The organism is Vibrio sp. YYF0003, from assembly GCF_036350715.1.
GTDB classification, from domain to species: Bacteria; Pseudomonadota; Gammaproteobacteria; order Enterobacterales; family Vibrionaceae; genus Vibrio; species Vibrio natriegens.
The window spans coordinates 57,672-115,198 of record NZ_JAZDWA010000004.1; the positions used below are offsets into that span (position 1 = coordinate 57,672).

General features: G+C 45.5%; 54 protein-coding genes and 1 pseudogene (2 of these 55 cut by a window edge). 37 read left to right on the forward strand and 18 right to left on the reverse strand.

What is annotated here, in order from left to right:
- On the forward strand, positions 1-1,250 hold the 3' portion of the coding sequence (locus V1U08_RS13065) for an efflux transporter outer membrane subunit (RefSeq protein WP_330470751.1). It extends 139 nt beyond the left edge of the window; the window shows 1,250 of its 1,389 coding nt (coding positions 140-1,389); its start codon lies off the left edge, out of view; the stop codon is at positions 1,248-1,250.
- A gap of 63 nt (positions 1,251-1,313) precedes the next feature.
- Here V1U08_RS13065 and V1U08_RS13070 read toward each other — a convergent pair whose 3' ends face one another.
- Positions 1,314-2,567: an SGNH/GDSL hydrolase family protein gene (locus tag V1U08_RS13070; RefSeq protein WP_330470752.1), complete on the reverse strand. Its 1,254-nt coding sequence runs from the start codon at positions 2,565-2,567 to the stop codon at positions 1,314-1,316.
- Positions 2,568-3,039: 472 nt separating this feature from the next.
- Between V1U08_RS13070 and V1U08_RS13075 the strand changes: the two genes are divergently transcribed.
- Together V1U08_RS13075 and V1U08_RS13080 are read left to right on the forward strand one after the other, a co-directional pair.
- The gene (locus tag V1U08_RS13075; RefSeq protein WP_065303251.1) at positions 3,040-5,073 is read left to right on the forward strand and encodes a S8 family serine peptidase; all 2,034 of its coding nucleotides are present in this window, start codon (positions 3,040-3,042) and stop codon (positions 5,071-5,073) included.
- 9 nt (positions 5,074-5,082) lie between these two features.
- Complete coding sequence (locus V1U08_RS13080) at positions 5,083-5,430, forward strand: ATPase (protein WP_330470753.1); 348 nt, start codon at positions 5,083-5,085, stop codon at positions 5,428-5,430.
- 64 nt (positions 5,431-5,494) lie between these two features.
- On the opposite strand, the gene phnX is transcribed toward V1U08_RS13080, so the two are convergent.
- The 3 genes from phnX to phnW all read right to left on the reverse strand — a co-directional run bounded on the left by phnX (position 5,495) and on the right by phnW (position 8,902).
- On the reverse strand, positions 5,495-6,310 hold the full coding sequence (gene phnX / locus V1U08_RS13085) for a phosphonoacetaldehyde hydrolase (protein ID WP_065300702.1): 816 nt from the start codon (positions 6,308-6,310) through the stop codon (positions 5,495-5,497).
- Positions 6,311-6,386: 76 nt separating this feature from the next.
- Positions 6,387-7,766: an aspartate aminotransferase family protein gene (locus V1U08_RS13090; protein WP_330470754.1), complete on the reverse strand. Its 1,380-nt coding sequence runs from the start codon at positions 7,764-7,766 to the stop codon at positions 6,387-6,389.
- Positions 7,767-7,777: 11 nt separating this feature from the next.
- Positions 7,778-8,902, reverse strand: coding sequence for a 2-aminoethylphosphonate--pyruvate transaminase (phnW, locus tag V1U08_RS13095; protein WP_118120730.1), 1,125 nt, complete (start codon positions 8,900-8,902; stop codon positions 7,778-7,780).
- 268 nt (positions 8,903-9,170) lie between these two features.
- Here phnW and V1U08_RS13100 point away from each other — a divergent pair, with 268 nt between their 5' ends.
- The 10 genes from V1U08_RS13100 (at position 9,171) to V1U08_RS13145 (ending at position 20,606) form a co-directional block, all read left to right on the forward strand.
- The gene (locus V1U08_RS13100) at positions 9,171-10,181 is read left to right on the forward strand and encodes a putative 2-aminoethylphosphonate ABC transporter substrate-binding protein (protein WP_239948129.1); all 1,011 of its coding nucleotides are present in this window, start codon (positions 9,171-9,173) and stop codon (positions 10,179-10,181) included.
- Between the two features lie 113 nt (positions 10,182-10,294).
- Complete coding sequence (locus V1U08_RS13105) at positions 10,295-10,705, forward strand: GNAT family N-acetyltransferase (RefSeq protein WP_118120728.1); 411 nt, start codon at positions 10,295-10,297, stop codon at positions 10,703-10,705.
- A 102-nt stretch (positions 10,706-10,807) separates the two neighbouring features.
- On the forward strand, positions 10,808-11,926 hold the full coding sequence (locus tag V1U08_RS13110) for a putative 2-aminoethylphosphonate ABC transporter ATP-binding protein (RefSeq protein ID WP_330470755.1): 1,119 nt from the start codon (positions 10,808-10,810) through the stop codon (positions 11,924-11,926).
- Positions 11,927-11,933: 7 nt separating this feature from the next.
- Complete coding sequence (locus V1U08_RS13115) at positions 11,934-13,658, forward strand: putative 2-aminoethylphosphonate ABC transporter permease subunit (protein WP_330470756.1); 1,725 nt, start codon at positions 11,934-11,936, stop codon at positions 13,656-13,658.
- A 9-nt stretch (positions 13,659-13,667) separates the two neighbouring features.
- Positions 13,668-14,372, forward strand: a complete 705-nt coding sequence (gene phnR, locus V1U08_RS13120; RefSeq protein ID WP_014233583.1) for a phosphonate utilization transcriptional regulator PhnR — start codon at positions 13,668-13,670, stop codon at positions 14,370-14,372.
- A 67-nt stretch (positions 14,373-14,439) separates the two neighbouring features.
- Positions 14,440-15,342, forward strand: coding sequence for a multidrug transporter (locus V1U08_RS13125; protein ID WP_330470757.1), 903 nt, complete (start codon positions 14,440-14,442; stop codon positions 15,340-15,342).
- Between the two features lie 194 nt (positions 15,343-15,536).
- Positions 15,537-16,937: an FAD-dependent oxidoreductase gene (locus V1U08_RS13130; RefSeq protein ID WP_330470758.1), complete on the forward strand. Its 1,401-nt coding sequence runs from the start codon at positions 15,537-15,539 to the stop codon at positions 16,935-16,937.
- Between the two features lie 112 nt (positions 16,938-17,049).
- Positions 17,050-18,174, forward strand: a complete 1,125-nt coding sequence (locus V1U08_RS13135; protein WP_014233586.1) for a M14 family metallopeptidase — start codon at positions 17,050-17,052, stop codon at positions 18,172-18,174.
- 445 nt (positions 18,175-18,619) lie between these two features.
- On the forward strand, positions 18,620-19,585 hold the full coding sequence (locus V1U08_RS13140; RefSeq protein ID WP_014233587.1) for an OmpA family protein: 966 nt from the start codon (positions 18,620-18,622) through the stop codon (positions 19,583-19,585).
- 151 nt (positions 19,586-19,736) lie between these two features.
- Positions 19,737-20,606 carry a LysR substrate-binding domain-containing protein gene (locus tag V1U08_RS13145; protein ID WP_330470759.1) on the forward strand — a complete coding sequence of 290 codons (870 nt, stop codon included), beginning with the start codon at positions 19,737-19,739 and terminating at the stop codon, positions 20,604-20,606.
- Positions 20,607-20,692: 86 nt separating this feature from the next.
- Here V1U08_RS13145 and V1U08_RS13150 read toward each other — a convergent pair whose 3' ends face one another.
- Positions 20,693-22,063, reverse strand: a complete 1,371-nt coding sequence (locus tag V1U08_RS13150; protein ID WP_330470760.1) for an L-serine ammonia-lyase — start codon at positions 22,061-22,063, stop codon at positions 20,693-20,695.
- A gap of 152 nt (positions 22,064-22,215) precedes the next feature.
- Here V1U08_RS13150 and V1U08_RS13155 point away from each other — a divergent pair, with 152 nt between their 5' ends.
- On the forward strand, positions 22,216-23,064 hold the full coding sequence (locus V1U08_RS13155) for a YdcF family protein (protein WP_330470761.1): 849 nt from the start codon (positions 22,216-22,218) through the stop codon (positions 23,062-23,064).
- Here the strand turns inward: V1U08_RS13155 and V1U08_RS13160 are convergent.
- On the reverse strand, positions 23,039-23,710 hold the full coding sequence (locus V1U08_RS13160; RefSeq protein WP_330470762.1) for a hypothetical protein: 672 nt from the start codon (positions 23,708-23,710) through the stop codon (positions 23,039-23,041). The genes V1U08_RS13155 and V1U08_RS13160 overlap by 26 nt on opposite strands.
- Before the next feature lie 213 nt (positions 23,711-23,923).
- On the reverse strand, positions 23,924-24,184 hold the full coding sequence (locus V1U08_RS13165; RefSeq protein WP_014233592.1) for a putative hemolysin: 261 nt from the start codon (positions 24,182-24,184) through the stop codon (positions 23,924-23,926).
- 246 nt (positions 24,185-24,430) lie between these two features.
- Here V1U08_RS13165 and V1U08_RS13170 point away from each other — a divergent pair, with 246 nt between their 5' ends.
- Entirely contained in the window at positions 24,431-24,949 is a 519-nt protein-coding gene (locus tag V1U08_RS13170; RefSeq protein ID WP_330470763.1) for an NUDIX hydrolase, read from the forward strand.
- Positions 24,950-25,510: 561 nt separating this feature from the next.
- On the opposite strand, the gene V1U08_RS13175 is transcribed toward V1U08_RS13170, so the two are convergent.
- On the reverse strand, positions 25,511-28,198 hold the full coding sequence (locus tag V1U08_RS13175) for a DUF2339 domain-containing protein (RefSeq protein WP_330470764.1): 2,688 nt from the start codon (positions 28,196-28,198) through the stop codon (positions 25,511-25,513).
- 366 nt (positions 28,199-28,564) lie between these two features.
- On the opposite strand from V1U08_RS13175, the gene V1U08_RS13180 reads away from it, so the two are divergent.
- From V1U08_RS13180 to V1U08_RS13205, 6 genes are all read left to right on the forward strand, one after another.
- On the forward strand, positions 28,565-30,373 hold the full coding sequence (locus V1U08_RS13180) for a cation:proton antiporter (protein WP_330470765.1): 1,809 nt from the start codon (positions 28,565-28,567) through the stop codon (positions 30,371-30,373).
- A gap of 209 nt (positions 30,374-30,582) precedes the next feature.
- On the forward strand, positions 30,583-31,602 hold the full coding sequence (gene fni / locus V1U08_RS13185; RefSeq protein WP_330470766.1) for a type 2 isopentenyl-diphosphate Delta-isomerase: 1,020 nt from the start codon (positions 30,583-30,585) through the stop codon (positions 31,600-31,602).
- A gap of 189 nt (positions 31,603-31,791) precedes the next feature.
- Positions 31,792-32,055 (forward strand): DUF3012 domain-containing protein, encoded by a 264-nt coding sequence (locus V1U08_RS13190; protein ID WP_014233597.1) that lies wholly within the window; start codon positions 31,792-31,794, stop codon positions 32,053-32,055.
- 192 nt (positions 32,056-32,247) lie between these two features.
- Positions 32,248-32,649, forward strand: coding sequence for a GFA family protein (locus V1U08_RS13195; protein ID WP_330470767.1), 402 nt, complete (start codon positions 32,248-32,250; stop codon positions 32,647-32,649).
- A gap of 235 nt (positions 32,650-32,884) precedes the next feature.
- Entirely contained in the window at positions 32,885-34,564 is a 1,680-nt protein-coding gene (locus V1U08_RS13200; protein ID WP_330470768.1) for an LruC domain-containing protein, read from the forward strand.
- 10 nt (positions 34,565-34,574) lie between these two features.
- Complete coding sequence (locus V1U08_RS13205; RefSeq protein ID WP_118120714.1) at positions 34,575-35,030, forward strand: hypothetical protein; 456 nt, start codon at positions 34,575-34,577, stop codon at positions 35,028-35,030.
- A 140-nt stretch (positions 35,031-35,170) separates the two neighbouring features.
- Here V1U08_RS13205 and V1U08_RS13210 read toward each other — a convergent pair whose 3' ends face one another.
- Entirely contained in the window at positions 35,171-35,521 is a 351-nt protein-coding gene (locus V1U08_RS13210) for a rhodanese-like domain-containing protein (RefSeq protein ID WP_330470769.1), read from the reverse strand.
- A 258-nt stretch (positions 35,522-35,779) separates the two neighbouring features.
- Here V1U08_RS13210 and V1U08_RS13215 point away from each other — a divergent pair, with 258 nt between their 5' ends.
- Positions 35,780-36,070 (forward strand): co-chaperone GroES, encoded by a 291-nt coding sequence (locus tag V1U08_RS13215; RefSeq protein ID WP_014233602.1) that lies wholly within the window; start codon positions 35,780-35,782, stop codon positions 36,068-36,070.
- Between the two features lie 32 nt (positions 36,071-36,102).
- Entirely contained in the window at positions 36,103-37,701 is a 1,599-nt protein-coding gene (gene groL / locus V1U08_RS13220) for a chaperonin GroEL (RefSeq protein ID WP_330470770.1), read from the forward strand.
- 89 nt (positions 37,702-37,790) lie between these two features.
- Here groL and V1U08_RS13225 read toward each other — a convergent pair whose 3' ends face one another.
- Entirely contained in the window at positions 37,791-38,399 is a 609-nt protein-coding gene (locus V1U08_RS13225) for a LysE family translocator (RefSeq protein ID WP_330470771.1), read from the reverse strand.
- Between the two features lie 103 nt (positions 38,400-38,502).
- Here V1U08_RS13225 and V1U08_RS13230 point away from each other — a divergent pair, with 103 nt between their 5' ends.
- Positions 38,503-39,366, forward strand: coding sequence for a LysR family transcriptional regulator (locus V1U08_RS13230; RefSeq protein WP_330470772.1), 864 nt, complete (start codon positions 38,503-38,505; stop codon positions 39,364-39,366).
- Between the two features lie 88 nt (positions 39,367-39,454).
- Positions 39,455-39,817: a VOC family protein gene (locus tag V1U08_RS13235; protein ID WP_330470773.1), complete on the forward strand. Its 363-nt coding sequence runs from the start codon at positions 39,455-39,457 to the stop codon at positions 39,815-39,817.
- A gap of 72 nt (positions 39,818-39,889) precedes the next feature.
- Here the strand turns inward: V1U08_RS13235 and V1U08_RS13240 are convergent, their stop codons facing one another.
- Positions 39,890-40,834: a helix-turn-helix domain-containing protein gene (locus V1U08_RS13240; protein WP_330470774.1), complete on the reverse strand. Its 945-nt coding sequence runs from the start codon at positions 40,832-40,834 to the stop codon at positions 39,890-39,892.
- A 196-nt stretch (positions 40,835-41,030) separates the two neighbouring features.
- Between V1U08_RS13240 and V1U08_RS13245 the strand changes: the two genes are divergently transcribed.
- From V1U08_RS13245 to eat, 3 genes are read left to right on the forward strand one after another with little or no spacing between them, the layout of a single operon-like run.
- Complete coding sequence (locus V1U08_RS13245) at positions 41,031-42,443, forward strand: ethanolamine ammonia-lyase subunit EutB (protein WP_014233608.1); 1,413 nt, start codon at positions 41,031-41,033, stop codon at positions 42,441-42,443.
- Entirely contained in the window at positions 42,436-43,314 is an 879-nt protein-coding gene (gene eutC, locus V1U08_RS13250; protein WP_020334398.1) for an ethanolamine ammonia-lyase subunit EutC, read from the forward strand. The genes V1U08_RS13245 and eutC overlap by 8 nt, the downstream gene beginning before the upstream one ends.
- An 11-nt stretch (positions 43,315-43,325) precedes the next feature.
- Positions 43,326-44,729: an ethanolamine permease gene (eat, locus tag V1U08_RS13255; protein WP_330470775.1), complete on the forward strand. Its 1,404-nt coding sequence runs from the start codon at positions 43,326-43,328 to the stop codon at positions 44,727-44,729.
- A 101-nt stretch (positions 44,730-44,830) separates the two neighbouring features.
- Here eat and V1U08_RS13260 read toward each other — a convergent pair whose 3' ends face one another.
- From V1U08_RS13260 to V1U08_RS13275, 4 genes and pseudogenes are all read right to left on the reverse strand, one after another.
- Positions 44,831-45,307 (reverse strand): peptide-methionine (S)-S-oxide reductase, encoded by a 477-nt coding sequence (locus V1U08_RS13260; RefSeq protein ID WP_118120708.1) that lies wholly within the window; start codon positions 45,305-45,307, stop codon positions 44,831-44,833.
- Positions 45,308-45,412: 105 nt separating this feature from the next.
- Positions 45,413-45,769 (reverse strand): VOC family protein, encoded by a 357-nt coding sequence (locus tag V1U08_RS13265; protein ID WP_330470915.1) that lies wholly within the window; start codon positions 45,767-45,769, stop codon positions 45,413-45,415.
- 27 nt (positions 45,770-45,796) lie between these two features.
- A pseudogene (locus tag V1U08_RS13270) lies at positions 45,797-46,447 on the reverse strand (nicotinamidase); the annotation flags it as partial.
- A gap of 32 nt (positions 46,448-46,479) precedes the next feature.
- Positions 46,480-47,205 carry an NUDIX domain-containing protein gene (locus tag V1U08_RS13275; RefSeq protein WP_014233614.1) on the reverse strand — a complete coding sequence of 242 codons (726 nt, stop codon included), beginning with the start codon at positions 47,203-47,205 and terminating at the stop codon, positions 46,480-46,482.
- 299 nt (positions 47,206-47,504) lie between these two features.
- Between V1U08_RS13275 and pncB the strand changes: the two genes are divergently transcribed.
- The 3 genes from pncB to V1U08_RS13290 all read left to right on the forward strand — a co-directional run bounded on the left by pncB (position 47,505) and on the right by V1U08_RS13290 (position 50,109).
- Entirely contained in the window at positions 47,505-48,815 is a 1,311-nt protein-coding gene (pncB, locus tag V1U08_RS13280) for a nicotinate phosphoribosyltransferase (protein ID WP_330470776.1), read from the forward strand.
- A gap of 191 nt (positions 48,816-49,006) precedes the next feature.
- Positions 49,007-49,366, forward strand: a complete 360-nt coding sequence (locus V1U08_RS13285) for an acyl-CoA synthetase (RefSeq protein WP_330470777.1) — start codon at positions 49,007-49,009, stop codon at positions 49,364-49,366.
- A 224-nt stretch (positions 49,367-49,590) separates the two neighbouring features.
- Positions 49,591-50,109 (forward strand): glycine zipper 2TM domain-containing protein, encoded by a 519-nt coding sequence (locus tag V1U08_RS13290; RefSeq protein WP_014233617.1) that lies wholly within the window; start codon positions 49,591-49,593, stop codon positions 50,107-50,109.
- A gap of 71 nt (positions 50,110-50,180) precedes the next feature.
- On the opposite strand, the gene V1U08_RS13295 is transcribed toward V1U08_RS13290, so the two are convergent.
- Entirely contained in the window at positions 50,181-51,080 is a 900-nt protein-coding gene (locus V1U08_RS13295; protein WP_239948179.1) for a DMT family transporter, read from the reverse strand.
- Between the two features lie 93 nt (positions 51,081-51,173).
- On the opposite strand from V1U08_RS13295, the gene V1U08_RS13300 reads away from it, so the two are divergent.
- On the forward strand, positions 51,174-52,058 hold the full coding sequence (locus V1U08_RS13300) for a LysR family transcriptional regulator (RefSeq protein ID WP_020334405.1): 885 nt from the start codon (positions 51,174-51,176) through the stop codon (positions 52,056-52,058).
- 126 nt (positions 52,059-52,184) lie between these two features.
- Here the strand turns inward: V1U08_RS13300 and V1U08_RS13305 are convergent, their stop codons facing one another.
- Complete coding sequence (locus tag V1U08_RS13305) at positions 52,185-52,715, reverse strand: copper resistance protein NlpE (protein WP_014233620.1); 531 nt, start codon at positions 52,713-52,715, stop codon at positions 52,185-52,187.
- Between the two features lie 394 nt (positions 52,716-53,109).
- On the opposite strand from V1U08_RS13305, the gene V1U08_RS13310 reads away from it, so the two are divergent.
- The 4 genes from V1U08_RS13310 to V1U08_RS13325 all read left to right on the forward strand — a co-directional run bounded on the left by V1U08_RS13310 (position 53,110) and on the right by V1U08_RS13325 (position 54,496).
- On the forward strand, positions 53,110-53,400 hold the full coding sequence (locus V1U08_RS13310) for a DUF134 domain-containing protein (protein ID WP_014233621.1): 291 nt from the start codon (positions 53,110-53,112) through the stop codon (positions 53,398-53,400).
- Positions 53,397-53,897: a NifB/NifX family molybdenum-iron cluster-binding protein gene (locus V1U08_RS13315; RefSeq protein WP_329354703.1), complete on the forward strand. Its 501-nt coding sequence runs from the start codon at positions 53,397-53,399 to the stop codon at positions 53,895-53,897. Before V1U08_RS13310 ends, V1U08_RS13315 begins: the two co-directional genes overlap by 4 nt.
- 1 nt (position 53,898) lies before the next feature.
- Positions 53,899-54,108, forward strand: a complete 210-nt coding sequence (gene nqrM, locus V1U08_RS13320; protein WP_020334408.1) for a (Na+)-NQR maturation NqrM — start codon at positions 53,899-53,901, stop codon at positions 54,106-54,108.
- Positions 54,109-54,301: 193 nt separating this feature from the next.
- Positions 54,302-54,496, forward strand: a complete 195-nt coding sequence (locus V1U08_RS13325) for a hypothetical protein (RefSeq protein ID WP_014233624.1) — start codon at positions 54,302-54,304, stop codon at positions 54,494-54,496.
- 69 nt (positions 54,497-54,565) lie between these two features.
- Here the strand turns inward: V1U08_RS13325 and fusA are convergent, their stop codons facing one another.
- A complete protein-coding gene (fusA, locus tag V1U08_RS13330) occupies positions 54,566-56,590 on the reverse strand; it encodes an elongation factor G (RefSeq protein WP_065300732.1) in 2,025 nt (674 codons plus the stop codon).
- Positions 56,591-57,255: 665 nt separating this feature from the next.
- Here fusA and V1U08_RS13335 point away from each other — a divergent pair.
- Positions 57,256-57,527, forward strand: partial view of a carbohydrate porin gene (locus V1U08_RS13335; RefSeq protein WP_065297879.1) — the start only. It continues 1,117 nt past the right edge of the window; 272 of the gene's 1,389 nt are visible here — the first part of the coding sequence; it begins with the start codon at positions 57,256-57,258; the stop codon falls past the right edge of the window.

A 57,527-nucleotide genomic window follows, 5' to 3' on the forward strand; every position in this document is an offset into this window, starting at 1 on the left:
ATGTCGCTGGTGATGTCAGTATCGACCCATGGTGGCTGGCGTTTAATGACCCAAACCTGAATAGTTACATCAATAAAGTACTTCAGGAAAATAACGATCTGGAAGTCGCGACGCTGACACTGAAAAAAGCACGTTTGCAATTAGGGTTAGCGAAAGATGACCTGTTTCCGACATTCAGCTCATCGACTTCTGCTCAGGTCGAAAAGTGGCTAGACAGTGGTGAATCGGGTGACAGTTACAGCACGAATTTAACTGTCGGTTACGAGTTGGATTTGTGGGGTAAGGTCTCTGCTGATATCGATGCAGCAAAATGGGCGGCAATGGCGAGCAAAGAAGATCGCGAAGCCACGGCTCAAAGTTTGGTGGCGACCACCGCTTCACTTTACTGGCAAATTGGTTATCTTAAGCAGCGATTGCAACTTGGCCAAAATAACATTGATGATGCACAGCAAACCCTGAATCTGATTCAAAGGCAGTATCAGCTGGGTGCGGTTGATCAGCTTGATGTGCTGGAAGCGAAAAGTTCACTGGCAAGTTTGCAAGCGCAGCAGAGTGAGTTCGAACAGAGCTTGTTAGAGGCGAATAACGCCTTTGCCATCTTATTCAATCAGCCTCCTCAGAGTATGAGTGACACTATTCGCATGTTACCGGATGGAAGCGTTCCGTCGCTCAATGTAGGTGTTCCTGCCGATCTGTTGATTCGTCGACCTGATGTAAAAGCCGCGATTTATGACGTGAAATCTGCTCTGGCAAACAAAGATGCCGCTGATCTTGATTACTTACCGGAGCTGACGTTAACGGGAGCGCTAGGTGGTTCTTCAGAGGCATTAAAAGACTTGCTTTCTAACCCCGTAGGCACGTTAGGCGCAGACATCACATTGCCATTTCTGCAATGGAACGAAATGGAGAACAACAAGGCTATTGCGGATGTTGAGTACAAAACGGCTATCGTCAATTACCGCCAAGTGTTGTACACCGCATTCCAGGATGTGGAGAACGCACTGTCAGCACGCGAAAAGTTGATGTATCAATCTGATCGTTTGCAAGAGCAATATGATGCGGCCAGTGCCGCTGAGAAGATTTATGCTGCGCGATACCAGTATGGCTCTACTTCGATCATGGACTATTTAGATGCTCAGGAAAACACCAGAAACGCAGAAGCGTCTTTGCTTGAGAATCGATACAATCAATTCATTACTCAGGTAACGCTATATCAATCATTAGGTGGTACGGACATAGCGCCGTTGTAACTCCCCGCGTAAAAGTAGAAACATAAAATGGCCACGTTTTAGCGTGGCCATTTTTATCAAAGCTTAGAAATGGTGTTGTTCTAGGTTATTGCTACTCTCGAGCATTTTCTCCGCTACATAGCGGTGTGTTGCGGTTGTTGGGTGAGTGACGTCCCAGAAAACGAACTTCTCAGAACCAGAGGTTGCACACTCGGAGCGTAACGCATGTGAGTAGAGGTAATCCATTGAAGAGGAGCGGTTGATGTCCAAACAAGGCTCTGTTGCATTTACAAAGCCATGATCTTCGGGCGCTGAAGTCAGGGCTTCAAACAGCGCATATGTATCAAACAGTGTGATGTTGTAACCCTGCGCTTTGTAATATTTCTCCTGCTCTTTGATGAAATCATTCATCGCTAACACTTTTGCGCGAATCTTTTCGATTTCTTCCGGCGTAGAGTATTTGAACTGAGGCGCTTTCGTGGCATCTGGCAGCGTCATTAACAAAAAGTTGTTCGCTCCTGCATCCGTCAGGCGAATCAATGCTTCAGCGTAGTCCGATTTCACTTCTGCTACGCTACGGTCGTAATTCATGAAATCATTCAACCCAAACTCTAATGTGAATAAGGTATTGGCTGGATTGTAGTTTTTAGCCAGCTTTGCATAAGTTAAATAAGAAGAGACTTGCTCGCCAACACCTGTGAGTGCGATGTACTGATTTTCACCCGCAGCGCCACCGACAGCCCAGTTGTAAAGGGGTAGATTTTTGGCTTTCGCGATGTATTCCGTCCATACAAAGCCATTTGAAAAGTGGCCCAGAAACCAGCTGTTTGGATTAGGAAAGCGCCATAGTGAAGCATTAAAGATGTTACCGGTGTCAGATAAACTGTCCCCCAGAGCAACCACCTTATTGATTTGGTCCGGTTGCATCGCCGCATCGTTGCTCCAAATGGTATGGTTGTATGAGAAGCGATTATCAGCGGCAAAGAATGTGATATCAGCGTTTTCGTTAGCTAAATCCAGCGTAGACTCACATCGTTGGCGGATGACATTTTGAGTCGTGTTGGTATAAAACATGTTTTTAAACGAAACTGCACTCCACCAATAGCCGTCAATAGTGAAATAACTCCCATCTTCATTTTTTGCCCATTCCCAATCAGTGGCAACGTCATCTTTAGAATAACTAGTGCGATACCAACAGCGGACGTAAGTGTAAGTTTGGTTTTCTTGCGCACTGATCACTTCGGACGCCGAAACTTTTTCTGGAGATAATGCTGGCTGTTCAGCGATTGCAGAAGCAAACGGGAGCAACGCGGTTAACAGTGTGATTGTTCGTTTCATCTTTCACTCTTCTCGTTTTGGTTATTGTTCCAAGCAATTGGAAAAATACCGGGTTATAAAAGCAATCAAATGAGAATTTCTCTCACTACAATGTATAACCTTGAGTAAAAACTCTACATAGTCAACATCTGAATATTCAATATTTTCCTTTTGGCACCATGGTCAAAAAACGCATTCAGTATGGAAATGATAAAGGTAACCAAAATATAGAATAATTACTCAATAACATTAATTTAACATTCACTTTTTGTTTATATAAGTCTTTGCTTTATAAGTGTTTGTTTGTGTTTGTAATGCTAACTGAAAATGTTTATTGAATGATCTTTTGTACAAAAAATTACATTCATGAACCGAATTATTTGGCATTTTCAGGTGATGGGCTATAGCTGAGTCTCTCATGTGAACACCGAGTTGGTGATTTTTCATGAGGATATAGTGAATAAAAAATCAGCTCATATAAGGAATAGAGCAAATGCATTACACAACAACTAAAAAACAGGGCTTATTATCATTGTCTGCCTTGGCCGTTGCGCTAACGACTTCTTTGTCGGCGTATTCGGCACCACCGATGGGATTTGATGAATCCAAGTTACCGAAGAAATATATCGTCAAGTTTACTGAGGACGAGGCTGGTGGTTCTTCCATGCAAGGCAACGCATTTTGGGGGCCGCGAATAGCACAAGAGTCTGTTTTAAAACAGGTAAAAGCACGAAAAGTTGAGAAGCTGGGTAACCGTGCTATCTACAGCGTGGAAATCGATGCTGATGAACTCACGCAACTTCGCAACCGCAGCGATGTAGAATATGTCGAAGTCGATCCACCGCGTTACTTGCTCAGTGAAACGACACCATGGGGCTATAACGCAGTCAATGCTCAGCAGCTGGATGACTTTAATGCAGGCAATCGTACCGTGTGTATCATTGACTCTGGATACGATCTTTCACATAACGATCTTAGCGGCAACCGCGTAGCAGGCACAAACGACAGCGGTACGGGTTCATGGAGTGACCCAGGGAATAATAACGCTCACGGCACTCACGTTGCAGGTACGATCGCGGCAATTGCAAATACTGAGGGCGTTAAGGGAGTCATGCCAAATCAAAACGTCAATCTACACATTGTGAAAGTGTTTAACGAATCTGGCTGGGGTTACTCTTCTGGTTTAGTCAAAGCGATTCAAACGTGTGCAGATAACGGCGCAAACGTGGTGAATATGAGCCTCGGTGGTAGCCAATCTAGCCGAACCGAGCAAAATGCACTGCAAGATATTTATGACCAAGGTGTTCTTCTTATTGCAGCTGCGGGCAATGATGGCAATACGGCACACAGTTACCCGGCATCTTACGATTCGGTCATGTCGATTGCGGCCGTTGATAATCAAAATGATCATGCTGCGTTTTCTCAAGCGACGGATCAGGTTGAAGTCGCCGGACCGGGTGTTGCTATCCTTTCTACCGTTACCGTCGGTGAGGGTAAACTGTCGGACATCACTCTTAATGGTGTAAGCCAGTTTGATCGCGGTATCGTTCCTCACAATCGTTTGATTAATAACGGCACGTCTTATGTACCGGATCCTGTGGCAGGAGCGGTGACGGCTACCTTAGAAAGTTGTGATGTCTCTGGTGGTAATTTTAATTGCGGTGATATGTCAGAAAAAATCTGTTTGGCTGAGCGTATTGGTAACCAATCTTCAGGTAATTACCCAGAAGTGGACGCTGTGCAAGCTTGTTACAATGCAGGCGCTAGTGCTGCAATTGTGTACAGTAATACGGAATTACCTGGTTTACAAAATCCGTTTTTAGTTGACCAGAATAATGCATATCGCATGGTATCAGTGACTGTTGATCGATCATTTGGTCAAGAGCTGCTTGGCTACGTAGGGCAAGATATCACTGTGTCCACAACGACAGGTGAAGACTACGAGTACTACAATGGTACATCGATGGCGACACCTCACGTGACTGGCGTGGCGGGCTTGGTATGGAGCTACCACCCAACGTGTACTGCGGCACAAGTGCGTAATGCTCTCGTTCAAACCGCGACAGATATCGATGTGGCAGGTAGAGACAACCGTACTGGCCACGGCTTAGTCAATGCAGAAGCGGCGAAGCTGTTCCTGGATGCAGGCTGTAACGGCCCTGATGGCGGAGGCAGCGCTTCAGAATCAAGCTACTCAAACACGGATCCTGTGGCGATTCCTGATAACAAAGCATCAGGGGCAATCAGCGCGCTCGATGTCGATCGCTCTGGTGATTCAGGCACGGTGAGTATTGACGTTGATATTAGCCATACTTACATCGGCGACCTGCGAGTGACGCTGACTTCACCAACGGGTGGACAAGTTGTGCTGCATGACAATACGGGCGGAAGTGCTAACGACATCAAAACCACTTTCCAAGCGGATTTCTCTGGTTTTGAATCACAAGGTTCGTGGGAACTAAAAGCCGTAGACAGTGCCAGAAGAGACACAGGCACAATCAACAGCTGGACTCTGACTTTTCAATAAGGAGTGGCCATGAAGAAGTCGACCTTACTTTCTCTGTCTGCGGTGGGTGCTACCGCACTATTGGCAATCGGACTGAGTTCGGCCAGCTTGGCGAACAATCAAGGATTTCCGCTCGTGGATGAACGTTCTGAACAAGCTGAGCAACAACCTGCGCGTTACTTTGTAAAGTATCACAAGGGGAAAGAAAGCGAAGTGAGAGCACTTCTTCGTCAGCATAACCTTGACGTGGTCGATGCTTTGGTGAAGCAACAGGTACTAGTAGTGAGCGGCGAACAAGCGGACGTTGATAAGCTATCTGGTAACGAATCGGTTGAATACACTGAGCAAGAACCAACGCGAAAGCTATTGTCTCAATAAGATAGCCTCAATAAGAGAAACGCCCCGCTAAAAAGAGGGGCGTTTTTTCTGCTTATTAGACGAATTAAGGACGCTCACCAGCTTCCAAACGACGCTCGATATCTGCAATCACTTCTGGTAGATCTGCGATAGTGTCAACCAAGTAATGAGGTGAACTTTTGATAAGTTTTGCGCGTGCTTTCTCACGGGCAGCATCTAGCGTTGCTTCGTCTGCCGCTTGATACTCTTCAAATGTAAGACCTGCTTCGTTCCCCGAAAGTAGAAGGCCCACCGTCCACATGCCAGCGTTATGACCCTCGAAGATACCCGGTGCAGAGTCGTCCACTTTGATACACGCATTTACATCTGTCACGCCAAGTTCTATAACGTTTTTCAGTGCCATAAATGGCGCAGGGCGTCCTCCCTGTGGCAGGTCATCGGTTGCGACTACGTAGTCAGGCTGGTAACCGTAATCTGCGGCAACAGGAATAAGCACGTCCATCACTTCACGCGGGTAACCAGAGCAAGAGCCGATTTTAATGCCCTTGGCTTTTAGGTTGTTGACCACGTCAATTGCGTTGAGGATAGGCGCAGCGTGGTCCGCAACTTTCGCTTTTTGAAGAGGCATAAATGCCGCGTAAATTGCGTCGATGTCTTCGCTGGTCATCGAGCGACCGAACTTCTCGTTCCAGCGCTTATCAACCGCAGGAATACGGCCAACCGCCTGGATGTGGTCCCATTTGCCCAGCCCCATCGGTTCTCGCGCTTCTTCAAGGTTAATATCAAAATCAAAGCCTTGCTTAAACGCTTCGACGAAGATGCTGGTAGGTGCAAAGGAACCGAAGTCGACGATAGTGCCTGCCCAGTCAAAGATGACTGCTTGAATTGGTGAGTTGCTCATGGTCAATCCTTTTATTGCTTGTCAAAGTGCGCTCTGGCGCTTTGGATAACGTAGGTTTCGTAAAGGTCAGAAGACCTTACAGGTAGTTAAAGTCTTTACTTACTTTGGCGATGGCTTCTTCAAATATTGCCATCGCCTGCGTTAATTGTTCTCGAGTGATGACCAGTGGTGGGCTAAGTTGAATCACATTGCCTTGTGAGACCTTAAAGCTCACGCCATTGTTCAGGCATTGGTACAACACAGCTTCTGCTTCATCAAACGCGCGCTGTTTAGTTTCATGGTCCGTAACCAGTTCTACCCCCCACAGCATGCCGATGCCGCGAACGTCACCAATTACCGGGTACTTAGCTTTCATCTCGAGTAACTTTTCGCGCATGAATTGGCCGTCGGCTTTCGCTTTATCAAGCAGGTTTTCTTGTTCAATGACTTCCATGGTTGCCAGTGCTGCGGCACAACCGATAGGGCTTTTCTCATGGGTGTAGTGACCCATCGAGATTTGCTCAGCCGTGTTGTATTTATCTTTGGTGACCATGGCTGCGATTGGTACTAAACCACCGCCTAAACCTTTACCGATACACAGAATATCTGGCTCGATATCGTAAGCCTGATAAGTAAACCATTCGCCACTGCGACCCATGCCGTTGGGAATGTCGTCGATGATCAGCATGACGTTATGTTTGTCACAAATTTCCCGAATGCGTTTCCAGTAGGCTTTACTAGGCACTTGAACATCGGTATTTCTCACCGCTTCAGCAATGAACGCACCAACGCCACCTTCTTTCTCGATCACGTACTCAAGGTAGTCGGCGTAATGCACATCATGACCATCTGGTGATGGAAGGGCTCCCCGGTAAGAAACCGCTGGTGGAATTCGCTCCACGCCAGCCATTAATGGCCCCATACCGTGACGAAAACAGGCTTCACCACCAACTGAAATCGCATCTAAAGATGCACCATGGAAAGAATCCCACAGTGACACCACTTTATAGTTACCCGTGATGTGACGAGCCAGTTTAAGCGCCATGCCTATTGCTGATGTTCCACCCGGAGCAAACAAAACGCGGTTTAACTCTCCACCACAAATTTGCGTCAGTTTTTCTGCGCACTCAATCGCGGTTTCGTTGGTAAAACGGCGAGGCGAAAACGGCAACTTAGCGATTTGTTCCTGCACCCGTTCAATAACATGCGGGTGTCCATAACCAAGCTGGTGAACGTTGTTCCCATGAAAATCCATATACTTTTTGCCGTTAGCATCTTGGATGTAGATGCCTTCTGCTGCCTCTAATGTATCGAGACACGGCGTCGACATGGCTTGATGCAGAAATACGTCGGAGTCACGCTTCAATAGAGTTTGCGTGCGTTCGTCGTCCATTGATTCATTCCACACTTGGCGAGCGGGCGTTGTATTGACGTCGCCTTCGCTACGGAAATGCGTTGGCTTTACACTCTGACTCATCGTGATTTATCTCAGCTCGCCAACTTTTGATCTGGTTGGTTTTGCCAGTACATCGCGTTTTTTACCGCCCCGATCAGACGCTCAATATCTACTGGATACACTTCACCAATGTTGCCAATGCGGAAGCAATCTGCGTTTGATACTTTGCCTGGATAAATTACGAAGCCTTGCTCTTTCAAACGCATGTAGAACGTTTTGAACTGGTAATCGCTGTGTGTTGGCGAGTAGAAAGAAGTGATGACAGGTGAATGTAGATCGTCATTGAGTAGTGGTTCGAAACCAAGTGAACGCATACCCGCTACCAGCGTTTTCTGGTTGGTTTGGTATCGCTGATGACGGGCTTCTACGCCGCCTTCTTGTTCCAGTTCTAGCAATGCTTGATAGAAAGCTCGCACCGTGTGAGTCGGAGAAGTAAAACGCCATTTACCGTGGTTGACTTCCATGCAGTGCCATTGGTCATATAGGTCGAGGCTGAGTGAACGTGCCTGGCCTTTGCATTTTTCAAGCTCGCTCTGCTTTGCAATCACAAAACCGAAGCCCGGAACGCCTTGAATACACTTGTTCGCTGAGCTGATCATAAAGTCGATACCAAGATCGGCGATATCCATTGGAATGCCGCCAAAGCTCGACATGGCATCGAGAATGACGACTTTACCGTGCGCTTTCGCGACCGATGCAAAATCGGCGATAGGGTTGAGCATGCCAGTGGTTGTTTCGCAGTGAACAATCGCCACGTGCGTGATAGTAGGATCCGATGCCAATGCAGTTTCCACTTCGTTCAAGTGTGGCTGTGATGTTTCGCCAGGGGAAACCACATGGCATGGAATATTCAGATATTCGGCGATTTGAGCGATGCGAGCACCATAGGCACCATTGTCGACGACAAGCAGTTTGCCATCTTTACCAATCGCGCTACCAATGGTTGCTTCTACCGATGCAGTGCCACTACCTTGCATTAATACGCTGGTGTAGCCGTCTTTTTTTGTTGCTAGCTTGACGAGCTTCGTGCGGATCACTTCTACGATATCTTTATTGTAGTCATCGTCCCATGTGCACCAGTCTTTCAACATTGCTTCACGCACGCCTTCAGAGGTAGATAAAGGGCCAGGGGTCAGTAGCAGGTATTCGTTTTTCATTTCTCTTTCCGTCAGAATTAATTTATTGGTCTACACCAAAATATGAAATTAACTTTAGCAGGTGAGAAAAAGGCACGTAAATAGTCGATCGATGAATTTCATAAAACTTTAACATGCCAAATTTAATGGTTAAAAGAAGGGCGATTTGAAGAAAGTTTTCGTAAAACTGCCATTTAACGATCATGAATTCGTCACATTGGGTCAGTAGGGTAATGAACGTCAACTGGTACAGACCAAAATGAATACTTAGCCAAATTAACTGGAGAAAATGATGAAAAACCGTTTGATGAAAGGATCGCTGGCTGCGCTTGTATCTCTGCTAGCTACTAATGCAATGGCTGCACAGGAAGTGACGGTTTACACCGCTTTCGAAACTGACATTCTTGCTAAATACAAGTCTGCGTTTGAGAAAGACAACCCAGATATCAAGATTAAGTGGGTTCGCGACTCAACAGGTATCATGACGGCGAAATTGCTGGCAGAAAAGAATAATCCTCAGGCAGAAGTCGTGTGGGGTCTTGCTGGATCGTCAATGGCACTACTGAAAGAAGAAGGCCTGTTAAAGGCTTACCAACCTGCAGGCTTGGCAGATCTTCATGCGAACCTTAATGACCCTCAATCCAATCAAGCGTGGTTCGGTAACGATGCGTTCTTTAACGCAGTTTGTTTCAACGAAGCGGTTGCCAAACAACTTAACCTGCCTAAGCCAACGTCTTGGGAAGACCTCACTAAGCCAGTTTATAAAGGTCACATTGCCATGCCGAACCCTGCATCCTCTGGCACGGGTTACATGCAGGTTTCTGCTTGGCTGCAAAACATGGGTGAAGATCAGGCATGGAACTACATGCGTGACTTAGACAAAAACATTGCTCACTACACACACTCTGGTTCTAAGCCATGTGTTCAGGCGGGAATGGGCGAAGTGGCTATCGGTATATCTATGGCAAGCCGTGGCGCGAAGCTGAAAACTCAGGGCGCACCTTTGTCAGTGATCACTCCGAAAGGCATCGGCTGGGAATCAGAAGCGGTAGGTCTGGTTAAAGAGTCAGATGCGGCGAAGCGCGTGGTTGACTGGTCCATTTCGAAAGCAGCGAATGAGCTATACGTAGAAATGTACCCTGTTGTCGCTCACAAAGACGTGAAAGCGACGGTATCTAATTTCCCGAATGTTCAAGAAAACATGGCGAAGATGGACTTTGCACAAATGGGCAGTAAGCGTGCAGAAATTCTAGCGGCATGGTCTGAGAAATTTGACGCGAAATCAGAGCCAAAATCGTAATATTCTGCGCATACAAGATTTTACTGGGGAGAGCGATTGCTCTCCCTTTTTGCATCTTGTTCAAAGTAAAGGCACATTAATGGCTGGATAGGCGTATAGAAAAGAGGGAGTGAATGAAAGTCCAACGAATAAACGCAGAGCAGACACTACAACTTCGGCAACAGGTTTTATGGCCCAACCAAAGCATCGAGTTTTGCAAGGTGGCAGAAGATGAAACTGGCTATCATTACGGAGGATATGTTGATGGGGATTTGGTGGGTGTCGCTTCCGTATTTTTTAGTGAAGGATCGGCAAGGTTAAGGAAATTTGCTGTATCTCCAAGTCTGCAAGGGAGGGGATTAGGCTCATTGATGTTGGAGACCATGATCGCGGATGCCAAAGTGCTAAACGCAGAAATATTTTGGTGCGACGCTCGTGAGTCCGCGCTAGGGATTTATCAGAAGTTTGGATTACAGAAAGAGGGTGAACGCTTTTATAAATCCGACATCCCATATTTCAAGATGAGTCTGGATTTAAGCGTGTAAATTGAGGGCTTTCATCAGTTTGTCATCTTCTGGCTATAAATTTGTCATTGGAACGTAACACTCCAAACCTAAAATTGGTATATACCATTTGGAGTGTGTGTTATGTCAACTAACCAACCTTATCTGAACATTGAAAATGTAGTGAAACAATTTGGACAGTTCACTGCATTAAAGCAAATCTCGCTGTCGATCAAAAAGGGCGAGTTCGTCTCTTTCTTAGGCCCGTCAGGCTGCGGTAAAACAACCTTGTTACGCGCAATTGCGGGTTTAGATTTGCCAACGTCTGGTGCGATCTTTCAAAACGGTCAAGAGACGACATTTCTACCACCAGAAAAGCGTGACTTTGGCATCGTATTTCAGTCTTACGCGCTGTTCCCTAATCTGACTGTTCAAGAAAACATTGCGATGGGTTTGAAGAACCAAGGCATGTCGACCAAAGACGCCCTGGAGAAAGTTGATCAGTGGCTTGAGACAATAGGATTACCCACTTCGGGCCAGAAATTCCCTAACCAATTGTCGGGCGGTCAGCAGCAGCGTGTTGCTTTAGCGCGTGCACTTGCTTTATCTCCCGGTCTGCTGCTTCTTGATGAGCCTTTATCTGCGTTGGATGCGAAAGTGCGTGTTCACTTACGTGATGAAATTTGTAAGCTGCAACGCAAACTGGGTATTACCACCATTATGGTGACCCATGATCAGGACGAAGCGTTGTCGATGGCAGACCGAATTGTCGTGATGAATCATGGTGTGATTGAGCAGGTAGGGACGCCGCAAGAGATTTATCAAATGCCAGCGACGCGTTTTGTGGCAGAGTTTGTCGGCAGCATGAACTTCATTGAGACATCCGTCGTTACTGAGTCTCAGGTACGTATTGCAGAGACTTTGTTACCACTACCAAATTTAACGAATTATGAGATTAAACGCGGTGACCGTTTTGATCTTGCTGTGCGACCTGAGAACATCAAGTTTGTTGAAAACTACCGCAATTCGCTTCCGGTTCGCATTACAGCAAGCGAGTTTTTGGGGGCGTTTTTCCGAGTAGATTGCGAACTGCAGAACTCCGGCCAGGCGAAGCCAATCGTTGTTGATGTCCCAGTGGAAACCGTGCAAAACCTCAATATTCGTATCGGTGATATTCGTTATATCCAGTTCTCGGAAACTGGCTTACACGCCTATGCCATTCCTTCTAAGGGTAAAGCCTTCAAAAAAGCGTTGGCGGCGTAGGTGCAACATGGATGCAAAGACAATGACGATGAATAGCCTGATTACTCAAGACAAAGCGAAATCATTGGTGGGACGTATTAGCCGCGACAACCTCGTGTTGTTTGGATTGTTAGCGGCTACCTCGACGATGATGATCTTGTTCATCTTGATGCCGTTGTGGGCGATGTTGACTAAAAGTGTGCAAAACAGCGATGGGGAATTCGTTGGGTTAGCTAACTTTGCGAGTTACTTTTCTTCCTCAAGCCTGTGGGTTTCCGTTGGTAACACCTTTACGTTAGGCCTGGTTGTGACAGCGGTGGTTGGCTTACTGGCGTTTGGTTATGCTTACGCACTGACTCGCTCATGCATGCCGTTAAAAGGTTTGTTTCAAATATTAGGTACCGCGCCGATTCTTGCGCCGTCGCTTTTGCCAGCGATCAGCTTGATCTTTCTTTTTGGTAATCAAGGTATTGCGAAAGAGCTACTTGGTGGCCACTCAGTATATGGTGTTATTGGTATCTCAATGGGCTTGATCTTCTGGACGTTCCCTCATGCTTTGATGATTCTGACCACGTCTCTGCGCACTTCGGATGCACGTCTGTATGAAGCGGCTCGCGCTCTGAAAACCTCACCAATGAAAACCTTCTTTATGGTGACGCTACCTGCGGCGAAATACGGTTTGATCAGTACCCTGATTGTTGTATTTACTTTAGTTATTACCGATTTTGGTGTGCCGAAAGTAATAGGGGGAAGTTACAACGTTCTGGCGACGGATATCTTCAAACAAGTGGTGGGCCAGCAGAATTTCGCCATGGGGGCTGTAACCAGCATTATGCTGTTGTTCCCTGCGGTAATGGCATTTGGCGCGGATCGCTGGGTGCAGAAAAAGCAAAAAAGCTTGTTTGATACACGTTCTGTGCCCTATCAACCGGAGCCAAACAAAACGCGCGATGGTCTGTGTTTTTTATATTGCTCTCTGATTTCTGTTGCAGTACTCGCCGTGCTTGGTATGGCGGTTTACGGTTCCTTAGTAACGTTTTGGCCGTGGAACAAAGCGCTAACGCTGAATAACTACAATTTTGCCGAGATGAGCACTTATGGCTGGAGCCCGTTCTTCAACTCTCTCACTTTGGCGGGTTGGACAGCGGTGATTGGTACAGCAGTCATTTTTGTCGGTGCTTACAGCATTGAGAAAGGACGTGCTTTTGGTCCCGTCCGTCAGGCAATGCAGATGCTGAGCGTCGTGCCGATGGCGGTGCCGGGAATGGTACTGGGTTTAGGCTACATCTTTTACTTTAACGATGTGAACAACCCGTTGAATGTGCTTTACGGCACGATGGCATTCCTGGTAATTAATACTGTGGTGCATTACTACACGGTCGGTCACATGACAGCCTTAACCGCTCTCAAGCAACTGCCTTCAGAAATAGAAGCGACGGCTGCGTCGGTAAAACTGCCTCAGTACAAGTTGTTTTTCAAAGTGACGTTGCCGGTTTGTATGCCTGCCGTGCTGGACATTGCTACGTACTTGTTTGTTAATGCATTGACCACCACTTCTGCGGTAGTATTCCTATACTCAACGGATACGATCCCAGCTTCGGTATCGATTCTGAATATGGATGACGCGGGCCAAACAGGCGCGGCCGCCGCGATGGCGGTGATGATCATGATGTCAGCCGCAATCGCGAAGATCGTGCAGATGACGTTGGGTAAGTTGTTAGAAAATCGCACACAGGCTTGGCGTAAAAGATAAGGACACCTCGTGCAGTACGTAAAAATTAAAGATTCGATTGTTGAACAGATTGAAGCGGGCATGCTTTCGCCTCGTCAAAAACTGCCTGCGGAACGCAAGCTGGCGGAGTCGTTCGACACAACACGAGTTACGTTACGAGAAGCGTTGTCGTTATTGGAAGCCGAAGGGCGAATTTATCGCGAAGATCGTAGAGGCTGGTTTATTTCACCTGAGCCACTACGCTACGATCCAACCCAAACACTTAATTTCCCAAACATGGCGAAAGCGCAAAATCGCGTGCCTAAAACCGAGCTAATTGCGGCAAAAGGCACTCTGGCCAATAAGCAATCTGCACGTTTGTTACAGTTGCAGCCGTTTTCTGATGTCTATCGAGTCGACCGCGTTCGATATTTGGAAGACAGGCCAGTGGTGTATGTGACTAACTACATTCGCCCAGAGATCTTTCCTAATTTATTGAGTTTTGACCTTACCAACTCTCTGACGGATATTTATCGTGAGCACTTTGGTGTGGTGTATCAAAAAACGCGTTATCGAATTTCTACCAGCACACTTCTTGGTGAAGTCGCACAAGCGTTAAGAGCGACATCAGGTACTCCAGCTATGGTTGTTGAGCGTACTAATTACAACCAGCATGGCGAGTTGATCGACTGCGATATTGAGTATTGGCGCCATGACGCCATCAGTATTGAGTCCATTGCAGAGCTCAATCACTAACGTCCGCTTATCTCATTTTCAAAGGCTCCATCTCGGAGCCTTTGTTTTATCTCAACAGGAAACTTAAATGGATTTCTTGGCAATCGTGCTCGTTGTGTTTTCAGCAGTTTTGCATGCGGGCTGGAATATTCTGGGCAAAAGCAGTTCTGGGTCAGGCTTGGCATTTACGTTGGCCGCAAGCCTGTCTGCGTGTGGCGTTCTTACTCCTTATTTGATTTGGTATTTGACGACGATCGGTTGGACTTCTCTGCCCGCAGAATTCTGGGGAATGTTGACCTTTAGCGGGCTGGCGCAAATTGTTTACTTGGTCGGTTTGATCATTGCTTACAAACATGCCGATGTTGGTGTGATTTATCCGATTGCCCGCGCTTTGCCAGTCATGATGGTTGGTGCATTCAGTGTTGCACTCGGCCATGCGCTTTCGTCTCAACAATGGCTTGGGTTTGTGTTGATCACCTTTGGCTGCATCTTGGTACCGTTGACGCATATTCGCCAGGTCACTTTGGCTTCCTATCTTAATGTTGGTGTGTTCTGGGCGCTTATCGCTGCAATTGGCACGACGGGTTACTCTTTGATGGATAAGGAAGCTTTGAACCTACTCACTCAGCAAGTTTCGGCTGTTATTCATGATCAATATAGTGCGATTTTCTATCTTGGCGCGCAGTTCTGGGCTATGGGCTTACCTGTTGTGCTTTGGTGTCTGATCACTGGCAATCTGTCAGAGTTACACAAGGCCTGGCAAATTCGAAAAAGTGCGAGCATGGCTGGCATTATGATGGCATCGACTTACGGATTAGTACTGTTTGCGATGACGATGACAGACAACGTGAGCTTAGTTGTGGCTCTGCGCCAAATCAGTATCGTCTTTGGTTTGCTGATGGGCGTTTGGCTGCTTGCTGAGAGGTGGTATCTCTCCCGAGGGGTTGGTGTGGTACTGATACTTTGTGGTCTGGTTTTGACGTTCTATTGAAATGATGGCTTATATGCCTTGGTCATAAATTACTCGTTCACTATTTTTACTTGCCACACAGCGCAACTTTTTCTATCGCCGAGCGATAGATTTTCTAGCTCGTTGAAAATAAGCATCGTTTGTAAAGTGAAGTCATATCTAAACATGACTGATGACTTTCACTTTTCGACTTTGAATTTTAAATGAGGATACGTATGACTCACCCTTCTTACTGGTTTAAGCAAGCGCTCGAAATCGAAAACCCTCAACCTGCTGTTGCACTATCTGACGATCTTGAAACTGATGTACTCATCGTTGGTGGGGGCTTTACTGGCATGTGGACAGCGATAATGCTTAAGGAGCAAGCTCCGGAAAAACGCATTACTATTATCGATAAAGGTCTCTGCGGGAGTGGGGCTTCTGGAGCGAATGGCGGGTGCATGCTGACCTGGTCAACCAAATACCCAACCCTAAAGCGTCTTTTTGGTGAACAACACGCCACCTGGCTGGTACAAGAGTCAGAACGGGTTGTGCTTGAAATTGACGAGTTTTGCCGACGTTATGCGATTGATGCTCAGTTGTCGTTAAAAGGTGTGTATTACACCGCGACTAACTCAGCACAAGCTGGTGGAATGAAACCAGTAGTGGATGAATTAACGCGTCTTGGAGTAAATAGCTGGCGAAAATGCAATGAGGATGAACTGCAAGCGAACACTGGCTCCTCGGCTCATCTCGAAGGGTATCACTCACCCGTTGCTGCGAGCGTACAGCCAGCACTGCTTGCCAGAGGGCTGCGTCGGGTGGCGATAGACATGGGGATAGAAATTTACGAAAACACACCGATGGTTCAACTGGAATATGGTCAGCCAGCGACCATTCGCACGCCACAAGCAACCATCAAAGCTAAGCAGGTAGTGTTAGCGCTTAATGCTTGGATGGTTGAACAGTTTAAACAGTTCAGGAACAGCATCGTTGTGGTCTCCTCTGATATGGTCATCACGAAACCGTTGGCTGATGAGCTATCTAAGAGCGGATGGAGAGCTGGTTCCAGCGTTTTGGATTCTCGTATTTTTGTTCATTATTATCGAGATACACCGGATGGCCGTCTGATGCTTGGAAAAGGGGGTAACCAGTTCTCCTTTAACAACCGAGTCGACACCATGTTTGGTAAGCCAACTCAGTATCAAAATCTGCTTAGAAAGTCGTTTGATAAGCTCTTTCCTGATTTGAAAGCGAGCGAGTTTGACTATTCCTGGACGGGGGGCTCAGACCGTTCCACAACGGGTTTTCCGTTTTTTGGCCAACTGGATAACCAGAGTAATATTTTTTATGGATTTGGTTACTCTGGCAATGGTGTGGCGCAAACCCGGATGGGAGGCAAAATTCTCTCGTCTTTGGTGCTTGGGTTAGATAACGACTGGGCTCGCAGTGGTTTGGCTAAAGGTCCGTTGAGCCACTTCCCTCCAGAGCCACTTCGCTGGATTGGAGCCATGACTGTGCGTAATGCCGTTCGCCGAAAAGAGGCAGCAGAAGATAACGAAGAGAAAGTTAGAGTTTGGGATAAATGGCTGGCAAAACTCGCAGGACCAGCAGGCAAAGCCGATAAGCTCGACTAAACTGATGACTTCAGCCACAAACAATAAACTTTGAAGTGAAAATAATAGGGGACACTTTAGCCCTGTGTTAGCCTCTGTCTTTCAAGCTCAGATTCAAAAGGTGAGTAATAGAATGAAAATATTCAGCAACTTCGATAGCGGTAGCATTCACGTAGTGAAAGCGGATGATAAAAACGACATCCAACTTAAAATCCCCAACGATAACATGTCGGAATTCTACCAATGGTTCCACTTCCGTTTAGAGACTGAAGCTGAACAGTCACATACCATTAAGTTGTTAGACTTGGCGAAATCTGCTTACCCAGAAGGATGGCAAGGCTACGATGTCGTGGCATCTTATGATCGTGAAGAGTGGTTCCGTGTACCTGCGGACTTTGATGGCGACACGCTAACATTTACGGTTATTCCAGAACGTGGCTCAATCTACTTTGCTTATTTCGCGCCTTACACTTACGACCGTCATCTTGATTTATTACACATGGCACAAAGCGCACATCATTGTCAGCTGGAGACTCTAGGTCACACGGTGGATGGCAATGACATGAGCCTGCTGACTTTTGGCGAGCCAGACGAGAGCAAAAAGAAAATTTGGATGATCGCACGTCAGCATCCAGGCGAAACGATGGCAGAGTGGTTCATGGAAGGCATGATTCAGCGTTTGCTGGATGACAACGATACAGTCGCGCGAGCTCTTCTTGAGAAAGCGGTACTTTACGTTGTACCAAACATGAACCCTGATGGCGGTATTCGTGGCCATCTGCGTACGAATGCGGTCGGTGTAAACCTAAACCGTGAGTGGCAAACTCCTTCAATGGAAAAGAGCCCAGAAGTCTTTTTAGTCCGCCAGCGAATGCTGGAAACTGGTGTCGATATGTTCCTGGACATTCATGGAGACGAAGCACTGCCATACAACTTTGTCGCGGGTTCTGAAGGCATTCCATCTTATGATGAAAGTTTGGCGGCTCTGGAGCATTCGTTTAAGCAAGCGCTGCTCACCATTACGCCAGAGTTTCAAGATGAAGTGGGTTACGATAAAGACGAACCTGGTAAAGCAAACTTAACTGTTGGATCAAATTGGGTTGCAGAGCAATTTAAATGTTTGTCTTACACCATAGAGATGCCATTTAAAGACAACAATAACCACCCTGATCCGCTGTATGGTTGGTCACCTGAACGTAGTGTGCTATTTGGCCAAGATGTGTTGGCAGCAACGTTAGCGGTTGTTGACAATATTTAATTGGTTTAGTTCCCTAAAATCAATCGAACACATAAGCAGTTCATCCTAGATGAGCTGCTTTTTTGTTTGTATCTACTTGTCAATTGGTAAATATTTCCATTCGATCAATGCCTTATAAATAGAATCTTAATAATAAGAAATTTGCAAATTAATGTGAATTTTGTCACACATTTAAGGAAAAGATATGATATTCTGCGCACTGAGTTGATTATGGCTATATCAATGCAGATGCATTATTTTTTCTCATGCAAGTGGTTAGAACACATGCGTGAATATGAATGATGACATGTTTTTTGGCATTGGTGATGAACACCACATTTACTTTATTCCGGTGTTATTTAGCTAGGTTGTCTCAAATAATAAAGAGAAAGTTGCTGCCTCATATTGATAACGCACTCCTTCGCGTTTGATGTGTGGCTCGGTATACAACAAATAGGAAAAAAGAATGAAAAAAATTGCTTTTGCAGTGGCTACTGTACTTGCTGGTGGTGTTATCTCTAACGTTGCGCTTGCAGACACTTACATCGGCGGTAAGCTAGGTTACAACGCTCTTAACGACGCGTGTTACCTAGATACCTCATGTGATGATGATAGCTTTGCAGCGTCAATGCATCTTGGCTACAGCTTCAATGACTACATTGATGCAGAGTACGGTGTTGATTACTTAGGTGATTTCAAAGCAAACTTCAACAAAGCAGGCAAAAACACCGTTGATGGCGAGCTTTGGGCATTGACTCTAGCGCCTAAATTCAACCTTCCGCTGACGGATTCTTGGAACCTGTTTGCGAAAGTAGGTGCTGCATACATGATGGCTGGTGACGAAAAAGACTTCGTTCCTACAGGCTCTCTAGGTGCTGAATACCAAATCAACTACAACTGGAGCCTACGTGCTGAATACCAACGTTACCAAGATATGTCTGACGACATCATTGATGACATGGATGCAGACTACTACGGTATTGGTTTTAACTACAAATTCGGTTCTGAGCCAGTGGTTCAGGAAGAAGTGGTAGAAACTCGTCCGGCAACAAACATTGTTGAGCATGTATACCCAGCACAAACTACAACAGTACAATTTGGTCTTGAAAGTGCAGAAGTGAAAGATACTTCAGCATTATCTGAGACAATTAATGTAATGAACACTTACCCACAAGCTCAAGTAGAGATTACGGGTTACAGTGATACAACAGGTACTGCTGAGTACAACCAACAGCTTACAGAAAAACGTGCTCAAGCGGTTGCTAACGAGTTCCAAGCTCAGGGCATTACTGCAGAACGCATGACTGTGAAAGGTATGGGTGAAGCAAACCCAGTTGCTAGCAACGATACACGTCCTGGTCGTGAAATGAACCGTCGTGTAGAAGTCGTTGTACCAGAATTCAAATACGAAACGACTGAACAAGCAGAATAATTTGCTGTTTTAGTCAACGTATCTTCAAAGCCAGCGCATTTCGCTGGCTTTTTTGATTCTGGAAGTAGCAACTGGATAAAATAGCAACCCTTTCATCAAATTGTCATCGTTGTTTCATAGCATCTTTCACTCAGCGTAATTGGAGAATGCTATGCAAAACCTGCCGCCGCTCAATTCCCTTAAAGCATTCGAAGCAACGGCGAGGCAACTGAGTTTTACTAAAGCTGCACAAGAGCTGAGCGTTACCCGAGCCGCGGTCAGCCAACAGGTAAAATCTCTGGAGCTTCTACTTAATGCGACGTTATTCGAGCGTAAAGGCTCTCAATTGGTACTTACACAAGCCGCAAAAGAGTATCTCCCTGTGGTAAGTCATGTTTTTCAAACGCTTTCTGTGACGACTCAGCATTTGTTTTCTCGTCAGAACACCGCACAGCTTAACTTACATGTCGCTCATAGCTTTTGTTCACAATGGTTAATTCCAAGGTTGGCTGACTTTCATCGTCAGCACCCCGAAGTGTCTCTAAAAATATCGACAACAGCTAATATTGTGCCTAACGCCAGTGCTGTTTCTGATGTTGAGATCATTAATGGTTATGGGGATTGGTTGTCACAGGACTCGATTCAACTGACAGAAGAACATTGGATTGTTGTTGCGAGCCCGGGTTTCTTGCACCTGAACCCAATTGTCGAGTTAGCTGATCTTGCGAAGGCACCTAAAATTTCCACCAGTGGTTATCACGAGTCGTGGCAAGTTTGGATGAAATATCAAGGTTACCAAGCAAAGTTCACTAAGCCCGTTGCAGAGTTTGAGCACTCACTGCTTGCGATTCAGGCGGCGATTAATCACTTCGGTGTGCTTTTGGTCAGAGACTTTCTGGTCGAAGATGAGCTCGCTCAAGGTACATTATTACAGATAGGCTCCTGGAGCATGCCTAGCGAAGGTGCTCATCGGATGATTGTCAGAGGGGCAGACAAACCACATGTACAAGCCTTTACCCAGTGGTTACGTAAGAGCATTTAACTAGTATGAGTGGCTTCATACCTAAATAGAAAAATACCGCGATTAACGCGGTATTTTTTGTTTCTGCTTAAGCTGCGACACTGCGCTTATTCACATGGTGGTGCCATATGGATTACCGCTAAACCACCCAAAGAAGTCTCGCGATATTTTTTGTTCATGTCCTTGCCCGTTTGGTACATGGTTTCGATAACTTTATCCAGAGAAATTAGGCACTTACTTGTTCTCTTTAATGCCATTCGGGATGCGTTAATCGCTTTCATTGCACCCATTGCATTTCGTTCAATACAAGGTACCTGAACCAGCCCACCAATAGGGTCGCAAGTCATGCCGAGAGAGTGTTCCATTGCAATCTCTGCAGCAATACAAATTTGTTCGTTGCTACCGCCTCGCAGAGCCGTTAAGCCTGCCGCTGCCATAGACGAAGAGACACCTACTTCACCCTGACAACCTACTTCGGCACCGGAAATAGAAGCATTGGTTTTGTACAAAATGCCAATCGCGCCTGCGACGGCGAGGAAGTCCTTGAGCTGTTTGATGTCTAGCTCTTTGATAAAGCGGTGGTAATACATTAACACGGCAGGAATAACGCCCGCTGCGCCGTTGGTAGGAGAAGTGACGACTTGTCCACCTGCGGCATTTTCTTCACTCACTGCGAAAGCAAACAAGTTAATCCAGTCCATGATCTCCATTGGATCATTTTCAACCGCTGCGTTTGCTTCAAGTTTCTTCAATAGGTTCGGAGCTCGACGTGTGACATTGAGTCCGCCTTCCAGAATACCTTCAGTATCAAAACCACGCTGCATACACAGAGACATCACTTTCCAGATCTGTTCCGCTCTTTGGTTGACCTCTTCTTCGTCACGAAACGCCAATTCATTCTGAAGAATCATGCCACCTAAACTAAAGCCGTTTGCTTCTGCTTTCTCGAGCATCTCATCGGCTGATTTAAATGGGAATGGGACTTCAACCTCGGCTTGCTGCGCACCATTTTCCAGCTCGTCTGCGGTTGCAATAAATCCACCACCAATGGAGTAATAAATCTCGAACGCAAGTTGTTCGCCAGATTCATCTAATGCAGTGATTGTCATGCCGTTTTCATGCAAAGGGAGGTTTTCGCTATGAAATACGATGTCATGATCGTAGCTAAAGGTAATTTCGCGAGTTCCGGCTAGCAATAAAGTACTGGTTTCGATGGTATGTTGAAGTGCGCTTTTCGCACTGGTCATTTTGATGTTATCGGGTTTATTACCCATTAAGCCCAGTACAGTGGCTCTGTCAGTATGGTGACCTCTGCCGGTTAGTGATAACGAACCATACAAGTCTACTTGAACCCTATGCACTTTCGCCATAGAGTCTTGAAGTAACTGAGTAAAGTTGAACCCGGCGAGCATTGGACCGTTAGTGTGGGAACTTGAAGGTCCGACACCAACTTTAAAAATATCGAAAATCGACAGCATTATTGACTTCCTTTAGCAGTGGACCTTTCATAGGTCTCTAGAGTATGACTGTTAATCGGATGTTAATCCCTAGGAGGCAGTTGGCAAAGAAGATTTTTATATTATTGCCAACTCAGGCGCTAAGCAGCCGAGAAATTAATAGAGATCGTAGTATGAAATTAGACAATGTGGTTGTCGTTCTCGGTAAGCGTCTCGTCAAGAACAAACTAAGCCCGGAAGGGATTTCAAGAGTGCAAGCGCTCGTCAGTTCCCTTGGCTCATTGTCTGTAGAAAATACGGCAATCTTATTTTGTGGCGGCAAAACTCAAGGGCAAGATATCGCAGAGGCGGATGCGATGTTCAGCTATTTCCAGACACTCAATCATTCACTCTCACAGCCATTCCCGAAAAGTCAGATTCTAATTGAAAATCGTTCTTTAAATACCTTTCAGAACATGAGGTATGCGGCGAAAGAGTTGTGTCATAGCGGCTTATTTCAGGCTGCTGAGTATCATCAATTCCCGATTAAAGTGACTCTTGTTTCTAACGACTATCATCTGGAACGAATTATAGAAATTCAAACCTTAATGGATGAACAGGGATTATTGAGGGTGCTTAAAACACAGAGTGCTTCAATGGGGATGGAGCTTAGTATTGCTTTAGATATTGATCAGCACATTAGCGTGCCATACCCGCATCATGGAGCATCAGCTCAAGCGTTTTTACTGCTTGATGAGCTGACAACCTACCGAGTTTATTTAGAAGGCGCGATTCGCGGGGTGTTTAGCCAAGGCTTAGCTGCTGTAAGAGCGAAGCCGTTGCATATTGCTCAAACCGCGATAGAAAAACTAGAGATGCTCCCTCTAGACCATGAATCCTTGCAGAATATTCAGGAAATAAAAAAGGCCGTCGCAATGACAGCCTTTGATGATAATTTAAACGTGGTTCAGCAAGCTTTAGATATCATACACCCGCTCTTAACCGTGATGAATCGAACTATCGATCCTGAGTCTGCACTTTAATTTCACCACGGGTGCGGAATGCGCTCAGGGCAATCAAGCTGTAGCACAGTAGCTCAATCCCTTCTTCAGAGATATTTTTCACGTCGCGAACGTAGCTTTCATCCATCACATGGCGCCAAAAACTGCCCATTCCGTAAAGACGTGAAAAAACAAGCAATAGCACAACTGAGCCGATTAATAGCTTCATGTGTGGGTTTTTTAGGATTCTCGCCATCTCATTCACGCTGCCTTTGCCGCCTTGATAGGCTTTCGCACAGGCTAAAGCAGTAACAGTTAGCGCAGGAAATACCCAAGAACCGTGATGAATCATATCCATCCAGTAATCCATTTCACGAATCATGAGTACAGCAAAAAAGCCAGAAATCAGGATTGCAGCGTGTTTCAACTCAGGAGTATGTTTCGATAAGCTGAAAAATGACCATGATGCAATTGCCAGCATGACTAACTGAAGTGATTCCGTAATCGATAACTCACCCAGACTTGAATCTAATACAACGTAATCGAGGCGAATACTTAGATTAACAACAATGCTGATTGCAACAATCATCAATGCACTCAAGCATGCGCGATAAATGGTGCGCTTTGATTCATCAGTGATGACGTTGGTTTGTGCTGCTTCGGTCTCTTTAACTATTTGTGCTTTCATTTTGACCACCCACTCCAGAAATGTGGAAAAACCGTGAATTTATGTGATATTTGTCTCGAATTTTATTGTCCGGTTGGAAAGTTATGTCATGAGATTGTCAGGAATGTCAGAGGGTCCGTACAAAATGGACAAACTAGTTTCAGTAGCACAAATAAAAAAGGAGCCATGTGGCTCCTTATTACTGAACTTCGTTTACGATAAACTCGTTGAAGGTTAGTAGTCCTCACCCTCTTGATGATTTTCCCGATAATATTCCCATTGTTCAGCGCGTTCATCATCTGAAAAGACACAATAGGTTACACGTTCACCGTTCTCTGTAACGGTGTCCAGTTCTCCACCTTGTTGAACACAATATACAGATGCCGGATTTGCTACGGATGTGTATTCAGTCGAGCGTGTTGCGTTATCGTAAGTGGAACAACCAGCGAGCCCAGCAGCTACTGCCATAGTTATTAGTAAACTTGTCTTATTCATTATTGATCTCCGCATGGGATGGACGAGTATTGTATTGATTATAGGCAACTTTCGTCGGTTCATGTCCTAACGATGTTAAAAGTATGAAGGCGAGGCAGGTTGAGAGATTCAAATAAGATCTCGATCTACTTTCCCAGGTTATGAGGAACTTTAAATTAGAGTCAGATAGACGCTCGGAATTGTAACTTGGGAAAGTAAGACAATTTAGGTAGTATGCGCGCAAAAGCATTCACTACGGAATCCTCAATGAGACACTTAAAATCAACGGTTCATCCAGATATTGATCATCTCGACGATAAAATCATTTTTAAGCGTAATGCTGCACGGGCCATCGTGCTTGATGGTGAGAATGTATTACTGCTCTACACGGAGCGCTACCATGATTACACTTTACCTGGTGGTGGAATTGATGATGGTGAAGATATCATTGCCGGATTGGTTCGAGAGTTAGAGGAAGAAACTGGGGCAAATAACATACACAGCATTAAGCCATTTGGTCTTTTTGAAGAGTTTCGGCCTTGGTACAAAGATGACGCCGATGTGATGCATATGATCTCTTACTGCTATACCTGTAAAATTGATCGTGAGTTAGGCGAGACGGCTTATGAGGATTACGAGGTCAAGAACGGTATGCGTCCTGTGTGGATGAACATCCATGACGCGATTGCACACAACGAGCAAACGATGGCTGAAAGCCCGAAAAAGGGCATGAGTATAGAGAGGGAAACCTTTTTACTGCAACTGATCGCCAAAGAGCTGCTTTAACTATCCATACGCTTGCGCAGCGCAATGTCGGTGCGACTTTATAACGTTAGCCCAATAAAAAAGTCCGAGCTCCCCCCCGGAACTCGGACCTATTCCAGACGCGCAAGCGAAGCGTCATCTCGATGTTCGAATCTGTTATCGCGTTAGAACTTGTTACCGCGGTAATAGAACAATAGCCGTTTTATATTTGATGTGTAAATGGTTATTTAGTCGAACGGCTTTTTTTAATCACTGATGAGAAGTATATCCATCCAATTACAGCTGTAATTTGGGTAACTATCAGTAAACCACTGCTCTTTCTTATCTTTGAGATACAATACCTTAACTTTGGTAAACACGCTTGCATCAAGATCACGAGTTATTAATTTAGCCTGTCTAGGTTTTATAATTTTAACTTTTCCCTGACATTTCTCAGGGCGTAATTTTTAGTTTCGGTTAATCCATGAAGTAAGTCGGCTTAAGTCGTTTAATCGCTGAGAACGTTGATACGTCTCTTGGGAAAAGACAAAAAAGAGATTCCGGACGGCTTGTTTTTAGCACGTCGGGAATCTCGGATTTGAATCAAGTTTTGGAAGGTTCCGAGACGGAACGGTGAAATTTCTGGAACAACCACCCAAGCGTAATTAAAGATGCGCCCAAGCCCAGGAAGCTAATAGCACGCCAGAAGCCATCCAGAGAACGTACATCCCACAGGAACACTTTTAACGCAACGCAAGCCAGGATGATGAGACCAATACGTTGCATGTTCATTGATTTTCGAATCACACCAGCCCATGTTAGTAATCCTCCAACAAGCAATCCTGCGACCGAATAACTGAATAACTCAGCCATGCTGGTCGATTGATATAAAGTCATAGAATTTGTTTGCCAGAACTGTCGGATAGACATACCCAGCCAGATTGCTGCAAGTGTAAACCCGATTCCTGAGATAACATGACGGTGAATTCGTAATGTGTTCCACTTCCTAAATACCGCAGCAGTTAGAATACATGCCGGTAGCAGCCAGCCTAAACTCAACATATTGAAAAGAGGAATGGCTTGAGCGGATACATTATCAACGTTTAATGGCGATTCAATCGTATTGAGTAACAAAGTCATTAAAGCAAATATGCTCCAAAGCAAGTAACTGTATGCTTGGTAGACGTAAGTGAGTTGCTGTGCGAACTGGCTGCGGTAACTGTATACGAAGCCCATGACTAAAGCCTGGTTCGCGAAGACAATGGCACTGGTAAAGTCGATGTGTCCAAGGTAGCCATATTGTCCCGTTAACCAGTAGTTTGTTTGTGTGAACAATGCGATTAAAAAGACGTGCAGAAATGCACCTTCAAACCAATTGGCGAGATCAACGTCTGCTTTGGTTAGCACGGATCGAGCATACGCAAGAATAACGAGTGCAGGTAGATAACTGAGTAGTACCCACGCCCAGAGCCCTGTTTCAACTGGCTGCCACTGAGGAATAAATGGCAGAAGCGTCAGGCGAACAACCAAAGCACCCATCATTATTTTGACTGCCCAACTGGCAGGGCGAAAATAACCTGCTTGTATTTGTAATGCCATCACAGCCACTTGTGCCGAAATCGCAGTAGTTAGCCACGTATCGCTAAGCCAAACAAAGGAACAGCCAGCAACGATAGCATGAACGACTGCGGAACATTCGTAGGCGAGTCGTGTTAAACGCATGCCCAAATAAACGTAGCAGACTGCAACTAAAGCCGTAAAGAACGTCCAATACCAGGCATAGCTGTACATAAACTCGTGTGCGTAAAACAGAACGATTAGCGTCATTGAAGGTGCAAGGGCGAGCAACAAGACACTGGTTATGGAAGAGCGATCATTGAGCCCTTGTATATAGTTCCTTAGCGCAATAAACATGATACTCAATGCTAATGCGAGCAGAATACTGCTCTCACTCTGTGACATGTAGAGCGTGTCAAATGCGACCGAAACAACCAATATAGCGGTTGCTGATACCAGAACCGAAGGCAGGAAAACTCGCGTTGACCAACCCTTACGTAACGCGGGTAGCCAGATAGCTGCAACAAGTAAAATATAGCAATACGCCATTTGAAAGACGTTAAGTTCGGGCATTCTTGTTATTGCAGAAAAGGTCAGCAATACGATTGCAAGAGACGTGATGACTGGAGGGTTTGTCCATTTATTCTGGCAATGGCGATAACGAGGGTTGAGTGTCCACCCTAATCTTGGCAAGGCATAAACCAGATACAACGTGAGCGACAAGTAAATATAAGACCAGGAGAATAAACTCTCTGTCGGAATACTTTCTATCAGAATGAGCATCCAAAGCGCATGCGGTATGGTACTACTCGGTGAGATCCAAGCCCTGCGTACCTTCTGCATAAGCAAAGTGGCCGCAATGGATATTGCGCTGATGTAACCCGCCAACAGGAAATAATCAGGTTCAGCGCCGCTTATCCATAAGGGCGCAGTGTAGCCGCCGATTAATCCCAACACGGCCATTAATGGCCCCTGCCTTAATGACAAAGCGAGGCTGGAAAATGCGGCGACAGCTAAGATCAGCAATGAGATGCTTGGTGTCAGCATCTGGTAGACAACAAACGCAAAAATAACCGTACAGTAAACGCCGGTCAGGCCAGTTCCAGTAATGGCGGCTGGAACATAAGTGAACCCTTGGGCTCGTTGTGCTCGTTCTGGATCGCGCTGTTCTTTTCGGTGAAACCACTCGCCTGCCGCGATCATGGCAAAAGATAAGGTGAATGCAAAAGCGATACGTACGAAGGGTGAAAACTCAATATGGCTGCCAATCACTTGCACCAAGTAGCCGCCACCAATAAGCATCGCCAACGCTCCCACCCAGACGAGCCAGTTTTCTTGGAGGCTGGAGAGTAACTTTTCGGTTTTGTTTTCCCAATGACTGTTGTCGTTCTCGGCGAAGCTCGCAATCTGAATATCTTCCTGAGCAGTCTGCTGCGCGAATAGCGGCACGGTTGGTGACTCTAGAGTATCATCAAGCTCTGCTTTAGGTTGCGAAGGGCCTGCGTCGTGAACATTCGTTTGGCTTGAAGTCGCAGTAGTGGGTTCATAAGCAGGAGAGGAAGACGATTCACTTGTTTCTGGTTGGCTTTGCTGATCTAACCATCGTGAGCGGAAATCCGACAGCTCTTTGCGGAGCTGCGTTATCTCGTCTTCCAGATTTGAAATTCGTTTTACTGCTTTCAATGTAATTAGCAAGGCGAAAAACGCCATAATCACCGCGAATAAAGTCAACAAGTGCTTTTCTCCCTATCCTGGTCTTTTCAACGGCCTCATGAGGATTCTTAACTTTGAGCACCCAAGTTAAAGCTTAGTTCACGGTCTATACCTGTGAGCGTTGGGATGCTAGGTTCCGCCTAAAATTTTTAGAAACGCTAAAAGAACATTCTACATGTCGAATGTGAGTAGGTAAGTCTCCTTAACGGGAAATGCAGTAAATTCTTAGACTTGCGCGATGATTTGGGGCTTATGTTTCTCTTTTTGGTAATTTTTCGTGCGTTGAACGGTGGAGTAAACGTGAACTCAACTATATTAGTAATTTCAAGCAATAAGATTGTCTCTTGCGTGTTTACGCTAAAACAACGATAAGAATAGGTGACATAGATGCAAGTTGGTAATGAAGCGCTGGTGCTATCAGCGGTTGGGGTGATTGGTTTAGGGTGTCAGTGGTTAGCTTGGCGACTTCGTTTGCCAGCGATACTGTTTTTGCTGTTGGCTGGCCTTGTTGTCGGGCCATTAATGCAGTGGCTGAAACCGGATGAAATATTAGGAAACTTACTCTTTCCGTTGGTCTCGCTGGCAGTGGCCGTTATTCTGTTTGAAGGAAGCCTAACGCTAAATTTTAAAGAGATTCGCGGAGTGAGTGGCTCAGTGTGGAGTATTGTCTCTTTTGGCGCGATTATCTCTTGGGCCGTGACGAGTGTGGCGACACATTATTTCTTGGGTTTTTCATGGGAGCTGGCAATGTTGTTTGGCAGCTTGACCGTCGTAACGGGGCCTACCGTGATTGTCCCACTGCTAAGAACTGTGAGACCAAACATCACTCTGGCTAATATTCTGCGTTGGGAAGGGATTCTGATTGATCCGCTTGGTGCGCTATTTGTGGTCATGGTTTACGAATTTATCGTGTCACACAGCGCGGTCAATAGCGTCGAAGTCTTTGCCAAGATCATCGCCGTTGGTGTCATTCTTGGTGTTGCATCTGGCGCGGCGGTGTCCGCAGCGTTGCGTCGGGCATGGTTACCAGAATATTTACAGCCGTTTGCCGTGTTGATGGTGGTACTTGGCGTCTTCTCGGTTTCCAATCATTTAGAATCTGAAGCAGGGCTGCTTACTGTTACCGTTATGGGGATGTGGCTCGCCAATGCAAAAGAGATCAACATTCAGCAGATATTGCACTTCAAAGAGCACTTGACCATTTTGCTTATTACCGGCTTGTTTATCTTTTTAGCCGCTCGCATAAGTTTGGATGACTTTACTGCTCTGGGTTCTGGCGCCTTGATGCTATTTGTCTTCATGCAGTTGGTCTCGCGTCCGTTATCAATATTCCTCGCTACGATGCGCAGTAATTTAGGTCTCAAGGAAAAACTGTTTCTGTCATGGGTTGCACCGCGTGGTATTGTTGCGGCCTCTATTTCGTCTCTTTTTGCTATTAAGCTAATCGAATACGGGGTCAGTGGTGCTAGCCTGCTTGTACCAATGACCTTCATGGTAATTATTGGAACCGTTGTGCTACAAAGTGCGACGGCTCGCCCTGTCGCGGTTGCCTTAGGGGTCGCAGAGCCTGCGCCGAGAGGTTTCTTATTGATTGGTGCGAACCGAGTTGCCAGAGAAATAGGTCAGGCATTAGCGCGTTATGACAGGCGTGTTCTCATGACGGACTCAAACTGGGAATACATCAGTCAAGTTCGTATGCTCGGCCTGGATTATTACTATGGGAACCCGATATCCAGCCACGCAGACGATAACCTCAACTTAATTGGTATTGGCCAGGTTGTCGCCCTGACGCCGGATCAACATTTCAACATTATGGCTTGCATGCAGTTTGTCGATGAGTTCGGCGAAGATAAAGTGCATTGTCTGCAAAAAACCAAAACAAATGGTAATGGCAGTGAAAAGCACACCGTCGCACAGGAATATCATGGCAGGCTGCTGATGGGTGGCAATGTCAGTTACAGCCAATTGGCGAGTTTATTGAGCCGTGGAGCGGAAATAAAACATACTAAGCTCAGTGACAGTTTCACCTATCAGGATTATTTGGCGCATCACAATAGCAATTTGCTCACTCCACTGTTTTATGTGGAAGAAAAGGGCAAAATTCACTTCTGTGATGATCCCGAACAGTTTGCTCCAAATACGACCAGCACGGTGGTGTCTTTGATTATGCCTGAAAGCAATCAACAGCCGTTATAGAACCTATTGAGTTGGCATCTTGCCGATTTGTTATCCAAGCTTATAAAAGCGCTGGCCTCACATGCGCTAAACTTGTGAGGTAAAAAGCAAAGTAAATCAATGGCCTTGGTAGGTTTAAAGGAAGTGCGGCGGATATTTCAGAAATTTCGCATTGACGTTACTGACAAGGATCGCAATACTGCGCGACTGTTTTACTTTAGGGTGACATTATGGCTCCGCAAACTAATCGAAAAGATTTACACCTAGACGCTGTTTTACATCATGACATGAGCATGAAGCATAAAACGGCGGGCTTCGAGTCTGTCGAATTTGAGCACTGTGCGCTGCCAGAATGTGACTTTAACGCCATCGACCTGTCTACCGAGTTTTTAGGTCGAAGGCTGGCTCTGCCATTTTTAATCAGTTCGATGACAGGTGGAGCCAAAGACGCGGAAGCAATCAATTGCCGTTTGGCTGAAGCGGCAAGTGAATTAGGTATTGCGATGGGGGTCGGCTCTCAACGCATTAGTCTGGAACAGAGTCTGAACACAGGTTTAGGCCGAACGATTCGGGATCTGGCTAAAGGTGTGCCGTTGTATTCCAACTTAGGTGCGGCTCAACTGCGTGATAAAGAAAATTTGGACAATGCTCAACGAGCCGTAGACGCCATTCAAGCCGATGCTCTCATCGTACATGTGAACCCGATGCAAGAAGCTTTTCAGGCAAATGGCGACCACAACTGGATTGGTGTGATTCATGCGATTGAAAAACTGGAATCACGAGTGGACGTTCCGATCATCGTCAAGGAAGTCGGGTTTGGTATTAGCGGCTCTATGGCTGAAAAACTGATCGACGCAGGTGTTAAAGCCATTGACGTGGCGGGAGCTGGCGGCACTAGCTGGAGTGCGGTCGAAGGCTTTTGCCAGGATAATGCCCGTATGAAGCGTGCAGCGGAGCTGTTTCGTGACTGGGGAATACCAACGGCTACCTGTCTTGAACAAATTCGCGCTCAGTACCCTGCGTTACCTTTAATCGCATCTGGCGGTGTTCACAACGGGCTAGAAGCTGCCAAAGCAATCCACTTGGGCGCTAATTTGGTTGGCCAGGCGGGTGCTGTACTGAAAGCCGCGACAATAAGTACTCAAAACGTTGTCGAACATTTCGAACAAATGGCACTGGAATTACGTTTGGCGTGTTTCGGTACCGGATCGGCGAATCTATTTTCTTTGCCTACAGCGAAGCGTTTATAGTCGCAGGACGATGTGTGCGCTAGTCCAATGATTTTAGATAAATTGTCGACGTCTTAACACGTAGACTGATAATTTAGTTATAGTTTATACAAAAGTCGCTTCAAGATGTTGTGTTCGACAGTCATGTTTGATTGCCTCATCTGGGCGTTACTTGTCTAGAACATTCTTTGACACTGGAACCTAAATCTTATGAAAAAATTGGTAATGTTACTGTTGGCGTCTGCGGCTTTAACTGCTTGTAGCGACGAAGTTGGCACCGAGAGTTGGTGTAACGACATGCGAGACAAACCAAAAACTGAGTGGACAACAGAAAGTGCCATGGATTTTGCTAAGCATTGCGTCCTTCAAGATGGCGTGGGCAGTGAACAGTGGTGTAAGGACCTGAAAGAGAAGCCAAAAGGCGACTGGACTGCGAATGAAGCGTCTAGCTACACGAAACACTGTATTTTCTAATTGAGCTGAAACGCTCAATGTTTATCTCCCAAAGCCAAGCTCACTGCTTGGCTTTCTTATATCAGCAAGCTTTTATTACCTTTTCATTTCATTTTTGAAAACCTGCATTTCCCTTCTTTTATTTGTCTTATACCAATGGCATGTTTATCTCTAAATCAAGCTTATGTACTCACGACTAAGGAAGGGGCGTTCATGAAACTACTTAAAGGCTCATGCTTGTGTGGCAAAGTAAAATTAGAAGTGACGGATGAATTCAAATACATGGGAAATTGCCATTGCTCTGAATGCCGTAAGTTTACAGGCTCTGACTATTCTTCGGCTGGTGGCGTTGCGCTGGATAAGCTGCTGATAACGGAAGGTCAAGACTACATTCAAGCCTATAAAAAGAGTGAAAATACCGAGCTGTGCTTTTGCCGTCATTGCGGTTCGAGCTTGTATTCGAAAAAGAATAACGGGAACGTAAACATTCGTCTGGGCATTTTGGATGATGCGCCTTCACACAAGCCAAGCTTTCACATTTTTGTTGGCTCAAAAGCACCGTGGTTAGAGATAACCGACAATCTGACTCAGTTTGAGGCGGGACCAAAGTTTTAGGCCAAATCCTTCACTATCGTGAGGCGAATACCAACGCCTCGCGCATTAAACCTAAGTGTGCACGAGCACGCTTTCTACGCTCCCAAAGCTTCTATTTCGCTTGTCATGTTCATTCTCAAAATGAGAAAAAATAGAATTGTCAACATAACTATTTGTTAAGTAGTTGATTTTATTTAGGCACCATAATTGCTCTTTCTTGCATATGACCAACGTCCGGTTTAAGAAGGGGAACATTATGAGAACAGGGAAACTACTTGCGCTTTCTAGCTGCTGCTTATCACTTTCAGCGAATGCGCTCACGACCAGTGATTTTACTTTTGAATCTGGTAGTGACAGTTCAAATTATTCAGCAAAAGGTAAACCCGTTAATACCTATTCGGTTGCAGAATCTTTACCACAAGATGTGCTTAGCAACGTTTACTCTATGCTGCCAGAAGGCACACTCGTCAACAGTGCCTTTATTGCGCCAGAACGTTATTCCAGCATTGATATTGATGACGAACTGAATGGCGCGGAGTTCGCAACAGCAAAAGTCACCTTTTTGAATGAGGGAGCAGGGTATCGAAATACGCTCGGTTATTTCGTTTTTGATACGAACAATCCACCCGTCAATAAAGATGAAATCGAAGCGCACGTGATCATTTTTCCTAACACATCTAAAGCACCAGATGGGGAGATGCAAGAAGGCGACACGATCGATTTAAATGTGCAGCTCACCGCAGGTCAAACTCTCGCATTCTTTATTATTCCGAATGGCTGGGGGTGGTCTGGTTCGTATAACAATATCGCCAGCCTTGGCAGTTGGGGCACGCCGTTTTATAGCTTCTCGAGTCTGAACCCAGAGTCGACTTCAGAAAATCGTCGTCACAACGTGGCATTTATCGACACGCAAAATGAGTTTCTCGTGCTGGGTTTTGAAGATATTTTTCGTCCAGATGGCGACAACGACTTCAACGATTTACTGTTTACTGTCGAAGTCAGCCCATTCACTGCCATTGATGGCGTCAACACCGATGGCTCCACCGATTCGAAGTACGAGCCACTAGTACAGGAAAACAACCCAGAAGTCACGGTGACCTCGGTGTATCCAAGCTCAGACACGTACGCGACGATGGCGTTTGAAGATCGCTGGCCACTGATGGGCGATTACGATTTCAATGATGTGGTGTGGCGTTATCGTGTCACCGAGTTGCTAAATGGTCAGCGTGAAATCAAAAACATCACTTTTGATTTCACACTGCAGGCGATGGGAGCAGGGTTCTCTAATGGTTTTGCTATTCATCTGCCAAATGTAGACCCAAGCAATCTTGCGTCGACAGAACTGACACGAAATGGCGAACTCGTTAATCATCAAGTGGTGCAATCCGGTGGTGAGGCGGTGCTTGTGGTCTCGGAAAATTTGCGCAAAGACTTAGAAATATTGGGTGAGTTAGACAGCAGCTGCACTTTCTATCGCACTCAAAACGCGTGTATTGACCAACAAACATCTGATGTTCTTAATTATCAACTCACGGTTCAGCTATCGAACCCCGTGTCACGTGAGCAGGTAGGGTATCCGCCGTATGATTCTTTCATCTTTGCTTCTAAAGATTTGTACCATGGCGATTTTACTGCAACCCCTCCAGGTATGAGTTGGCAAACACACTTCAAATCCTTCGCGGGAACGAGTGAGATGAATAATACCTTCTTCAATCAGCACGACGATAATTCCGGTGGCTCTGAATCATTTTTGACGGACAACAATATGCCATGGGCAATCAACATTCGTGATGAGTGGGATCATCCGGTCGAAAACGTCGACATCAGTAAAGCGTATAAAGCTTTTCCAACTTGGGTAACCAGCAGTGGCGAGTCAGATACTAAGTGGTATCAAGCCTCAACTGCTAACAAAGTAATTCCTGCGACTCAGCAGTAAGGAGCCTGACATGAAACATTCAACAAAATTACTTATCACTTCGTTGATTTCGGCGCTAACCGTGGCTTGTGGAGGCGGCGGTGGAGGTGGTGGTTCAAGCACTCCTCCTACGCCAGCAGTAGCAGAGGTGAGCGACAACACGGCGGATATCGTGGCGGAACGAGATTTCTCATTCGATATCGGTGAAAAAATTACTCTCTCTGTTAACTATACTGGCTCGACTGAGGGAGCTTTGCACCTGTACTCAAAAGCGGCGTATACCACAGAAAATGGCACAGTGATTGCCGATCCAACATCGCGTGTGACGACTGTTTATCCAACGGAGACGGAAGACGTAGAGCTAGAAGTGAACGGAAACTGGACGCACCTTTACGCTCAATGGGTACCGATGAGTGCCAAGGAGTCTGAGCAAAATTGGTCTATTGCGCTAAACAACACCAATAACAACTATCACCTTGATTTTTAGTGTGTGATTTTACGAAGAATAGGGGGCGCTCGCTTAAAAGGACTTAAGCGTTTTTTATCAAACTAGGGGAACCAACAGAGCGCGTTGTGATAAATCGGCAACGCGCTCTGCTTTTTTATCGACAAGAGCAAATCAAGGCGCTATTTAGCGCTTTGTAACTCTTCCAGGCCACCTGCGTTATGCAGATTCGTGAAACCTTGGGATTGGAGATACTGATAGGCTTGCGCTGAACGGTTGCCGCTGCGGCAGTACAGAACGATCAATTGATCTTTCTTAACGTCTTTAAAATGCTTATCCAGTTCAGACAAAGGGAAGTTCACCGCTTTGTCTAAATGCCCCTCAGAGAATTCTTGCGGAGTGCGCACATCGACGATCATTGCGCCTTGCTCTATCAGTTGCCAACCTTGCTCTGCGCGCTCAGAAGCCGCGACGTTCGGAGCAAGCAAACCTAAGCTCAGCGTTGCAAGAACCAGAGAAATTACCTTTTTCATACTTTCGTTATCCTTATCAAACCAAGTGTGCCACTGCGTACTATGCCCACCATCATAGATCCAATAAGAGTGATGGTGAATGAGAATTTCCAATAAAGGGCGTTGTTCAAACCAATAAAAAATTTTTATGAATTTGCCCCTTGAACTCCAATTTTTCGACCTTATTATTTTCAGCGTAAGCGAGCATACGACTCGCAACTTCATCTTTATGTTCAATTTTTGTCTTTTATTTTTTGTATTGAGTAGGAGGCACTCCAAATGAAAATTCGTCCTTTAAATGACAAGCTGCTTGTTGAAAGACAAGAAGTGGAAAATACATCAGAAGGGGGAATCGTTCTAACTTCTCAATCGGTTAAAAAGTCCAACCGAGGTAAGGTCATTGCAGTTGGTTTAGGTAAGCGTCTGGAAAATGGCGATCGCGCAGCGATGGAAGTCAAAGTGGGCGACCAGATCATTTTCAATGACGGTTACGGTGTGAAAACCGAAAAAATTGACGGCGCAGAATATTTGATTCTGTCCGAGTCTGATGTGTTAGCAATCGTTGAGTAATTGTTTTTGTAGTAGTTTTTAAGGAGATAACCATGGCTGCAAAAGATGTGTTATTTGCTAATGACGCGCGTCAAAAAATGCTGAAAGGTGTGAACTTACTTGCCGATGCAGTAAAAGTGACACTTGGTCCAAAAGGTCGCAATGTTGTTTTAGATAAATCTTACGGTGCGCCAACCATCACGAAAGATGGGGTGTCTGTTGCGAAAGAGATCGAGCTGAAAGACAAATTCGAAAATATGGGCGCACAAATGGTGAAGCAAGTTGCGTCCAAAGCGAATGATGAAGCGGGTGACGGCACAACAACCGCAACGGTGTTGGCACAATCTTTCATCAACGAAGGTCTTAAAGCGGTGGCTTCGGGCATGAACCCAATGGACCTAAAACGCGGTATCGACAAAGCCACCGAAGCGGCGGTTGAGAAACTACGTGAAATGTCCAAACCATGCAGCGATAAAGAATCCATTACTCAAGTTGGTAGCATTTCTGCAAACAGCGATCGTGCGATCGGTGAAATCATTGCAGAAGCGATGGAAAAAGTAGGTCGCAATGGTGTGATTACCGTTGAAGAAGGTCAAGGCCTGGACAACGAATTATCTGTGGTTGAAGGTATGCAATTCGACCGCGGTTACTTGTCGCCATACTTCATCACTAACCAAGAAAATGGCAGTGTAGAGCTAGATAATCCATACATTCTTTTGGTGGACAAAAAAGTCAGCAGTATCCGTGAGCTATTGCCAGTGCTGGAAGCGGTGGCAAAATCTTCTCGCTCACTACTGATTATTGCTGAAGACATCGAAGGCGAAGCGCTGGCGACACTGGTCGTGAATAACATGCGTGGTATCGTACGCGCAGCGGCGGTAAAAGCACCTGGGTTTGGTGACAACCGCAAAGCGATGATGGAAGACATTGCGGTACTAACTGCGGGTACCGTTATTTCTGAACAAATCGGTCTAGAGCTAGAAAAGGCAACGTTAGAGCAACTGGGTAGTGCGAAGAAAGTTACTATCAACAAAGATACAACCACAATCGTAGGTGGCATTGCCAAAGCTGAAGCGATTGCTGATCGCGTGGCGTCGATTGAAAAACAAATGGAAATCACGACATCTCAATATGACAAAGACAAGCTACAGCAACGTATTGCGAAGCTTTCTGGTGGCGTAGCCGTGATCAAAATCGGTGCGGCAACCGAAGTTGAGATGAAAGAGAAGAAAGATCGCGTGGACGATGCGCTACATGCAACTCGTGCCGCGGTTGAAGAAGGTATTGTTGCTGGTGGTGGTGTGGCCCTAACTAAGATCGCGAAAGAATTGGCGGATCTAAAAGGTGAAAACGATGATCAAAACGTTGGTATCCGTGTTGCACTCCGTGCAATGGAAGAACCTCTTCGCCAAATCGCAGCCAACGCAGGTGATGAAGCATCCGTAGTTGCGAACGCCGTAAAAGCGGGTGATGCAGATTACGGTTACAACGCAGCTACGGGTGAATACGGCAACATGATCGAAATGGGCATCCTCGACCCAGCGAAAGTAACACGTTCTGCGCTTCAATTCGCAGCGTCTGTTGCTGGTTTGATGATCACCACAGAAGCGATGATCACTAACCACGTAGATGACAAAGAGCTTGATATCTAACGAAGTGAATCGTTAGTGATTAAGTCATTGTTATACAGCCATAACATTGCAAAGTTAAAGCGGGCTCAGATGAGTCCGCTTTTTTCTAATTATTTCAATCCAAGCATAGCGCCGAACAGGATCAAGCCCGCTCCACATGCTTGATTGAGTCGATGTTTCACCTTGAGCAGTAGCGTTTGTAGATATGGCGAGGTGAACAGTACCGCTACCATCGAGAACCAAATACCGTGCAACGCAATCATGTACGCCCCATAGATCAGAGCGCTGTTTTGGTTGTCCGCTTCAGGGTTGATTACTTGACTAAAGATACTTAAGAAAAACAACATCGTTTTTGGGTTTAGGACGTTACACAGAAAGCCCTGAAAAAAGAACCGCCAATCAGGAGCACACTCGTGTGCGGCTTGCCCTTCAGCTTGCAGCGATGGTGAAGCAAAAAGGCCTTTTAATCCGAGGTACACCAAATAGGCCGCACCTAAGTAACGAATCATACTAAACAGCCATTCATTTTGTGAAATTAAGTAACTGATCCCGAATAAAGAGTAGGAGATATGTATTGAGATAGCGAGGCTAATTCCGACTGCGCTCCAAATGCCCGCGCGTCTGCCTTGGTTAATGCTATTTTTTAATACCAACACAAAATCGGCTCCAGGGCTAATAACGATAAGTATGCCTAGTAACGCAAGGCTGAACAACTCCATGATGACTCCTGTTTATTTGTTGTTATGGACACACGAATTGTAGGCTGACAACTCGAAGACTATAATCGAAACAAATTCCAAAACCTGTGAGAATAATTCACACATGAGGCACCTAAAATCCTTTCAAGTTTTTCACGTTGCGGCGTCTTCATCCAGTTTTACAGAAGCGGCAGATAAGCTGAGCATTACTCATGGTGCAGTGAGTAAGCAGATAAAAGTGCTAGAGAGCTATCTCGAACAGCCTCTGTTTTACAAGCAAGGTCGAAATGTCTTTCTCACGAAAGAAGGGGAAATATTGAAAGGTTATACGCAGCAAGCTTTTCAGGCTTTGGAAGACGGCGTGAGCAAATTACAGCAACAAAAGCATCAATGCTTAGAGGTGTCGTGTGAACCAACCTTGACCATGCGTTGGTTGATGCCGCGGCTGTCTGATTTTAATGAGGGATGCGGAGCTGACGTTCGTTTGTCCACGGCTGGGGGGCCAGTAGCACTAGGTTCAACTGGGCTCTCTATGGCGATTCGTCGAGACGATTTTGAGCCACTGCACGAATACCCAAAAACGCTATTAGTTGAAGAGTGGGTGGGTCCTGTTTTCTCTCCAAATTATTGGCAGCAAGTTAAACAAGACGTGTGCAAAGTTAAGTTATTACACAGCAAAACCAGGCCGGACGCTTGGCAAGAATGGATGGCAAGCGCTGAGCATCCAGAAATGCGTGAGAATACGCAGCAGACTTTTAACCATTTCTACTTTTGTATTCAAGCCGCGATAGATGGTTTAGGTGCTGCGTTAGGATCTTACCCTTTGGTGATGGATGATCTTGAGCGTGGTAATCTCATTGCACCTTTTGGCTTCACGTTATCAGGCTATGATTATGTTTTACTTCATCAAGATAAGGCTCTAACTCAATTAGAACGGAAGTTTGTGGATTGGTTGCAGGAACAAATAGCAGAATGCGTACCATCGTAATAAGAAATCAAGGAGCTAGCTGGTGAGATGCTCTCGCGTTGATTAAAGTTGATTGATAAGTCAGTGTTACTGAATTTGGATCTAGGAAATGGAAAACCTGAATATTGTAGAAATAAAGTCGTTTATACCAGCCAAGGATTATGAGCTTTCAAAGCAGTTTTATCAGGAAGCTGGTTTTGAGATGGCGTCCGATTTTGGTGACGTGGCGTACTTCTTCCGAGGGAAGCATGCTTTCCTTTTACAAAACTTTTATGAGCCGGAACATTGTCATAACTTCATGATGCATTTGCTGGTGGAGGACGTCCAAAGCTGGCACCAGCATCTGTCACAATTGAATCATGATAAGTTTGGTTCCCGTCTTACTGATTTGGTCGATCAGCCCTGGGGGATGCGTGAATGCTGTCTGTTTGACCCAAGTGGCGCGTTGTGGCGTATCGCTCAGAATGTCTAAGCCTTACAAGCGTGTATAGTTTGAAAGCACTTGAGAGGAAGTGATTACTTACTTCTGAAAAATCTCATTTCATCAGATGCATTGCCTTGTTTCCGAGGGCATTTCACCAAACAGTTGTTTGTAACTTTGGCCGAACTGTCCGAGATGGAAAAAGCCAAAGTCAAAGGCTATCTCTGCGATGTTACGAGTTTCTTGAGGATTTTGCAGTATACGGCGTATCTGATTCAGTCGCATTCGATGAATAAATTGTTTCGGAGAAGTATCGCAGCACGCTTCAAATGTATATTGCAACGTTCGACGGCTCACATGTACAGCCTCACACAGTTCACTTACGGTAATTGGGGTTCTGTAATCCTGATTTTCCAAATATTGTCGAATGCGGTTCATCACAACTTGTCGCTGAGAGGATGCTTTTGGCGAGGCTTCTTGCTGCGAACTTAACGAAAATAGTTCCATCAGGACATCTTTAACGACCGTTTGATGCGTTTCGCACGACCATCTAGCCTGGTTGGGATCAAGTAATATGCCCAAGTAATATTTGAGTTGTTGAATGTGACGCTCGCTTAAGCCAGACAAGTAGAGCTCTTGCCCTTTAACATCGTCAAGCTCGAGTTGCTCTTTAAGCTGCTGAACAAAACCTTGCTTTAGCACCATGCCATAAATCGAAAAGGCTTCTGGCGTAATTAACTCGAAGTCTACTCCCCCTTGGCGAAGTAAAAGCTTGTCAGCATCAAGTTGTGAATGGTTGATATGCAACGCTTTATCTTCAACGCTTATCCCCAGCCAAACCCCACCTTCCTCGACACGGCATTGCTGTCTGAGTGCACGGTTACTGTCTTCACGAAATACATGCACAGTGTTGAATCGTCGCTCTCTGATTTGCCCTAGAAAGCGCCCATTGCTGATTTGGTCATATTCCTGCTGCCAATTGACAAGGCTTGCTGCTTGTTGGTTTGCATCTTTTGTGGGATTTGTGCACAAAGTTGGTGCGGCAGAGATCTGTTCATCATTCATCATATTTACTTCCGATGCCTGTGTAGTGAATCAAAGTAGGGCAAAACATAGTTAACGTACTGTTTAAAAACCCTTTTTTAACATTGCCGATTTTTGATAATCATCGGGAATGCATTTCGCTTTAATCCCTGTAGAAACTTATAGAACTATCAGCAGAAAAATTGCAAAAACTGAACCATGTAGTTGAAGGGGAAGAATCATGACCGCAACTTATCGTCGGCAACAGGGAAGTAAGGTGTATACCTTTGAGTCATTAGCAGACTTGATGGCGAAAGCTACGCCGGAGCGATCTGGCGATGCGCTGGCCGGAGTATGTGCCGAGTCAGCCGCAGAGCGCGTCGTGGCGCAAATGACGTTATCTGAGCTGCCTCTAAAAACCTTTCTAAACGAAGTCGTGATCCCGTATGAAAGCGATGAAATCACGCGCTTAATTATTGATACTCATGACCGTGAAGCCTTTCAACCGATCGAACACCTGACGGTAGGAGACTTTCGCAACTGGTTGTTGAGCGAACAAGCGGACAGTGTCACGTTAGCCAAAATTCGTCCCGGTCTAACGCCTGAAATGGTGGCGGCGGTCAGCAAGATCATGCGCAATCAAGACCTGATTCTGGTCGCGAAAAAGTGCCAGGTAGTGACGGCTTTCCGTAATACGATTGGTTTACCAAGCCGCTTATCCACCCGTTTGCAGCCTAATCATCCGACCGACTCTCTTAATGGCATAGCCGCGACGATCTTTGATGGCCTGATGTACGGCAACGGTGATGCGGTAATTGGCATCAACCCGGCAACTGACAACGTACCTCAGGCAGTGAAATTGATGAAGTTGATGGACGAAGTTATTCAGCACTATCAAATTCCTACCCAATCTTGTGTTCTGACCCATGTGACCAACACCATCGAGGCTATCGAGATGGGTGCACCTGTCGATCTGGTTTTCCAGTCAATCGGTGGCACACAAGGCACCAACGACACGTTTGGCATCAACCTAGCTGTATTAAAAGAAGCGCACGAAGCAGCGCTTTCACTTAACCGAGGAACGGTTGGTAACAACGTGATGTATTTCGAGACCGGACAGGGCACGGCTTTGTCTGCAAATGCTTTTCACGGTGTCGATCAGCAAACCTGTGAAACTCGTGCGTATGCCGTAGCAAGGCAGTTTGATCCTTTGTTGGTAAACACTGTGGTTGGTTTTATCGGGCCTGAATACTTGTTTGACGGCAAACAGATCATTCGTGCCGGTCTGGAAGATCACTTCTGTGGCAAGCTTCTTGGGCTGCCGATGGGCTGCGATATCTGCTACACCAATCATGCTTACGCTGATCAAAATGACATGGACAACCTTCTTACGCTATTGGGCGTTGCTGAGTGTTCTTTCATCATGGGCATTCCGGGTTCTGATGACATCATGCTCAACTATCAAACCACTTCATTCCACGACGCGTTATACGCGAGAAAAGTGCTGGGATTAAAGCCTGCGCCTGAGTTCGAACAGTGGCTTACCGACATGCAAATTTTCGAAGACGTACACGAGGTTCGTTTAAACGACCGCATTTCTAATTCGTTTGCCGGCGCAATTTCACAGCTGAATAAGGGGCGTGCTCATGGGTAAAGTGGTTTCAATCTCAGACGGCGCAACAGCAAAAGTCGTGACACGTAATCCTTGGGATAAATTACGTGAGTTTACTTCTGCGCGTATCGCTCTGGGTCGCAGTGGCAACAGTGTTCCAACAGATGAATTGCTCTCTTTTCAGCTCGATCACGCCCAGGCGATGGACGCAGTGCATTGTACTCTGAATGTAGACTCTCTGGTCGCCCAGCTGTCCGACTCGTACTCGATTCTCAAACAAACACTTGAGCCACCTGTCGTGGTGACAAGCAAAGTCACCGATCGATTCATGTATTTGCAGCGACCAGATCTAGGCCGCCAGCTTGATGAAGCGTCCTGGAACACGCTTGAAGCCATTGGCAAGGAACACAATACCGAGCTCGATTTAGCGATCGTTATCGCCGATGGTCTTTCTTCTGTCGCGATCCAGAATCATGCCTTACCCGTTATCAGCCGCTTAGTTTCACTAATGAGTGGTGATGAAGAACACCAATGGAATTTAGCGCCTATCGCTATTGTGAAGCAGGGGCGAGTCGCGGTCGGTGATGATGTCGGCGAGTGCTTTAATGCCAAGGCCGTGTTGGTTCTTATCGGCGAAAGACCAGGACTGACATCGCCAGACAGTATGGGCATGTACCTGACTTGGGGAGCGAAACGCGGCTCGAAGGATTCCGACCGAAACTGTATTTCTAACGTGCGACCGCAAGGGCTCAATTATGACGATGCCTGTCAGCGCGCATTCTATTTGCTTAAAGAGGCTCGAAGACTCCAACTCTCAGGCGTGAACTTAAAGGACCGTTCTGCCATTGACGAAGAGAGTGGTGGCGATCTCGAAGATAAGCACAACAACAATTTCTTAATTTCTAAAATGTAGAGGGATTTACTATGTCTAATCATCAGGAATATCTGGCTAAAAGACAGTTAAAAAGAGGGACCGCAGGCTGGATTCTGCTTGCGGGGCTGGGCGTATCGTATGTTATCTCCGGGGACTTTGCCGGATGGAACTTTGGTATCGCTCAGGCAGGCTGGGGTGGATTCCTTATCGCAGCGATTGCGATGGCGGTGATGTACCTAACGTTGGTTTTATCATTGGCGGAAATGTCGGCGGCGATTCCGGCTGCTGGTGGCGGCTATAGCTTTGCGCGTCAGGCAATGGGACCGACGGGCGGCTTTTTTACCGGTTTATCTGTACTTATTGAATATGCGCTTGCGCCTGCTGCGATTGTGATATTCATTGGTTCAGCGGTGAATGAATTGATTGGTATTGATGGCCCTGTTGTCTACGCACTTTTTTATGCCGTCTTTATCGGAATTCACATGGCTGGTGTGGGTGAAGCGCTAAAGGTCATGATGGTTATTAGTGGATTAGCGGTGTTGGCCATTTTGGCGACCGCAGGTGTGCTGATAGGCGACTTCGACATCAATAACCTGTTTGATATTGCTCCAGCAACTGCTCAGGCAACAGAAGCGTTACCATTTGGATGGTATGGTGTTTGGGCTGCACTGCCGTTTGCGATGTGGTTATTCCTAGCGGTTGAAGGGGTTCCTTTAGCGGCAGAAGAAGCGAAAAACCCGGCGAAAGACGTGCCAAAAGGCATTATTGGTGCAATGTTATTCCTTCTACTAACTGCGACTCTTGTGGTTGTGCTATTAGCTGGTGCAGTAGGTTCACAAGTTATTGGTGATAGTGCGGTACCATTGGTTGATGCACTGAAGCTGACAGGTAACCCGACTATTGCTACTGTCGTTAACGTACTTGGTCTGGCTGGTTTGATTGCGTCGTTCTTCTCAATCATTTACGGCTACAGCCGTTTGGTATTCGCGCTTTCTCGTGCTGGTTACCTGCCACAAAGCTTGTCACTAACAAGTGATAAGAAAGTGCCGACTCGTGCACTATTTGTTCCGGGTGTATTTGGCTTCTTAGTCTCGCTGACAGGTGAAGGTGATTTGATTCTGGCGATGGCGGTTGTTGGCGCAACCGTATCGTACGCTTTGATGTCACTAAGCCACATCTTGCTACGCATCAAGCAACCTGAGCTACATCGCCCATACAAAACACCAGGTGGTATTGTTACTTCAAGTATCTCGTTGGTGCTTTCTTTAATCGCGATGACTGGTGTTTATGCATTTGATCCTTCAGCGTTCTTTATGACCATGGGACTGTTCGTTATCGGTGGAGCGTATTACGGACTCCACAGCCGCAACAAACTGGTTGCGACTTCAGCAGAAGAAGAGTTTGCAATGTTGTCAGTTGCGGAACAGGAATTGGAAGCAGAAGGTGCTCGTTAAGTTCTTCTTAGTAGATACGATTGTAAATAACTAAAAGGGAGCCTTGTGCTCCCTTTGTTGTTTTTAAATCCGTCTGAAAAATATTCAGCGAATACTGGCTGTTAGCGGTTCTTATACTTGTGTAATAAGTCCAGAGGAATATGGCAGTAATCATCCGGGAAGCGAGTTAGCCTGTCTTGGTGTTCGTCATCACTTGGCACGTAGTTGGTTAACTCACGTACTTCGACCACGATCTTAGCGGCATCTTCTCTATTTGCGATGTAGCTTCTTACTCTGTCGAGGTGTTGCGGGCTTTGGCTATACACACCCGTTCGGTATTTTTCACCGACGTCCTCACCTTGTTTATTGACGCTGTAAGGGTCGATGATTTCGAAGAAGTAACCCATCAAATCTTCGATAGATACTTGCGAAGGGTCGAATTGAGTGCGTACACATTCCGCATAACCGTCGTAATCCGTGGCAGTGGAATTTGTCGTGCCGTTCGCGCGACCCGCTTCGGTTGCAATCACGCCGGGAAGGTGGCGCATAAACTCTTGTACGCCCCACAGGCAGCCGCCCGCAAAGTAAATCTCTTGCATAAATCTGTTCACTTAAAAGTTTGGCGCATTATGTCGTGGCATCACAGTCAAGTGCAAGGCGCGACTTGCTAATCAGACCACAAGAGCATGTTTCTGGCGGTCGAATTAGTGACTTTCTGACCAAACAGCAAACTCATTGCCACTTGGTTCAGTAAAGTGGAATCGACAACCGCCGGGAAACTCAAAGATTGGGCGCAAAATATGCCCACCATGTTGTTCCACCTTGGACAAGGTCGCCTGAATGTCCGAACTATAAAAGACCAACAGTGCTGCGCCATTTGAGGTGTGACTGATAAGCTCAGACTTGAAGAATCCGCCGTCTAGTCCTTGTCCAGAAAATGCGCTGTAATCCGGACCATAATCGACAAATGACCAGCCAAAAACTTGCTCAAAGAACTGCTTTGTCGCACTCAAATCTGTACTGCCAAATTCTACGTAGTTTAATTTTTCGTGTTGGTGCATGGTGATTTCCTTATCGTGATGACTTAATGCAAACTGCTCGACAATGATGTCATCAGCACAGTCAACAAATAACGCGCCGTTTTGCTTCATTTCAGCAATCACATCATCAAGGGTATCTGGCAATACTGCGCGTGTCGAAGCAAGATTCACAACGACTTTAAACCCGAGAGCTAATGCCTGCATCACCGATTTTTTTACGCAGAAATCGAGCGCTAAGCCACCGACAACAAGCGTATCGATGTCGTTACATTTCAGGAACTCATTCGCACCAGTCGTTTTAGTATCAGCAACGTCATGAAAGAAAACGCCGTATGGATGCGCGTCTGGATCCATGCCTTTGTTGACCTGAAAATCATACTCCAGAACAGGCGGCAATCCGTCTAAAAGTTCAACACCGGTCGTGCCGAGTACGCAGTGACGATTCCATTTCACGTCGACGTTTGGCAAACCAACAGGCTCTAACATATTGGCTGGCGTTTCTGCGTCCCAAGCGGCTTTAGGCGGGTGTAAGTCGCGACTCACCAGTTTTAAACGACCTTTTGCGTGGTTTTTAAGTAGTTCCGGTACTATTTCAAGGGCGCCTGCTACGGGTAGTTCGTCAGGGCAAAGCTCACTGAACCCTTTCTCAGGATCCACGTCGAATACCGCAGTGGTTTGATAGTTAACTCGAACAGTCATGGCAGACTCCTTGTCTGTCTGGTTGCCTGCGCTTATCCACGCAAACAGTTTTGGAAAAAAGTGACTTCGTCGCTAGTGAGTGTGTACACCATGGCTGGTTTACCACCTTTACCTTTGTTGGTGGAAGCGACTTTGTTGGTTGGTTTCAGTACGCCTGAGTCGATCAAACGGCGTTTGATGGTCATGCGGCTGATGTCGATCCCAAACTCCTGATAAGCAGAAATGATGTCGGCAACCAAAAACTCTTTGTCTAACGCGAACAGAAGTACGGACGTGTATTCGATAGAAGCGCGCAACTTTTGCCAGGCTTTTTCGATGGTATTTTGATGGTCAAAAGCCAGAGTTTCCTCACCATCTAAGATGGCCTGCAGCGGGAACCACTTTAGGTGACATTCTGGAACGCCAGCGTTGTTGATTTGCTCAACATTATTTCGATCCACTAAAGCATAGTGGGTGATGTTTAAACTCCAGTCGTCTGGATCTCGCTTCGGATCACCATCAATAAACGCTTCACTGAAATGACGAGGGTAAGTATGGATTTTTTCTCGGCAAATACGGCGACGTGCCGCTTCGAAATTTTCATCCGCTGGGCGTCCGCCTTCATGGGTCAAATCTTTATCAAAGACAAATCCACCCGGCAATGCCCATACGCCATGGTATGGTCGGTTCGGATTTGAACGTTTAATCAGCAACACTTCCAATCCTTTATTGGCACAGCCAGAAAGTCTGAATGGAATGATGTCGACAGTTACGATCATGGTTGGGTCCTAATAATAAGTTGTAAGTAATCTAGCGCATAATAAGTGTTCGTTCAATGGGTAAGTAACGATTTGTTCGTAACCATTTTTGCTTTGTTGAGGGCTAAGTTTGGGTATGAGATTAACGATATTTTTGAGTTATTCACAACGGGTATCCGTTTTTTAAAGATAAAAACCTTATTAAAAAGAGTGGTTAGTAACAAAAGTTGACAAACTAATGATGGGTGTTTATTGTTTACGCAAATTAGTTAGTAACAAAAAGTTATATACTCAGGGAAGGGTATGTGGAAGGGCACCGAATGACAACCAATCTATTTTCTTCTCGCATCATCCAAAGTGCTTTGGACTTTGATGTCTACAAAGTGAACATGATGAGCGCTGTTGCCGCTCTGTATCCTGATGCGATGGTGTCATACAAATTTATCGTTCGTAGTGAAGAAGATCTGTCTGATTTATTGCCCGAGGTAGAAGCAGAAATCCTTAAGCTTCAAGACCTTCGTTTTACAGACGATGAAATCAAGTACATGAAAAGTGTCGCTCCGTATCTCAATCCCGAGTTTGTCGATGCATTACGCCACTTCCGCTTTAATCCACAAAATGATGTGTCGCTGCACAATAAAACGATGCCAGATGGTTCCAGCCAATTACGCATCACGATCACTGGGTTGTGGAAAGAGACCATTTTGTACGAAACCATCATCATGAGTATCGTTTCTGAAGTTCGCAGTCGTCTGCGTTGGTCTGATATTCCGTTACAGCAGTTCCAGACGGTATTGCAAGATAAAGTTAGTTACCTTAAGTCGGAGCTGAAGCGTCGTAATATCTCGAATTTCAAATTTTCCGATATGTCGACTCGACGTCGTTTCTCCTTCCAGGCACAGCGAATCATGCTTGAGTATTTGTGTCAGGAGTTACCCGATTGTCTCACGGGGACCAGCAACTACCATTTAGCGCGTGAAATGGATCTCACCCCGATTGGCACTGTGGCTCATGAGTGGTTCATGGGGCATCAGGCGTTAGTGAATGTCCGTGACTCGCAGAAAATAGCGTTGCAACGCTGGCAGGAGATGTTTAATGGTGCGTTAGGCATTGCACTGACGGATACGATCGGTATTGATGCTTTCCTTAAAGACTTTGATGAAGAGCTCAGTAATGCCTACTTTGGTGTGCGTCATGACAGTGGTTGCCCATTCGCTTGGGGCGAAAAAATGATTCAGCATTATGAATCGTTGAATATCGACCCGATGACCAAGACCTTGGTGTTTACCGATGGATTGAACTTTGAACAAGCGTTAGACATTTGTGAGCACTTTCAGGGTCGAGTTCAGGTTAGTTTCGGTATTGGTACTTTCCTCGCAAACGACATGGGCGATTATATTAATGATAAAGGAACGGCTTATAAGCCTTTATCCATGGTAATTAAAATGGTCTCCTGCAACGATTCGCCTGTCGCGAAAATTAGTGACGAACCAGAGAAAGCGATGTGTGAAGACATTTTCTTTTTGATGAATCTAAAGCGCCGCTTTGAACAGCCTTTAGATTTAGATGAGTGCCGTGATCTCATTGATCGCCTAGAGAATGAAGGGCAAAACTATTTGATTGATGCTTAATCTCCATTCTATATCTCTCTTGATAATCACCCTCTATCGTGTCGACAAAAATTAGTTAGGCTAACGTAGAGGGTGATTTCGTTATAGTATCTTTACCCAACGTTACCCACAGCGAGTTCGCTTAACTGTGTGTCTAACTGCTTCTTGATGACTTTGGGCTTCAACGTAATAGCTTGAATCAGGAGTAAAAAATGAATTTAGTTGTACATTTGCAGAAGAAAGCAATAAGAAAATACGGCTATGAAATGGCAACTCGTCAGGCTTGGAAATGTGGGATCAAAGCCAACTTGGTGAGACGGGTAATCGGCTTGTTCAAAGGGCAAATTGTGTGCGTAGTTGAAGGTTGCCGTGCAGAGCTGTCTTCGCCTATCAATAACCCGCTCCATGATGATGATAAACAAGGCCGCTACATTTTTGTTGGTGGTTTGTGTTGGGAACCAAACAACATTATTGCCCCGGGATTTCCCGATTTTATGTTTATGCACGTGCGTAGTATGAGTCACCGACATAAATACTTATCAGACGATGAACTGTTCCTCAGTTTAGCCTGAACCTCAGTATCAATCAGTTTCGCTTAATGAGATTGCATCAGTGATAGGTGTCGTTGATGCAATGTCAGCTCAATTGACATGCCGTTAGTTATTTCTTAACGCCATTTTTAAAAAACGCTGTTTTTTAACGTTCTAATGACAGGGCGCTCATGTTCGCTTGATGTGTATTTGTGCTTCCGACTTACTATACCGGACATAGAATAAACTATGCTGGGATGTAAACCATGAATACTAAATCTATTGCAATTGCGGCCGTGGTTGTTGCTGTATTAGCAGGCTGTAAGGAGAAAACGCCGCCAGCTCCGACTCAAGCTAACATCACTTTGATTGAAGCAGTGACAGAAACAGTCAAGAACCCTCATCAAGTGTGTAAAGATGTGGTGGTAACACAGCAAGTTGCACCGACAGATGACAATAAAATTCTTGGTACTGTTGGTGGCGCTGCGGCAGGTGCTGCGCTTGGCAACCAGATTGGTGGTGGTTCTGGTAAGATCATTGCTACGGCAGCAGGGACAATTGCTGGTGCATTAACAGGTCGTAAGATCCAAGAAAATGTGCAAAAGGGCGATGTGGTAACGACGACGAAGCAGCAATGTCACACTGAATATACCACGTCAGAAAAAGTGGTTGGTTATGATGTCACCTATGAAGTCGCAGGTGCACCAACAACGGTTCGTCTAGCAAGTAAGCCAGCGACGAAAAGTTTCCCAATCCAAGACGGTAATGTCGTTCTGCCACAGTAATTGGGCGATAGGCTACACATAAATAAAAACCCCTTTGTCTTTTGGACAACGGGGTTTTTGTCTATCTGGTATCAGGTAACCTGCGGCTGTTGCTCCTGATTGACTTGAATTTGAGCTTGTTGTTTTCGAATACGACGTTCGCGCTTCGACAGCCAAATCAACGGTACTATTATCATGACCGTGCCAATAGCCATGAATATGTCCGGCAATTCATCAAACCAAATAAAGCCAATAACGGCTGCGCCAATCAAGCCACTGTATTCCGCACTGGCAATCTTATTGCTTTCTACTGAACGGTACGCGAGTACACATGTCGCTGCGTATATCATGATAAATAAGCTGGAACCTGCGGCGACTGGGAAAGCACTCCAATCCCAAGGTTTCCCTTCAATAAAAACAAGCAACAGTGCAACAGGGATACCCGCTAAATTCGTCATAAGCAAAGTGTGCATCACGGACTGTTCTCTAGGTATTTTTCGAATCAATAAGTTATTGACCGCAATACTCATCGCTACAACAAATGCTGAAATCGCCGCCCAATCGATTTGATCCGGGCGAATGATGACTAACACGCCTAAAAAGCCCATGATGGCAGCAGCGACAGATTGTTTCGAAAGCTGCTCTTTGAAAAACAGTGCTGCAATAGGCAACATCATTAATGGAGCGGCATAGAAAATCGCGTTTGCAGTCGCCAGCGGCAAAGATGAAATTGCAAAGACCATGAATATCGCGCCCAGTAACCATACATGTGCACGAATGGCATGCCATTTAAACCCTTCCATAAAATGAGTTGGTCGACTCAGTAAACAAAAAGGCAGCAGAAACAGTACAGCGGAAACTTGTCGGAATAGCACAAACTGAAAAACGGGCACATCATTACCGACACTTTTAATCAAAGCGTCTGAAATTACCGCAATAAGGTTTCCAACAATTAATAGCAGCATTGCTGCTCCGACAGATGTAACTTTCACTTTTTTATCTCCTCATTCTTTGCGCAAGAGTAGGTGATGTCATAGGATGAAGTGAAGTGATATTTATTAGTTTAAGTATGAGATTTTTAGATAATGAAATTACCCCCGCTTAGAGCGGTTCACTGCTTCGAATCTGTGGCGCGAAATTTAAGCTTTTCGCTTGCTGCTGAAGAGCTCAATGTGACGCAAAGTGCTGTGAGTCACCAGATCCGTTTACTCGAGGATTACCTCGGTGAGTCGTTGTTCATTCGCCAAGGCAGAAAGCTCTCTTTGTCTGATACTGGCACGCAATATCTGGAAGACATCAGCCCTGCAATTACTGCCATCGCGATGGCGAGCCAGAAGGTTCGTGAAGGTGAGAAGGGCAGCATTCGTTTGGCGATTTATAGCTCGCTAGCGGTAAAATGGCTGATTCCACGTTTGTCTGATTTTAAACGCTTGCATCCCGAGATTGAACTTACGCTTAACATGATGGCGGGAGACCCAGAGCAAACCGAGAGTGTTGGAGATTGTTTCATCACGGTGCAAAAACCAAAGCGAAATTATGTCTCTGTTCACTTATATAAGGACATTTTATATCCGGTTTGTAGCCATAAATTATGGAAAGAGATGCAAGAAATGCCGATGCCGGAAGCGTTTTGGCAGTATCCACTTCTCTCCACCGACTCTGTCTATCGCGAGCGTGGAAAGGATTGGTCTGAGTGGTGTAAGGCGGGCGGATTTACTTTGCCAGGTAATGTCGATATGCAGCATTTTAGCCATATGCTATTAGCGATAGAGGCTGCGCGTTATGACCAAGGTATCGCATTTGCAAACGACTTTATGCTTAACGAACGAGATATCGCACATGACTTGGTTTATATCCCATCTCACGGTTTAGATACTGGCGATAGCTTTTACTTTGTTCATAAGAAAAGCCGCGCTAAGCAAGCCGAGATCATAAAGTTAACCAACTGGTTGAAGCAGCAGTGCATGTAGATACAGAGAGACTTTTTAGACCAAATACCAATAGCGGGATCGCAGGGTACTTTTCACTTGAGCTGACATGAAAAAACCGAGCAGGAGTCTGCTCGGTTTGGGTACTTTTTCACAACATAATAGCGCTTATTGCTGTTTGATTAGGTTGTAATTATTAGCAAGTTCGCCTGTTACTTTTTCACCGTTCATGTCTAGCTTCATTAATACGTTCTCGCCGACAAAGTACTGGTTCGGTGCGTCTTCGTTGGTTAACGTTACCGTGCTGCCACTTTCATCCCAGCTGAATTGACCTTCTGACTTGAATTGGCCATCTTCTTTGCCTTGGTAGCTTTGCTCAAGCAGGTAAGTACCGTCTTGATTTAGAGTGATAGTGATATCAATACCAGAGCAGTCTGCACATGGAAGTGTACCTTGGTAAGTGCCATTCCAATCAAGAGCGTTGCTTGCATTGTGTTGAGTGTCGACAAATGTTTCTGCTGAAATGCCTTGTTCTTCTACTGCTTGCTCTTCTGGCGCTGGCATTGCGTCAGTTGCTTCAGCGACTTGCACTTCTTCTACTTGAGGCGTTTCTACCGCAGTCATTTCTGCTGGTTTTTCGTCTTGACAGCCCGCAAGAATAATAACCGCACTCGTTACTGCCAACATTGTCTTTTTCATTTTATCCCTCTTTCAATAAAGATTATGTATGCCGTTAATGTTAGCCCCACTTATGAAATTTACGTCATAACAAAGCAAGGGAATGATATCGTTGTGTCAATAAGAATCAGTTACTGGCATGAAAATGTCAGAACAATCAGAGCAGTGTAAAGCTATTGCGCCTTACGGGTTTATTGCGTATTTATTTTGCACAAGTATCAAAAGTGTCACTAATTTAGACTGTTTCTCCTTATAAGACGCTTCCTGTTTTTTCTTTAACTACGATTTTTGCAAACTTAGCTTTATGGCATATGCCAATAATATTGTTGGCGTATGCCATAAACGGGCGTAACGTGTATGCCAATAACCTGTTTCTTGGAGTTATTGGGTTTGTTGAGAATTAAGAGGAATGGCGATGGCTAGGCCAAAAATAGAACGGAAAATATGCGGGCGAGCTGCCCATCACTGTTTCAAGCCAAATGGTGTGCCGTTTCAGCAATTGGAACAAGTCAACATACTGCCCGAAGAACTCGAAGCACTGCGTCTCGCTGATTTAGAAGGATTAAGTCAACAGCAAGCTGCCGATCAAATGGGTATTTCGAGACAAACTTTTGGCAACACGGTAAAAAGAGCACGATTTAAAGTCGCAAAAAGTTTAGTTGAAGGTCATGCACTGGTTTTTCCCAATGAGGAGTCGAACTTATGATTTATGCTGTTCCTAATGATGGTGAGCGCGTAGCCAACCACTTTGTCAAAGCGCCCTATATCGCTATTTATTCCGATGAAGACGGAATGCTGCAAAATTTAGCTAATATCGCTGCGATGCCGCAGTCTGGCTGTAAAGCAAAATCTCAGATGATCCAGTCATTGGATCAGTACAACGTCGATGCAGTGCTGGTTCGTAATATTGGTGAACGAGCACTGGAAAAATTACTGAGTAATGGAAAGCAGGTATTTCGGTTGTCTACTCGTAGCTCTATAGAAGACGTTTTGGGCGTTGCCAGAACACCGCTGACCGACGTGTCTCAAGGTCGACCTTCGGCCAATCACAACAAAAAAGATGGTTGTGGATCATGTGGTTGTGGTGGTAAACAATCCAAACCGTCAATCTTGAGCCGCCCGAAACCGCCTCGCGAGTTGTTAGCACTGAAATCCAGCCCCGCTATACTTAGTTTAAAGGCTTCAGATAACAAGGTTGGTTAGCATGGTCTGGGTATTTACCTTTGTTGGTTTTCTCCTAATTATTTTATTGATGTCGCTTGGTGTGATTTTCCACAACAAGCGCATTCAAGGCAGCTGTGGTGGCCTGAATAATGTTGGTGTCGACAAAGTGTGTAACTGTGAAACCTCGTGTTCTGAATCTCAACGTCGCTTGTATCAAATTTCAGAGCCACACTCGTCATCGGAGCATTAAAACAAAAATCCAATCGGGTGAACCTAGCTTAAGTCTGTCTATTCCTCTTCTAATTCAGAGAATGAAGAGTAATAAATTTAATGCATTTAATTGCGTAAAAGTTGTCGTGGTTGTCTAAATTTTGCTCTAGGGTTTTGTTGGTCTCTGTATTTAGGTCTACGCTTAAAATTCGTGTTAATAAAGGAGAACCAATATGGCTGTAATGAAGCAGGATATTCCACATCGCGTGACGGTTTATCATGACAATCTTGATCAAGAAATAGAGCTGAAAAATGCGATGCTGCCAGAGAAACCACGTTACTTTAACGGTTCACCGACTTACAAAGCGGAAAGTGTCGAAGAGTTCGAAAGTAAAATCAGTCAAATTGGATTGTCGCTCGATAAATAGCTCCGAATACAAATAAAAAATGCGCCCTCGACATGAGGGCGCTTTTATTTACGGCTTTTTACTCAGCAATTAGTTCTGCTGGGTACTGCTTTGACAGACTTGTTTCTGCACCGCTGGTGGCGCGGGTTCGTAGTGACTCAACGTCATACTGAAACTGCCTTCACCTCCGGTAATCGCACGTAATCTTCGGGCGTAGTCTTGCAGTTCATTCACTGGAGATTTCGCTCTGATCAGAGTGAAGTTATTATCCACAGGCTCAGTGCCTTCAATTAATCCTCGGTTACCAGACAAATCACCTGATACATCCCCAACGTTAATGGTTGGAATGTGTAATTCCATCTGAATGATTGGCTCAAGAACAATCGGGTCGGCATTATTAACTGCATCCAAAAACGCCTTTTTACCCGCAATGACAAAGGCTATCTCTTTAGAGTCAACAGAATGGTATTTGCCATCATAGACGGTCACTTCAAGATCTTTGATAGGGTTTCCGGAGATAGCACCTTCCTCGAGCGCTTGCAGTATTCCTTTTTCTACGGCAGGAATAAGGGCAGTAGGAATCGCGCCGCCAACCACTTTATTGATGAACTTGAACCCAGCTCCACGCTCCAGAGGACGAACTCTCAACTGCACTTCGCCAAACTGACCTGCGCCTCCACTTTGTTTCTTATGTCTATAGTGGCCTTCAGCTGGTTTGGTAATGGTCTCGAAGTACTCGACACTTGGTTGGCATGTTTCTACATCTAGCTTGTATACGTTAGCCATTTTCTCCAGCGCAACTTTGAGATGGAATTCGCCCTGTCCACTGATGATAGTCTCGTTGGTTCTTGCTCGATGTTCGATGCGTAACGAAGGGTCTTCACTTGCGATTTTGTTAAGTACGTCACCCAGTTTTTGTTCGTCTCCGCGTTTTAGTGGTTTTAAGCACAGAGAGTACATGGAGTCTGGAAAATTGAGTGTTTTTAGCTCAACGCCGTCTTCGTCATGGGAGTCATGAACGATAGAGTCAAATTCAAGATCATCGACTTTAGCTAATACACAGAAGTCACCCGCAATCGCACGTGGAATCTCTGTCCGCTCTTTGCCTTGCAGTTGGTACAGGTGCCCAACCTTGAACGCTTTATTACTCTCACCGATGTAAAGCTGACTGCCAGCGTTAATTTCACCTTGGTAAACGCGAAGGTAAGCCAGTTTTCCCATATATGGGTCGACACTCACCTTATAAACATGCGCTACGGTATGTTCCAGAGACTCACAATTAACTTTGATTTTCTTGCCGTTTTTTTCAAGCAGTGGCGGATTACCTTCGTTTGGCATCGGCATAATTTCAGCCAGGGTGCGAAGTAGTAGCTCGACACCCGCTCCCGTCTGTGCAGAAACAAAGCAGATAGGGATCACGTGACCAGTTCTCAGTGCCTCTTCAAATGGGTCATGCAGTTGTTCTGCAGTGAGTTCTGAGCCTTGTTCCAAATAGAGTTCCATTAACTCTTCATCAACTTCGATAACCTGGTCAATTAAGGTTTCATGCGCTTCTGTCACTTTAGCCAACTGGGTTTCTCGCTCCAGTTCAGGCTCAAAGTAACAATCGATAACGGACTGGCCATCGGCAGAAGGCAGGTTTATCGGTAAACATTTATCGCCAAAATGCTCAACGATATTATCCATCAATATTTGTAGCTGGTTACCTTGGTTATCGAGCTTGTTAATGATGATCATCTGACACTTCTGTTGCTCTTGAGCAAAGGTAAATAAGCGATCAGAGGTTTGGTTGAGTGGTGTTTGTGGGTCGACAATAAGTGCAGAGGTTTCAACGGCCGGAAAAACACTGAGCGTTCTGCCGAGTAATTCACTCTGCCCCGGAGTGTCGATAATATTCAGGCGATGATCATTCCAGCGTAACGCGACAGGAGTTGCTTCGATACTATGTTGATATTGAATAGATTGGGGGTCGAAGTCGGTAACGGTATCGCCTTTTTCTACACTTCCTAAGTGATGCGTCGCGTCACAGGTGAAGAGCAGCTTTTCGACGAGGGTCGTTTTGCCGGTTCCAGTCTGACCAACAAAAGCGATGTTGCGGATGTTATTGATAGGCATAAAGCCTCCTTGCTGACGTGCGGAAACCACAGTTTCCAGATAAACCTGTTATTAGGTCACGAACTGCATTGGAGTAGGGCGGGTTTACCGCCTATTCGTCTTCCATGTCATTTTCCGGATGACTTTATGCATACAACCGCCTTACTGAGGGAAGCAGATTAAGAGGTTATTACGATATTAGAAGTTGCTGACCATTTTTAAAGTATCTTGTTGGCAGAAGTCAGCCCATTCATACAAAAACGATTCACTTGGCTTTATATAGCATGACTCAAAAGCCTTGATTTTTATGTGACTTATTTCATGCTGGGGCTGATTGCTTTTTAATCGAGATCATAAACTTGAAAGTTGTTGTAAATAGGCTGGTTCGAACAGAACTGGACAGACATAGATAAACAGATCCTTCGTGGTGGCCAAATCTGTGATCAGTACCAAGTGCTTACTCAATAAATCGTGATGGCGTTAATATTTTTTATCAATTATCGGGATCGTTCCCGATTTGTTTTATATAGTGATTTACGAGTTATTTATGGCGTTGACTAATAATTAGGCTAACCGATAACAGGATATTAGTCTTTATTATTGGGTTTAATTCCACATTTAATCGATTTTGTCGGGAACGTTTGCCAGATCTCGAAATAATCAATTTAATGTTGGAGAAATAAATAATGAAAGCGAATGTATTGGCACTAAGTATCGCAACCGCTCTGCTACCTACAACATTTGCCTATGCAAATGAAGATATGGATGCCTTAGAAGCTCGAATTAGCGAGTTGGAATCCCGATTAGAGCAAACGGAGCAAGTTGCGAACAAAGCCGACAACACAGCATCGCAATTCGAGTTCCATGGGTATGCGCGTGCAGGTCTTTTGATCAATGATGATCTTAACGGTGCAACGGGAACAGGACCTTACATGACTGCGGCTGGCGCGATAGGTGC

Excerpts from the sequence above, each read along its gene's own strand:
- V1U08_RS13070 (WP_330470752.1), bottom strand. The coding sequence starts at position 2,567 with ATGAAACGAACAATCACACTGTTAACCGCGTTGCTCCCGTTTGCTTCT.
- V1U08_RS13075 (WP_065303251.1), top strand. The coding sequence starts at position 3,040 with ATGCATTACACAACAACTAAAAAACAGGGCTTATTATCATTGTCTGCC.
- V1U08_RS13080 (WP_330470753.1), top strand. The coding sequence starts at position 5,083 with ATGAAGAAGTCGACCTTACTTTCTCTGTCTGCGGTGGGTGCTACCGCA.
- phnX (WP_065300702.1), bottom strand. The coding sequence starts at position 6,310 with ATGAGCAACTCACCAATTCAAGCAGTCATCTTTGACTGGGCAGGCACT.
- V1U08_RS13090 (WP_330470754.1), bottom strand. The coding sequence starts at position 7,766 with ATGAGTCAGAGTGTAAAGCCAACGCATTTCCGTAGCGAAGGCGACGTC.
- phnW (WP_118120730.1), bottom strand. The coding sequence starts at position 8,902 with ATGAAAAACGAATACCTGCTACTGACCCCTGGCCCTTTATCTACCTCT.
- V1U08_RS13100 (WP_239948129.1), top strand. The coding sequence starts at position 9,171 with ATGATGAAAAACCGTTTGATGAAAGGATCGCTGGCTGCGCTTGTATCT.
- V1U08_RS13105 (WP_118120728.1), top strand. The coding sequence starts at position 10,295 with ATGAAAGTCCAACGAATAAACGCAGAGCAGACACTACAACTTCGGCAA.
- V1U08_RS13110 (WP_330470755.1), top strand. The coding sequence starts at position 10,808 with ATGTCAACTAACCAACCTTATCTGAACATTGAAAATGTAGTGAAACAA.
- V1U08_RS13115 (WP_330470756.1), top strand. The coding sequence starts at position 11,934 with ATGGATGCAAAGACAATGACGATGAATAGCCTGATTACTCAAGACAAA.
- V1U08_RS13125 (WP_330470757.1), top strand. The coding sequence starts at position 14,440 with ATGGATTTCTTGGCAATCGTGCTCGTTGTGTTTTCAGCAGTTTTGCAT.
- V1U08_RS13130 (WP_330470758.1), top strand. The coding sequence starts at position 15,537 with ATGACTCACCCTTCTTACTGGTTTAAGCAAGCGCTCGAAATCGAAAAC.
- V1U08_RS13135 (WP_014233586.1), top strand. The coding sequence starts at position 17,050 with ATGAAAATATTCAGCAACTTCGATAGCGGTAGCATTCACGTAGTGAAA.
- V1U08_RS13140 (WP_014233587.1), top strand. The coding sequence starts at position 18,620 with ATGAAAAAAATTGCTTTTGCAGTGGCTACTGTACTTGCTGGTGGTGTT.
- V1U08_RS13145 (WP_330470759.1), top strand. The coding sequence starts at position 19,737 with ATGCAAAACCTGCCGCCGCTCAATTCCCTTAAAGCATTCGAAGCAACG.
- V1U08_RS13150 (WP_330470760.1), bottom strand. The coding sequence starts at position 22,063 with ATGCTGTCGATTTTCGATATTTTTAAAGTTGGTGTCGGACCTTCAAGT.
- V1U08_RS13155 (WP_330470761.1), top strand. The coding sequence starts at position 22,216 with ATGAAATTAGACAATGTGGTTGTCGTTCTCGGTAAGCGTCTCGTCAAG.
- V1U08_RS13160 (WP_330470762.1), bottom strand. The coding sequence starts at position 23,710 with ATGAAAGCACAAATAGTTAAAGAGACCGAAGCAGCACAAACCAACGTC.
- V1U08_RS13165 (WP_014233592.1), bottom strand. The coding sequence starts at position 24,184 with ATGAATAAGACAAGTTTACTAATAACTATGGCAGTAGCTGCTGGGCTC.
- V1U08_RS13170 (WP_330470763.1), top strand. The coding sequence starts at position 24,431 with ATGAGACACTTAAAATCAACGGTTCATCCAGATATTGATCATCTCGAC.
- V1U08_RS13180 (WP_330470765.1), top strand. The coding sequence starts at position 28,565 with ATGCAAGTTGGTAATGAAGCGCTGGTGCTATCAGCGGTTGGGGTGATT.
- fni (WP_330470766.1), top strand. The coding sequence starts at position 30,583 with ATGGCTCCGCAAACTAATCGAAAAGATTTACACCTAGACGCTGTTTTA.
- V1U08_RS13190 (WP_014233597.1), top strand. The coding sequence starts at position 31,792 with ATGAAAAAATTGGTAATGTTACTGTTGGCGTCTGCGGCTTTAACTGCT.
- V1U08_RS13195 (WP_330470767.1), top strand. The coding sequence starts at position 32,248 with ATGAAACTACTTAAAGGCTCATGCTTGTGTGGCAAAGTAAAATTAGAA.
- V1U08_RS13200 (WP_330470768.1), top strand. The coding sequence starts at position 32,885 with ATGAGAACAGGGAAACTACTTGCGCTTTCTAGCTGCTGCTTATCACTT.
- V1U08_RS13205 (WP_118120714.1), top strand. The coding sequence starts at position 34,575 with ATGAAACATTCAACAAAATTACTTATCACTTCGTTGATTTCGGCGCTA.
- V1U08_RS13210 (WP_330470769.1), bottom strand. The coding sequence starts at position 35,521 with ATGAAAAAGGTAATTTCTCTGGTTCTTGCAACGCTGAGCTTAGGTTTG.
- V1U08_RS13215 (WP_014233602.1), top strand. The coding sequence starts at position 35,780 with ATGAAAATTCGTCCTTTAAATGACAAGCTGCTTGTTGAAAGACAAGAA.
- groL (WP_330470770.1), top strand. The coding sequence starts at position 36,103 with ATGGCTGCAAAAGATGTGTTATTTGCTAATGACGCGCGTCAAAAAATG.
- V1U08_RS13225 (WP_330470771.1), bottom strand. The coding sequence starts at position 38,399 with ATGGAGTTGTTCAGCCTTGCGTTACTAGGCATACTTATCGTTATTAGC.
- V1U08_RS13230 (WP_330470772.1), top strand. The coding sequence starts at position 38,503 with ATGAGGCACCTAAAATCCTTTCAAGTTTTTCACGTTGCGGCGTCTTCA.
- V1U08_RS13235 (WP_330470773.1), top strand. The coding sequence starts at position 39,455 with ATGGAAAACCTGAATATTGTAGAAATAAAGTCGTTTATACCAGCCAAG.
- V1U08_RS13240 (WP_330470774.1), bottom strand. The coding sequence starts at position 40,834 with ATGATGAATGATGAACAGATCTCTGCCGCACCAACTTTGTGCACAAAT.
- V1U08_RS13245 (WP_014233608.1), top strand. The coding sequence starts at position 41,031 with ATGACCGCAACTTATCGTCGGCAACAGGGAAGTAAGGTGTATACCTTT.
- eutC (WP_020334398.1), top strand. The coding sequence starts at position 42,436 with ATGGGTAAAGTGGTTTCAATCTCAGACGGCGCAACAGCAAAAGTCGTG.
- eat (WP_330470775.1), top strand. The coding sequence starts at position 43,326 with ATGTCTAATCATCAGGAATATCTGGCTAAAAGACAGTTAAAAAGAGGG.
- V1U08_RS13260 (WP_118120708.1), bottom strand. The coding sequence starts at position 45,307 with ATGCAAGAGATTTACTTTGCGGGCGGCTGCCTGTGGGGCGTACAAGAG.
- V1U08_RS13265 (WP_330470915.1), bottom strand. The coding sequence starts at position 45,769 with ATGCACCAACACGAAAAATTAAACTACGTAGAATTTGGCAGTACAGAT.
- V1U08_RS13275 (WP_014233614.1), bottom strand. The coding sequence starts at position 47,205 with ATGATCGTAACTGTCGACATCATTCCATTCAGACTTTCTGGCTGTGCC.
- pncB (WP_330470776.1), top strand. The coding sequence starts at position 47,505 with ATGACAACCAATCTATTTTCTTCTCGCATCATCCAAAGTGCTTTGGAC.
- V1U08_RS13285 (WP_330470777.1), top strand. The coding sequence starts at position 49,007 with ATGAATTTAGTTGTACATTTGCAGAAGAAAGCAATAAGAAAATACGGC.
- V1U08_RS13290 (WP_014233617.1), top strand. The coding sequence starts at position 49,591 with ATGAATACTAAATCTATTGCAATTGCGGCCGTGGTTGTTGCTGTATTA.
- V1U08_RS13300 (WP_020334405.1), top strand. The coding sequence starts at position 51,174 with ATGAAATTACCCCCGCTTAGAGCGGTTCACTGCTTCGAATCTGTGGCG.
- V1U08_RS13305 (WP_014233620.1), bottom strand. The coding sequence starts at position 52,715 with ATGAAAAAGACAATGTTGGCAGTAACGAGTGCGGTTATTATTCTTGCG.
- V1U08_RS13310 (WP_014233621.1), top strand. The coding sequence starts at position 53,110 with ATGGCTAGGCCAAAAATAGAACGGAAAATATGCGGGCGAGCTGCCCAT.
- V1U08_RS13315 (WP_329354703.1), top strand. The coding sequence starts at position 53,397 with ATGATTTATGCTGTTCCTAATGATGGTGAGCGCGTAGCCAACCACTTT.
- nqrM (WP_020334408.1), top strand. The coding sequence starts at position 53,899 with ATGGTCTGGGTATTTACCTTTGTTGGTTTTCTCCTAATTATTTTATTG.
- V1U08_RS13325 (WP_014233624.1), top strand. The coding sequence starts at position 54,302 with ATGGCTGTAATGAAGCAGGATATTCCACATCGCGTGACGGTTTATCAT.
- fusA (WP_065300732.1), bottom strand. The coding sequence starts at position 56,590 with ATGCCTATCAATAACATCCGCAACATCGCTTTTGTTGGTCAGACTGGA.